General features: G+C 72.5%; 51 protein-coding genes, 1 pseudogene and 1 riboswitch (2 of these 53 running past the window's edge). Of the genes and pseudogenes, 19 read left to right on the top strand and 33 right to left on the bottom strand.

Going from position 1 to position 56,145, the window contains the following annotated elements:
• From ACFYM0_RS09285 to ribD, 10 genes are all read right to left on the bottom strand, one after another.
• On the bottom strand, positions 1 to 22 hold the 5' portion of the coding sequence (locus ACFYM0_RS09285; protein WP_388498417.1) for a hemolysin family protein. The gene continues 1,058 nt to the left of window position 1, outside the view; the window shows 22 of its 1,080 coding nt (coding positions 1-22); its start codon is at positions 20 to 22; its stop codon lies beyond the left edge, outside the window.
• Positions 19 to 1,419, bottom strand: coding sequence for a hemolysin family protein (locus ACFYM0_RS09280; protein ID WP_388498415.1), 1,401 nt, complete (start codon positions 1,417 to 1,419; stop codon positions 19 to 21). The genes ACFYM0_RS09285 and ACFYM0_RS09280 overlap by 4 nt, the downstream gene beginning before the upstream one ends.
• A 200-nt stretch (positions 1,420 to 1,619) precedes the next feature.
• Positions 1,620 to 2,084 carry a PH domain-containing protein gene (locus ACFYM0_RS09275; RefSeq protein ID WP_388498413.1) on the bottom strand — a complete coding sequence of 155 codons (465 nt, stop codon included), beginning with the start codon at positions 2,082 to 2,084 and terminating at the stop codon, positions 1,620 to 1,622.
• 82 nt (positions 2,085 to 2,166) lie between these two features.
• The gene (gene hisG, locus ACFYM0_RS09270; protein ID WP_250741529.1) at positions 2,167 to 3,015 is read right to left on the bottom strand and encodes an ATP phosphoribosyltransferase; all 849 of its coding nucleotides are present in this window, start codon (positions 3,013 to 3,015) and stop codon (positions 2,167 to 2,169) included.
• 122 nt (positions 3,016 to 3,137) lie between these two features.
• Positions 3,138 to 3,416 carry a phosphoribosyl-ATP diphosphatase gene (locus tag ACFYM0_RS09265; protein WP_388498410.1) on the bottom strand — a complete coding sequence of 93 codons (279 nt, stop codon included), beginning with the start codon at positions 3,414 to 3,416 and terminating at the stop codon, positions 3,138 to 3,140.
• Positions 3,417 to 3,448: 32 nt separating this feature from the next.
• Entirely contained in the window at positions 3,449 to 3,937 is a 489-nt protein-coding gene (gene ribH, locus ACFYM0_RS09260) for a 6,7-dimethyl-8-ribityllumazine synthase (protein ID WP_150520523.1), read from the bottom strand.
• Positions 3,938 to 4,029: 92 nt separating this feature from the next.
• Positions 4,030 to 5,331, bottom strand: coding sequence for a bifunctional 3,4-dihydroxy-2-butanone-4-phosphate synthase/GTP cyclohydrolase II (locus ACFYM0_RS09255; protein WP_388498408.1), 1,302 nt, complete (start codon positions 5,329 to 5,331; stop codon positions 4,030 to 4,032).
• Complete coding sequence (locus ACFYM0_RS09250) at positions 5,328 to 5,981, bottom strand: nicotinamide mononucleotide transporter family protein (RefSeq protein WP_327251703.1); 654 nt, start codon at positions 5,979 to 5,981, stop codon at positions 5,328 to 5,330. Before ACFYM0_RS09250 ends, ACFYM0_RS09255 begins: the two co-directional genes overlap by 4 nt.
• Positions 5,978 to 6,601: a riboflavin synthase gene (locus ACFYM0_RS09245; protein ID WP_388498406.1), complete on the bottom strand. Its 624-nt coding sequence runs from the start codon at positions 6,599 to 6,601 to the stop codon at positions 5,978 to 5,980. The genes ACFYM0_RS09250 and ACFYM0_RS09245 overlap by 4 nt, the downstream gene beginning before the upstream one ends.
• Complete coding sequence (gene ribD, locus ACFYM0_RS09240; RefSeq protein WP_388498404.1) at positions 6,602 to 7,759, bottom strand: bifunctional diaminohydroxyphosphoribosylaminopyrimidine deaminase/5-amino-6-(5-phosphoribosylamino)uracil reductase RibD; 1,158 nt, start codon at positions 7,757 to 7,759, stop codon at positions 6,602 to 6,604.
• Positions 7,760 to 7,910: 151 nt separating this feature from the next.
• Positions 7,911 to 8,041, bottom strand: a riboswitch (FMN riboswitch).
• A 364-nt stretch (positions 8,042 to 8,405) separates the two neighbouring features.
• Between ribD and ACFYM0_RS09235 the strand changes: the two genes are divergently transcribed.
• Positions 8,406 to 10,787, top strand: a complete 2,382-nt coding sequence (locus tag ACFYM0_RS09235) for a chitinase C-terminal domain-containing protein (RefSeq protein WP_388498401.1) — start codon at positions 8,406 to 8,408, stop codon at positions 10,785 to 10,787.
• 183 nt (positions 10,788 to 10,970) lie between these two features.
• On the opposite strand, the gene ACFYM0_RS09230 is transcribed toward ACFYM0_RS09235, so the two are convergent.
• Positions 10,971 to 12,149 carry an ROK family transcriptional regulator gene (locus ACFYM0_RS09230; RefSeq protein ID WP_388498400.1) on the bottom strand — a complete coding sequence of 393 codons (1,179 nt, stop codon included), beginning with the start codon at positions 12,147 to 12,149 and terminating at the stop codon, positions 10,971 to 10,973.
• A gap of 54 nt (positions 12,150 to 12,203) precedes the next feature.
• On the opposite strand from ACFYM0_RS09230, the gene ACFYM0_RS09225 reads away from it, so the two are divergent.
• From ACFYM0_RS09225 to ACFYM0_RS09215, 3 genes are all read left to right on the top strand, one after another.
• The gene (locus tag ACFYM0_RS09225) at positions 12,204 to 13,421 is read left to right on the top strand and encodes an MFS transporter (protein WP_388498398.1); all 1,218 of its coding nucleotides are present in this window, start codon (positions 12,204 to 12,206) and stop codon (positions 13,419 to 13,421) included.
• 82 nt (positions 13,422 to 13,503) lie between these two features.
• Positions 13,504 to 14,952 (top strand): uracil-xanthine permease family protein, encoded by a 1,449-nt coding sequence (locus tag ACFYM0_RS09220; protein ID WP_388498525.1) that lies wholly within the window; start codon positions 13,504 to 13,506, stop codon positions 14,950 to 14,952.
• Positions 14,953 to 15,028: 76 nt separating this feature from the next.
• Positions 15,029 to 15,679, top strand: coding sequence for a DUF5995 family protein (locus ACFYM0_RS09215; RefSeq protein WP_388498396.1), 651 nt, complete (start codon positions 15,029 to 15,031; stop codon positions 15,677 to 15,679).
• A 179-nt stretch (positions 15,680 to 15,858) separates the two neighbouring features.
• On the opposite strand, the gene ACFYM0_RS09210 is transcribed toward ACFYM0_RS09215, so the two are convergent.
• The 4 genes from ACFYM0_RS09210 to ACFYM0_RS09195 form a co-directional block, all read right to left on the bottom strand.
• The gene (locus ACFYM0_RS09210) at positions 15,859 to 17,556 is read right to left on the bottom strand and encodes a flavin monoamine oxidase family protein (RefSeq protein ID WP_388498394.1); all 1,698 of its coding nucleotides are present in this window, start codon (positions 17,554 to 17,556) and stop codon (positions 15,859 to 15,861) included.
• Positions 17,557 to 17,661: 105 nt separating this feature from the next.
• Entirely contained in the window at positions 17,662 to 18,462 is an 801-nt protein-coding gene (locus tag ACFYM0_RS09205) for a carbon-nitrogen hydrolase family protein (protein WP_388498392.1), read from the bottom strand.
• A 177-nt stretch (positions 18,463 to 18,639) separates the two neighbouring features.
• Positions 18,640 to 19,200 (bottom strand): hypothetical protein, encoded by a 561-nt coding sequence (locus tag ACFYM0_RS09200; RefSeq protein ID WP_388498390.1) that lies wholly within the window; start codon positions 19,198 to 19,200, stop codon positions 18,640 to 18,642.
• Between the two features lie 48 nt (positions 19,201 to 19,248).
• On the bottom strand, positions 19,249 to 19,377 hold the full coding sequence (locus tag ACFYM0_RS09195) for a hypothetical protein (protein ID WP_388498388.1): 129 nt from the start codon (positions 19,375 to 19,377) through the stop codon (positions 19,249 to 19,251).
• 133 nt (positions 19,378 to 19,510) lie between these two features.
• Here ACFYM0_RS09195 and ACFYM0_RS09190 point away from each other — a divergent pair, with 133 nt between their 5' ends.
• From ACFYM0_RS09190 to ACFYM0_RS09165, 6 genes are all read left to right on the top strand, one after another.
• Entirely contained in the window at positions 19,511 to 20,218 is a 708-nt protein-coding gene (locus tag ACFYM0_RS09190; protein ID WP_388498386.1) for a GNAT family N-acetyltransferase, read from the top strand.
• A 92-nt stretch (positions 20,219 to 20,310) separates the two neighbouring features.
• Positions 20,311 to 20,421, top strand: a complete 111-nt coding sequence (locus tag ACFYM0_RS09185; protein ID WP_327251714.1) for a putative leader peptide — start codon at positions 20,311 to 20,313, stop codon at positions 20,419 to 20,421.
• 69 nt (positions 20,422 to 20,490) lie between these two features.
• Complete coding sequence (locus ACFYM0_RS09180) at positions 20,491 to 21,696, top strand: LLM class flavin-dependent oxidoreductase (protein WP_388498384.1); 1,206 nt, start codon at positions 20,491 to 20,493, stop codon at positions 21,694 to 21,696.
• Between the two features lie 26 nt (positions 21,697 to 21,722).
• Positions 21,723 to 23,090 (top strand): NtaA/DmoA family FMN-dependent monooxygenase, encoded by a 1,368-nt coding sequence (locus ACFYM0_RS09175; RefSeq protein ID WP_388498382.1) that lies wholly within the window; start codon positions 21,723 to 21,725, stop codon positions 23,088 to 23,090.
• 69 nt (positions 23,091 to 23,159) lie between these two features.
• On the top strand, positions 23,160 to 24,305 hold the full coding sequence (locus ACFYM0_RS09170) for an LLM class flavin-dependent oxidoreductase (RefSeq protein WP_388498379.1): 1,146 nt from the start codon (positions 23,160 to 23,162) through the stop codon (positions 24,303 to 24,305).
• Positions 24,306 to 24,469: 164 nt separating this feature from the next.
• A complete protein-coding gene (locus ACFYM0_RS09165; RefSeq protein ID WP_388498377.1) occupies positions 24,470 to 24,913 on the top strand; it encodes a WhiB family transcriptional regulator in 444 nt (147 codons plus the stop codon).
• Here the strand turns inward: ACFYM0_RS09165 and ACFYM0_RS09160 are convergent.
• Positions 24,891 to 25,346: an Lrp/AsnC family transcriptional regulator gene (locus tag ACFYM0_RS09160; protein ID WP_243334460.1), complete on the bottom strand. Its 456-nt coding sequence runs from the start codon at positions 25,344 to 25,346 to the stop codon at positions 24,891 to 24,893. The genes ACFYM0_RS09165 and ACFYM0_RS09160 overlap by 23 nt on opposite strands.
• 10 nt (positions 25,347 to 25,356) lie before the next feature.
• The gene (locus ACFYM0_RS09155) at positions 25,357 to 26,835 is read right to left on the bottom strand and encodes an amino acid permease (RefSeq protein WP_388498374.1); all 1,479 of its coding nucleotides are present in this window, start codon (positions 26,833 to 26,835) and stop codon (positions 25,357 to 25,359) included.
• A 310-nt stretch (positions 26,836 to 27,145) separates the two neighbouring features.
• Here ACFYM0_RS09155 and ACFYM0_RS09150 point away from each other — a divergent pair, with 310 nt between their 5' ends.
• From ACFYM0_RS09150 to ACFYM0_RS09110, 9 genes and pseudogenes are all read left to right on the top strand, one after another.
• Positions 27,146 to 28,270: an LLM class flavin-dependent oxidoreductase gene (locus ACFYM0_RS09150; RefSeq protein WP_388498372.1), complete on the top strand. Its 1,125-nt coding sequence runs from the start codon at positions 27,146 to 27,148 to the stop codon at positions 28,268 to 28,270.
• Positions 28,267 to 29,112, top strand: coding sequence for an SDR family NAD(P)-dependent oxidoreductase (locus tag ACFYM0_RS09145; protein WP_388498370.1), 846 nt, complete (start codon positions 28,267 to 28,269; stop codon positions 29,110 to 29,112). Before ACFYM0_RS09150 ends, ACFYM0_RS09145 begins: the two co-directional genes overlap by 4 nt.
• A complete protein-coding gene (locus ACFYM0_RS09140) occupies positions 29,109 to 30,188 on the top strand; it encodes a GDSL-type esterase/lipase family protein (protein ID WP_388498368.1) in 1,080 nt (359 codons plus the stop codon). Before ACFYM0_RS09145 ends, ACFYM0_RS09140 begins: the two co-directional genes overlap by 4 nt.
• A gap of 139 nt (positions 30,189 to 30,327) precedes the next feature.
• The gene (locus ACFYM0_RS09135) at positions 30,328 to 31,290 is read left to right on the top strand and encodes an SCO0930 family lipoprotein (RefSeq protein ID WP_388498523.1); all 963 of its coding nucleotides are present in this window, start codon (positions 30,328 to 30,330) and stop codon (positions 31,288 to 31,290) included.
• A gap of 177 nt (positions 31,291 to 31,467) precedes the next feature.
• Positions 31,468 to 32,370: a LytR/AlgR family response regulator transcription factor gene (locus ACFYM0_RS09130; protein WP_388498366.1), complete on the top strand. Its 903-nt coding sequence runs from the start codon at positions 31,468 to 31,470 to the stop codon at positions 32,368 to 32,370.
• Between the two features lie 192 nt (positions 32,371 to 32,562).
• The gene (locus tag ACFYM0_RS09125) at positions 32,563 to 32,838 is read left to right on the top strand and encodes a hypothetical protein (protein ID WP_388498364.1); all 276 of its coding nucleotides are present in this window, start codon (positions 32,563 to 32,565) and stop codon (positions 32,836 to 32,838) included.
• A 139-nt stretch (positions 32,839 to 32,977) separates the two neighbouring features.
• Complete coding sequence (locus tag ACFYM0_RS09120) at positions 32,978 to 34,780, top strand: cation acetate symporter (protein WP_388498361.1); 1,803 nt, start codon at positions 32,978 to 32,980, stop codon at positions 34,778 to 34,780.
• Positions 34,777 to 36,012: a histidine kinase gene (locus ACFYM0_RS09115; protein ID WP_388498359.1), complete on the top strand. Its 1,236-nt coding sequence runs from the start codon at positions 34,777 to 34,779 to the stop codon at positions 36,010 to 36,012. Before ACFYM0_RS09120 ends, ACFYM0_RS09115 begins: the two co-directional genes overlap by 4 nt.
• A gap of 56 nt (positions 36,013 to 36,068) precedes the next feature.
• A pseudogene (locus ACFYM0_RS09110) lies at positions 36,069 to 38,996 on the top strand (AAA family ATPase); the annotation flags it as partial.
• A gap of 36 nt (positions 38,997 to 39,032) precedes the next feature.
• Here the strand turns inward: ACFYM0_RS09110 and ACFYM0_RS09105 are convergent.
• From ACFYM0_RS09105 to ACFYM0_RS09030, 16 genes are all read right to left on the bottom strand, one after another.
• Positions 39,033 to 39,635, bottom strand: coding sequence for a sigma-70 family RNA polymerase sigma factor (locus tag ACFYM0_RS09105; protein ID WP_388498358.1), 603 nt, complete (start codon positions 39,633 to 39,635; stop codon positions 39,033 to 39,035).
• Between the two features lie 147 nt (positions 39,636 to 39,782).
• Positions 39,783 to 40,580, bottom strand: a complete 798-nt coding sequence (locus tag ACFYM0_RS09100) for a VOC family protein (RefSeq protein WP_388498356.1) — start codon at positions 40,578 to 40,580, stop codon at positions 39,783 to 39,785.
• Positions 40,581 to 40,781: 201 nt separating this feature from the next.
• Positions 40,782 to 42,290: a GuaB1 family IMP dehydrogenase-related protein gene (locus ACFYM0_RS09095; protein WP_388498354.1), complete on the bottom strand. Its 1,509-nt coding sequence runs from the start codon at positions 42,288 to 42,290 to the stop codon at positions 40,782 to 40,784.
• Positions 42,291 to 42,360: 70 nt separating this feature from the next.
• On the bottom strand, positions 42,361 to 43,527 hold the full coding sequence (locus tag ACFYM0_RS09090; protein ID WP_388498352.1) for an XdhC family protein: 1,167 nt from the start codon (positions 43,525 to 43,527) through the stop codon (positions 42,361 to 42,363).
• Entirely contained in the window at positions 43,527 to 44,840 is a 1,314-nt protein-coding gene (locus ACFYM0_RS09085; RefSeq protein ID WP_388498349.1) for an IS701 family transposase, read from the bottom strand. Before ACFYM0_RS09085 ends, ACFYM0_RS09090 begins: the two co-directional genes overlap by 1 nt.
• 72 nt (positions 44,841 to 44,912) lie before the next feature.
• A complete protein-coding gene (locus ACFYM0_RS09080) occupies positions 44,913 to 45,560 on the bottom strand; it encodes a TMEM175 family protein (protein WP_388498347.1) in 648 nt (215 codons plus the stop codon).
• A 101-nt stretch (positions 45,561 to 45,661) separates the two neighbouring features.
• Positions 45,662 to 46,003, bottom strand: a complete 342-nt coding sequence (locus ACFYM0_RS09075; RefSeq protein ID WP_243334431.1) for a nuclear transport factor 2 family protein — start codon at positions 46,001 to 46,003, stop codon at positions 45,662 to 45,664.
• A 12-nt stretch (positions 46,004 to 46,015) separates the two neighbouring features.
• Entirely contained in the window at positions 46,016 to 47,536 is a 1,521-nt protein-coding gene (locus ACFYM0_RS09070; protein WP_388498343.1) for an ATP-binding protein, read from the bottom strand.
• Positions 47,533 to 48,849, bottom strand: coding sequence for an MFS transporter (locus ACFYM0_RS09065; protein ID WP_388498341.1), 1,317 nt, complete (start codon positions 48,847 to 48,849; stop codon positions 47,533 to 47,535). The genes ACFYM0_RS09070 and ACFYM0_RS09065 overlap by 4 nt, the downstream gene beginning before the upstream one ends.
• A gap of 86 nt (positions 48,850 to 48,935) precedes the next feature.
• A complete protein-coding gene (locus tag ACFYM0_RS09060; RefSeq protein ID WP_388498339.1) occupies positions 48,936 to 49,763 on the bottom strand; it encodes an FAD binding domain-containing protein in 828 nt (275 codons plus the stop codon).
• Entirely contained in the window at positions 49,760 to 52,174 is a 2,415-nt protein-coding gene (locus tag ACFYM0_RS09055) for a xanthine dehydrogenase family protein molybdopterin-binding subunit (RefSeq protein WP_388498336.1), read from the bottom strand. The genes ACFYM0_RS09060 and ACFYM0_RS09055 overlap by 4 nt, the downstream gene beginning before the upstream one ends.
• 5 nt (positions 52,175 to 52,179) lie before the next feature.
• Entirely contained in the window at positions 52,180 to 52,704 is a 525-nt protein-coding gene (locus ACFYM0_RS09050) for a (2Fe-2S)-binding protein (protein WP_388498334.1), read from the bottom strand.
• Entirely contained in the window at positions 52,689 to 53,303 is a 615-nt protein-coding gene (locus ACFYM0_RS09045; RefSeq protein WP_388498331.1) for an NADPH-dependent F420 reductase, read from the bottom strand. The genes ACFYM0_RS09050 and ACFYM0_RS09045 overlap by 16 nt, the downstream gene beginning before the upstream one ends.
• 39 nt (positions 53,304 to 53,342) lie before the next feature.
• Positions 53,343 to 54,827: an aldehyde dehydrogenase family protein gene (locus ACFYM0_RS09040; RefSeq protein ID WP_388498329.1), complete on the bottom strand. Its 1,485-nt coding sequence runs from the start codon at positions 54,825 to 54,827 to the stop codon at positions 53,343 to 53,345.
• Positions 54,828 to 54,875: 48 nt separating this feature from the next.
• Positions 54,876 to 55,616 (bottom strand): type 1 glutamine amidotransferase domain-containing protein, encoded by a 741-nt coding sequence (locus ACFYM0_RS09035; RefSeq protein WP_388498328.1) that lies wholly within the window; start codon positions 55,614 to 55,616, stop codon positions 54,876 to 54,878.
• A gap of 77 nt (positions 55,617 to 55,693) precedes the next feature.
• Positions 55,694 to 56,145: the 3' portion of a P-loop NTPase gene (locus tag ACFYM0_RS09030; RefSeq protein ID WP_388498325.1), read on the bottom strand. It continues 313 nt past the right edge of the window; only the last 452 of its 765 coding nucleotides appear in the window; its start codon lies off the right edge, out of view; its stop codon occupies positions 55,694 to 55,696.

The raw sequence follows: 56,145 nt of genomic DNA, 5'->3' as shown, positions 1-56,145 counted from the left end.
ACAGCAGTTGGAGGACGTTCACCGGCCACCCACCCGTGCCAGCTCGGCGGGGACCGGGCCGAGCCGGTCGAAGCCGCGCCCGTCGGATCCCGGTGCGCCGGGGCCCGCGGGGGCGGTGCGCACGAGGCGGACCCGCTCGGCGCGGTAGCGGCGGACCTGACGCACGGAGAGCTTCCAGCCGGGCAGTTCGGCACGGTCCCCGGGGGCGGGGATGCGGCCGAGCAGGTCGGCGACGAGCCCGGCGACGGTCTCGTACGGGCCTTCGGGGACCTCCAGGCCTATCCGGCGCAGGGTCTGCACGCGGCAGCTCCCGTCGGCCTCCCAGGAGGGGCGGCCGTCCTCGGCGGGTACGGCGGCCAGTTCGGGGCTGCCGTCCTCCGCGAGGTCGTGCTCGTCGCGGACTTCGCCGACGAGCTCCTCCACGATGTCCTCCAGGGTGACGACGCCGGCGGTGCCGCCGTACTCGTCGACGACCACGGCCATGGGCTGTTCGCTGCGCAGCCGTTCCAGCAGCGGCTGCACCGGCAGGGAGCCGGGCACCAGCATCGGGGCCACGCAGATCCCGCTGACGCTGGTGCGGGCACGCTCGGACTCGGGCACGGCGAGGGCGTCCTTGAGGTGGACGACCCCGGTGATCTCGTCGATGCGCTCGCGGTAGACGGGGAAGCGGGACAGGCCCGTGGCGCGGGTCAGGTTGAGCACGTCGGCCGCGGTGGCCGTGTGCTGGAGGGCGCTGACCTTGACCCGGGGGGTCATGACCAGCTGCGCCGTGAGCTCGCCCAGGGAGAGGGTCCGTACGAAGAGGTCGGCGGTGTCCTGTTCCAGGGCGCCGGCCTGGGCCGAATGGCGGACCAGGGAGACCAGTTCGCCGGGGGTGCGGGCGGAGTCCATCTCGTCGGTGGGCTCCACGCCGAGCGCCCGGACGAGCCGGTTGGCGACGGCGTTGAGGCCCGCGATGACCGGCCGGAAGACCCGGGAGAAGACGTGCTGCGGGCCGGCCACGAAACGGGCCACCTGCAGCGGCCGCGAGACGGCCCAGTTCTTCGGGACGAGCTCGCCGACGACCATCTGGACGGCGGAGGCGAGCAGCATGCCGATGACGACGGCCACGCCGGGTACGGCGCCCTTGGGGAGGCCGGTCGCTTCGAGCGGCCCGGCCAGCAGTGCGGCGAGGGCGGGCTCGGCGAGCATGCCGACCACGAGGGAGGTGATGGTGATGCCGAGCTGGGTGCCGGAGAGCTGGAAGGACAGCTCCCGCAGGGCTGCGACGACCGTGCGGGCACGGCGGTCGCCCTCGGCCGCGGCGCGTTCGGCCTCGGGTCTCTCGACGGTGACGAGCCCGAATTCGGCTGCCACGAAGAAACCGTTGGCGAGGATCAGGGCGAATGCCGCCACGAGCAGGAGTAGCGGGATGGTCATGCCGCCGCCTCCGTGGGGAGGGCGGCGCGTGTACTACCGGACGATCCGTCCATTGCTGGAGGGAGTCACTCCTCGAGTTGCAGGTGCCCACGGGCCTCGGGGTCCCGGGGCCGGTGGGAGGGCGCACGGTCGCGCCCCCACACCAGGTTAGTCATTGAGATCGCCGCCGCAATGGGACGCAGCGACGAGGTCGGCCGGGCTCAGTCGTTCTTTGAACCGGTTCCGTGGGCTTCGGCCAGGGCGCGCAGGGCGCGGGCGTCGCCGATCGCCTGGGCCTTGGCGACCCCGGGCTGGATGCCGAGGGCGGGCAGGCTGGTGCCGTCGCTCAGGTCGAGGAACACCCAGGCGTCGCCGGGGCGGAGGTTGACGCGCAGGATCTGCGCCCACTCCAGGCGGCGGGTGGTGGTGAGGTTGACGACCGTGACCCCGGTCTCGTCGGCGACCACCTTGGGGCGGCTGAGCAGGACGAGGACGGAGGAGAGCAGGGCCGCGGTGAAGACGAAGGCGATCCGCTCACCCGGGTGCAGGGTTTCGAGGATCAGCGCGATCGAGGTGATCGTGACGAACATGGCGGCGCCCACGCCCAGCAGGACGGCCCGGGTGCGGGTCGGCCGGAAGGTGACCGGCAGGGCGGGCGGTGCGGGCTGGGCGGTGGCGTCGGCCATGTTCGTCAGGTGCCTTCGGGTGGTGCCGGATGGTGAGCCGGAGGGTGAGGGGATGCCGCGCGGCGAAGCGCCGGCGGACCCGTCAGAGGCGGCAGGCGTGGATCGAGGTGGTGAGGATCGCGCGCGCGCCGAGCTCGTACAGGTCGTCCATGATCCGCTGGGCCTCCTTGGCGGGGACCATGGCGCGGACGGCGACCCAGCCCTCGTTGTGCAGCGGGGAGACGGTCGGCGACTCCAGACCCGGGGTGAGGGCGACCGCGCGCTCCAGGTGCTCGGCGCGGCAGTCGTAGTCCATCATCACGTAGCTGCGGGCGACCAGGACGCCCTGGAGGCGGCGCAGGAACTGCTGGGCCCGGGGGTCCTCGGGGTCGGTGCCGTTGCCGCGGATGACGACGGCCTCGGAGGTCATGATCGGCTCGCCGATGACCTCCAGTCCGGCGTTGCGCAGGCTGGTGCCGGTTTCGACGACGTCGGCGATGATCTGGGCGACGCCGAGCTGGATGGCGGTCTCGACCGCGCCGTCGAGGTGGACGACGGAGGCCTCGATGCCCTTGTCGGCGAGGTGCTTCGCGACGATTCCCTCGTACGAGGTCGCGATGGTCATCCCGTGGAAGTCCTCGGGGCCCTTCGCGGTGCCGGGGATGGTGGCGTAGCGGAAGGTGGAGCGGCCGAAGTTCAGCGGCAGGATCTCCTCGGCACTGGCGCCGGAGTCGAGCAGCAGGTCGCGGCCGGTGATGCCGATGTCGAGCTTGCCGGAGGACACGTAGATCGCGATGTCCTTGGGGCGGAGGTAGAAGAACTCCACCTCGTTCTCGGGGTCGACGACCACGAGCTCCTTGGACTCCTTGCGCATCCGGTAGCCGGCCTCATGGAGCATCGCCGACGCCGGTCCGGAGAGTGAACCCTTGTTGGGGACGGCGATGCGCAGCATGGGGCTTCCTTTGGTGCGTAGGTGCGAAAGGGTGTGCTGGTACGTGTGCTGGACGCGCGGACGCCCCGGCAGCCTGTGCCGGGGCCCGCGCGGACGTGCCGCGGCCTGAGAACCGCCGCGGCCTAGAGGTGCGCGTAGACGTCTTCGAGGGAGATCCCGCGCGCCACCATCATCACCTGGACGTGGTAGAGCAGCTGGGAGATCTCCTCCGCGGCGGCTTCCTTGCCCTCGTATTCGGCGGCCATCCAGACTTCGGCGGCCTCCTCGACGACCTTCTTGCCGATGGCATGGACGCCCTTGCCGACCAGCTCGGCGGTACGGGAGGTGCCGGGGTCACCGTTGGCCTTGAGCTGGAGCTCGGTGAAGAGCTCTTCGAAGCTCTTGGGGGTTTTGTTCGCCATGATGGTCCTCAGAATACGGGGTCCGCGGCTGCCTACTGGCGCCAGGGTTCGCTGACGGTCCGCAGGGTCATGGCGGTGGAGACGGCGGCGGTGACCGCTTCGTGCCCCTTGTCCTCGTTCGACCCCTCGAGCCCGGCGCGGTCCAGCGCCTGCTCGTCGTTGTCGCAGGTCAGTACGCCGAAGCCGACGGGGACTCCGGTGTCGATCGACACCTGCACCAGGCCCTGGGTGACGCCCTGGCAGACGTAGTCGAAGTGCGGGGTGCCGCCGCGGATGACCACGCCGAGGGCGACGATGGCATCGTAACCGCGACCGGCGAGTACCTTCGCCACGACCGGGAGCTCGAAGCTGCCCGGGACGCGCAGCAGGGTGGGCTCGTCGATCCCCAGCTCGTGCAGGGCCCGCAGGGCGCCGTCCACCAGGCCGTCCATGACCTTCTCGTGCCACTGGGCCGCGATCACTGCGACGCGCAGGTCTCCGCAGTTCTTCACGCTCAGTTCGGGTGCGCCCTTGCCGCTCACAGCTCTGCTCCTCGTTGCGTTCGTATGGTGTTACTGCGTGTGGTGTTACTGCGTGTGGTGTTGCCTGGGAGTGGTTGTTGCTCGGGGTGGTGTTACTGGTTGCCGCAGGCGGACGTGGTCACGGCCCCGTCCAGCCAGGGCAGGTCGTGCCCCATCCGGTCCCGCTTGGTGCGCAGGTAGCGAAGGTTGTGCTCCCCCGCCTCCATGGGCATCGGCTCCCGGTCGGAAACCTTGATGCCGTGGCTGATGAGGGCCGCCGACTTCTCGGGGTTGTTGGTCAGCAGCCGGACGCTGTGGACGCCGAGGTCGGCGAGCATCTGCGCGCCGGCCCCGTAATCGCGGGCGTCGGCGGGCAGGCCCAGCTCCAGGTTGGCGTCGAGGGTGTCGCGGCCGCGCTCCTGGAGCTCGTACGCGCGCAGCTTCGACAGCAGGCCGATGCCGCGGCCCTCGTGACCGCGCAGGTAGACGATCACACCGCGGCCGGCCGCCTGGACCCGCTCCATGGCGGTGTGCAGCTGGGGGCCGCAGTCGCAGCGCTGCGACTGGAAGATGTCCCCGGTCAGGCACTCGGAGTGCATCCGGACCAGGACGTCCTCGCCGTCGCCGATCTCTCCGTGGACGAGGGCGACGTGCTCGACGCCGTCGACGGTGGAGCGGAACCCGTAGGCGGTGAAGTGGCCGAAGGAGGTCGGCAGGCTGACCTGGGCCTCGCGGCGCACGGTCGGCTCGGCGGAGCGCCGGTAGGCGATCAGGTCCTCGATGGAGATGATCGTCAGGCCGTGCTTGCGGGCGAAGGGGATCAGCTCGGGCAGCCGCAGCATCACCCCGTCCTCGCCGGCGATCTCCACGATGGCGCCGGCCGGGCGCAGGCCCGCGAGGCGGGCGAGGTCGACGGCGGCCTCGGTGTGGCCGTTGCGGACCAGGACGCCGCCGGGCTTGGCGCGCAGCGGGAAGACGTGCCCGGGGCGGACGAAGTCCTCGGGGCCCGAGACCCCGTCGGCCAGCAGCCGCAGGGTGGTGGCGCGGTCGGCCGCCGAGATGCCGGTGGTGACGCCGTGGGCGCCGCTCGCGTCGACGGAGACCGTGAAGGCGGTCTGCATCGACTCGGTGTTGTGCTGGACCATCTGCGGGAGTTCGAGCCGCTCCAGCTCGTCGCCCTCCAGGGGGGCGCAGATCAGGCCGCGGCACTCGCTCATCATGAACGCGATGATCTCCGGGGTGGCCTTCTCGGCCGCGATGACGAGGTCGCCCTCGTTCTCGCGGTCCTCGTCGTCGACGACGACCACCGGGCGGCCGGCCGCGATGTCGCGGATGGCCTGCTCGACGGGGTCGAGCCGGAACGTCTCCAGCTCGACGTCGGGCACGGGCTTCAGGACGGGGTTCGAGGGGGTCATGCCGTTGCTCCTTCCAGAGCCGGGGCGGTGGTGGTGCGCGAGCGCTGGTACCAGTCGTAGGCGCCCCAGACGACGAGGGCGAAGTACACGACGTAGACGAGGCCGGAGAAGGCCAGTCCGCTGTTGAAGGCGAGGGGGACGCCGACCAGGTCGACGAGGAGCCAGGCGAACCAGAACTCGACCAGGCCGCGGGCCTGGGCGACCATCGCGACGATGGTGCCGACGAAGATGTAGGCGTCGGCCCACGGGCTCCACGACAGGCTCGGGTAGAGGGTGAACAGTCCGCCGACGGCCAGGGTCCCGGCGGCCGCACCGGCCAGCAGGAGACCGCGCTCCTTCCAGGAGGCGGTGCGGACGGCGATGGAGCCGTCCTGGGCGTCCTGCTTGCCGCGCTGCCAGGCGCGCCAGCCCCACACGGCCACGCCGATGACGAGGAGCTGCTTGCCGACCCCGCCGGAGAGGTGGGCGGAGGCGTAGGCGCCGACGAGGATCAGGCCGGAGAGGAGCTGGGCGGGCCAGGTCCATATGGAGCGCCGCCAGCCGAGCGCGAGGGCGCCCAGGCCGATCAGGTTTCCGATCATGTCGGACCAGATGACCTTCTGGTCGAAGATCTCGAAGGCCTCGGTGTTGAGCCAGGTCAGGGCGCTCACTGGGACTCCCCCGTACGGTGCAGCGGGTCGACCCCGGCGGCCAGCAGCCGCTCCACGTACTTGGCCAGCACGTCCACCTCGAGGTTGACCGGGTCGCCGGGCTTCTTGATGCCCAGTGTGGTCAGCGCGAGGGTGGTGGGAATGAGGCTGATGGTGAACCAGTCGGCAGCGGCCTCGACCACGGTGAGGCTGACGCCGTCGACCGTGATGGAGCCCTTCTCCACGACGTAGCGGGAGAGGTTCTCCGGAAGGGCGACCTTGACGATCTCCCAGTGCTCGGAGGGAGTCCGCGAGATGATCTCGCCGGTTCCGTCCACGTGCCCCTGGACCAGGTGGCCGCCGAGCCGTCCGCCGAGCTCCATCGGGCGCTCCAGGTTGACCCGGGAGCCCCGGGCGAGGGCGCCGAGGCTGGAGCGGTTCAGGGTCTCCTGCATGACGTCGGCGGTGAACTCGCCGTCACCGGTCTCCACGACCGTCAGGCAGACGCCGTTCACGGCGATGGAGTCCCCGTGCTTGGCGTCCTCGGTGACGACCGGGCCGCGCAGGCGGAAGCGGGAGGCTTCGGCGAGCTCCTCGACGGCGACGACTTCGCCCAGTTCTTCGACGATTCCGGTGAACACTCAGTGCTCCTTGAGGGCTGTGGGGGCGGAGGGGGCCGACGCGGGGACGGCGGTGACGCGGATGTCCGTGCCGATGCGGACGGTTTCGGTGATGCGGAGCCGGAGCGCATCGGCGAGGGTGCCGATGCCGGCGTCGGCGAGGACGGCGGGGCCCGCGCCGAGGAAGACGGGGGCGAGGTAGCCGATGACCTTGTCGACGGCCCCGGCGGCGACGAAGGCGCCGGCCAGGGTGGGGCCGCCTTCGAGGAGGACGGAGCGGATGCCGCGCCCGTGCAGCTCGCGCAGCAGGGCGTCCACGGAGATCCCGTACTTGTCGTACGGGAGCCGGGCCAGCTCCACTCCGGCGAGGTGGCGGGTGTCGGCATCCTCGGCGACGGCGATCAGGGTGGGAGCGGCCTCGTCCAGCACCCGGGCGGTGGGCCGGATGGTGGCGTGGGTGTCCAGGACCACGCGCAGCGGCTGGTCGGCGGCGGTGAAGCCGTCGATGCCGCGTACCGCGAGGTGCGGGTCGTCGGCGCGCAGGGTGCCCGAGCCCACGACCACGGCGTCGGACTCGGCGCGCAGCCGGTGGACGTCGGCTCGGGACTCCGGGGAGCTGATCCAGCGGCTGGTGCCGTCGGCGGCCGCGATGCGGCCGTCGAGGGTCGCCGCGTACTTCCACAGGATGTACGGACGGCCCAGGCGTACGGAGGTCAGCCAGGCGGCGTTGCCCGCCTCGGCCTCCTCGGCGAGCAGTCCGGAACAGGTGTCGATCCCGGCGGCGCGCAGGGTGGCTCCGCCACCGCTGGCCTGCGGGTTCGGGTCGGAGACCGCGTAGACCACGCGGGTGATCCCGGCCGCGATCAGGGCCTGCGCGCAGGGTCCCGTACGGCCGGTGTGGTTGCAGGGTTCGAGGGTGACGTAGGCGGTGCCGCCGCGGGCCGCCCGGCCCGCCGCGCTCAGGGCGTGGATCTCGGCGTGCGGGCCGCCGGCCCGCTCGTGCCAGCCTTCGCCCACGACGGCGCCCGAGGCGTCGGTGATCACGCAGCCGACGACCGGGTTGGGGCTGGTGGAGCCGAGTCCGCGGGCGGCGAGCTCGATGGCTCGGCGCATGGCGCGGGTGCCCGCGTCGGGTGCTGCGTGCGCGGCGTGTGTCGCCACCGGGTCCTCCTGCCTCATCGGGCACGGACTCCGGGGCCTGTCGGGATACGACAGATGAAGCGGGTAGCACACGCGGGGACGCCGAGGCCGGAAACACGGTCCGTTCGACGGCACGTCCCGAAGGATGTGCCGGTGGACCGCCGACGGCGGCGTACCGGTGACTGGCCCGCCGCGCACTGCCTCCCATCCGGACTTTAACCGTCGGTCCAGGAATTTCACCTGGTCAACCGGCCGCTGGCTGCGGACGGGTCGCGGACTATAACCGCCGGTTCGGAATTACACCGACCCCGGAGTGCGCTGCTACTGGTACTGAAGCCAGTGTGCCACGGGTGATCGGCGGCCATGCGGGTGAGTCAATGTGGCCTGGGTCACACATGGTCATTCCCGAGCGCATTCATAGCGCCATTCGACCGACCCCGCCCCCGGCCCGCGCGCCGGCGACCCCTCCGCCCGCAGCCCCGTCCGCACCGGTGCGGGCACCCGCGCCGGGCCTTGCCGGATGACGCACTTTGGTCCAGACCTATTGACGGGTTGGTCTAGTCCTCTTAACGTTCCCTTCATCTTCCCCGGGAGACAGCCCGTCAGATGTGCGCACGTCACGGGCCAACACGCACCACGTTTCAGCCTGTTGTGTCCTGCCATCCTCCCCTCCCCAGGAGGCACAATGCTGTCCCCCACCAAGACGAGGGCCATGCTCCTGACGTCCGGCGCCGCAATCGCCGGGCTTCTGGTCGCGGGGCTCTCGGCGGGCGTCTCGCACGCCGCCGACAACGAGTCCTGTCGCCCCGACGGTCTGTACAAGACCGCGGGCGTGGACGTCCCGTACTGCTCGGTCTACGACACCGAGGGCCGCGAGAAGATGGGCGCCGACCACCAGCGCCGCGTCATCGGCTACTTCACGGGCTGGCGCACGGGCAAGGACGGCACGCCCGCCTACCTGCCCAACAACATCCCGTGGTCCAAGGTCACGCACCTGAACTACGCCTTCGCCCACGTCGACGGCAACAACAAGATCTCGGTCGGCTCGGACAACGCGAACAACTCCGCCACCGGGATGACCTGGCCGGGCGTCGCGGGTGCCGAAATGGACCCCGCTCTCCCTTACAAGGGCAATTTCAACCTTCTGAACAAATTCAAGAAGCAGTACCCGAACGTCAAGACGCTGATCTCGGTCGGCGGCTGGGCCGAGACCGGCGGCTACTTCGGCGACGACGGCAACCGCGTCGCGTCGGGCGGCTTCTACTCGATGGCCACCAACGCCGACGGCTCGGTCAACCAGGCCGGCATCAACACCTTCGCGGACTCCTCGGTCGAGTTCATCCGCAAGTACGGGTTCAACGGCGTCGACATCGACTACGAGTACCCGACCACCATGAAGGACGCGGGCAACCCGCTGGACTGGCAGCTGTCCAACGCCCGCCGGGCCGGGCTGGTCCAGGGCTACGACGTCCTGATGAAGTCCCTGCGCGAGAAGCTCGACAAGGCCGGCGCCGCCGACGGAAAGCACTACCTGCTGACCGTCGCCGCCCCCTCCTCGGGCTACCTGCTGCGCGGCATGGAGACCTTCCAGATGCAGAAGTATCTGGACTACGTCAACATCATGTCCTACGACCTGCACGGCGCCTGGAACGAGTACGTCGGCCCCAACGCCTCGCTCTTCGACGACGGCAAGGACGCCGAGCTGGCCGCCGCCAACGTCTACGGCAGCTCGCAGTACGGCGGCATCGGCTACCTCAACACCGACTGGGCCTACCACTACTTCCGCGGCTCCATGCCGGCGGGCCGCATCAACATCGGCCTGCCCTACTACACCCGCGGCTTCAAGAACGTCCAGGGCGGCACCGACGGCCTGTGGGGCAAGGCGGCAGCGACCACCTGCCCGGCCGGCGCGGGTCTGACCAAGTGCGGTGACGGCGCGGTCGGCATCGACAACCTGTGGCACGACAAGGACACCAACGGGGTCGAGTCCCCCGCCGGTTCCAACCCGATGTGGCACGCCAAGAACCTCGAGAAGGGGATCGTCGGCGACTACGTCACCACGTACGGCTTCCCGGCGAACACCACGCTGACCGGCACCTACGTCCGCAAGTACGACGCGAACCTGGTCGCCCCGTGGCTGTGGAACGCGCAGAAGAAGGTCTTCCTCTCCACCGAGGACGAGCAGTCGGTGGCGGCCAAGGCCGACTACGTGGTCAACCGCGGCATCGGCGGCACCATGGTCTGGGAGATGGCCGGCGACTACGGCTGGAACGCCGCGAAGGGCCAGTACGAGATCGGCGACACGCTGACCTCCGTGATGTACGACAAGTTCAAGGCCGCCTCCCCGTACGGCTCCAAGAAGTCCAACACCGCGCTGCCGACGCAGGCCGTGGACATCAAGACGGAGTTCAACGAGTTCAAGCTCGGCGACTCCAACTACCCGATCACCCCGAAGCTCAAGATCACCAACAACACGAACGCGACGCTTCCGGGCGGCACGGAGTTCCAGTTCGACTACTCGACGGCGGCTCCGGCCAACGCCTCCGACCAGTCGGGCTTCGGCACCAAGGTGATCAAGAGCGACCACACCGGCAGCAACGTCGGCGGCCTGAAGGGCGACTTCCACCGGGCCTCGCTGAAGCTCCCGGCGTGGCAGACGCTCGCCCCGGGCGCCTCGGTCGACCTGGCCTTCAACTACTACCTGCCGGTCTCCACGCCTTCCAACTGGACGGTGAACATCTCCGGCACGACGTACGCCCTCGCCGGTGACCTGGCGCGCGGCACCACGGTGGTCCAGCCGGGCAGCACCACTCCGCCCACGACCCCGCCGACCACGCCGCCCACCACCCCGCCGACGACTCCCCCGACCACGCCGCCGACCACCCCGCCCACGACCCCTCCGGGCGGCACGTGCACCAACCCCGCGTACGTGGCGGGCACGGTCTACAACAGCGGCAACGTCGTCTCGCACCAGGGCCGCAACTGGAAGGCCCAGTGGTGGACGCAGAACGAGACGCCCGGCACCACGGGCGAGTGGGGCGTCTGGAAGGACCAGGGCGCCTGCTGACGGCCCGCGCGGTGACCGCGTAGGCGAAGAGATGTGAGGACCCGGTGGCCCGGCGGCCACCGGGTTCTCGCGTTCCCCGGCAGGGTTCCCGGCCGCTCGCGGGGGCGGCCGAGGGCAGCCGGGTCCGGTGGTGAAGGAGCCTGAGGCCACAGCCCCCGGGCCGTGACCCTCAGGCCGTGACCCTCAGGCCGTGAACAGGACGGACTGCGCCGACTCGCGGGCGGCGAGCCGCGCCCCCGTGAGCACCGCCGGGTCGCCGAGGGTGCTGGCGCGGACCTCGGTCGGGACCGGGCTCAGGGCGGTGAGGCGGCGGGCGACCAGGGCCGCCAGGGCGGGTCCGCCCGCGCGGCCGAGTTCCCCGCCGAGCACGACGCAGCCGGGGTCCAGGATCGCGGCGACGGCCGCCGCCCCCAGGGCCAGCCGGTCGGCCAGGGCCTCGAGGAAGGCAGGTCCGGCGGCGCCCGCGACGGCCTCCTCCACCGGCCCGTCGAAGCCGTGGGCCGCGGCGAGCGCGGTCACCCCGGCCCGCCCGGCCAGCTCGTGGAAGCCGCCCTCGCAGTTGGTGGCCGACGGGAGGCCGCCCGTACCCGGCACCGGCAGGAAGCCGATCTCGCCCGCTCCGCCGGAGGCGCCCCGGCGCAGCCGCCCGTCCAGGACCACCGCGGCGCCGGCCCCTTCGCCGAGCCAGAGCAGCACGAAGGACTCCAGGTCCCGGGCCGCACCGACGCGCTGCTCGGCCAGGGCCGCCAGGTTGGTCTCGTTCTCCACCACGACCACCGCCGGCAGCCGCCGCTGCAGCGCCGCCACCAGGTCCCGGTGCCAGGCGGGCAGTCCGGCGCTGTCGCGGAGCTCTCCGGTACCCGGGGCCACCAGCCCGGGCGCTCCGATCACCACCGTGTGCAGCCGGTCGGCGCCCGCCTCCCGGGCGAGCTCCTCCAGCCGGTCCACCGCTTCCTCCACGGCGTCCACGGGCAGGGCCGCCTGCGCCAGCGGCCGGCCGAGGAGGTCGGCGACGACCGCGGTGGCGCTGTCCGTCCGTACGTCGAGCGCCGCGAGGTAGGCCCGCCGCGCCACGATCCCGTAGAGCTTGGCGTTGGGTCCGCGCCGCTGTTCGCCGGATTCCCCGACGACCTCGATCAGCCCGGCGCCGGTGAGGCGCTCCACCAGGTCGGCGACGGAGGGCCGGGACAGGCCGGTCAGCTCCTTGAGCTGGGGGGCCGTCAGGGGGCCCTCCTCCTGCAGGAGCCGGAGGGCGAGCCGGTCGTTGATGGCCCGGGCCGTGCTCGGCGAGGCGGGGGAAGGGGCGGGGGACGCGGCGCGGGTGGTGGCGGTCAGGGCCTTGGCAGGAGTCACGGCGCCCATCCTAGGAGTTCCGGGGGCTAACTATCAGGCAGGGTCCCTGATAGTTTACTGGTCATGACCGGGGAAACCGACCTCAGCCCGGCGCGACTGCGCCATGCCCGCTTCGCCATCGCCGGCGTCTTCTGCGCACACGGCGCGGTCACCGGCTCCTTCGCCACCCGCATCCCCTGGATCCAGGACCACGCGCAGCTCAGCGCGGGCACCCTGGGCCTGGCCCTCGCCTTCCCCGCGCTCGGCGCGGCGCTCACGATGCCGCTGGCCGGCCGCATCAACCACCGGTTCGGCGCGCGCACCGCCCTGCGGATGCTGCTGAGCCTGTGGACGCTCGCCCTCATTCTCCCGAGCCTCGCCCCGAACCTGTGGACGCTCTGCTTCGTGCTCTTCGTCTACGGGGCCACCGCCGGCATGTCGGACGTGGCGATGAACGCGCTGGGCGTGGAGACCGAGAACCGGCTGAAGCGATCGATCATGTCCTCACTGCACGGCATGTGGAGCGTCGGCGCCCTGATCGGCTCGGCCGCCGGTACGGTCGCCGCGCACGCCGGCGCCGATGCCCGCCTGCACCACCTGGTCGCCGCGCTCGCCCTGACGCTGGCCGGGCTGATCGCCGTACGGGGCGTGCTGGACCTGCGCACCGACACCGGCGGGGAGGAGGCTCCGCCACACTTCGCGCTGCCCCCGAAGTCCGCGCTGTTCATCGGCGCGATCGGCTTCTGCGCGGTCTTCGCGGAGGGCGCCAGCCTGGACTGGTCCGCGGTCTACCTGCGGGACGTCCTGCACACCGACGCCGGGCTCGCGGCCGCCTCGACCACCGCCTTCGCGCTGACGATGGCGCTCGCCCGGCTCGCCGGGGACAAGGTCGTGGACCGCTTCGGCGCCGTACGTACGGTCCGCGCGGGCGGCGCACTGGCGACCGTGGGCGGGCTGCTCGTGGTCACGGTCCACCATCCGGCCGCGGCTCTGGCCGGGTTCGGGCTGATCGGGCTCGGCATCGCCGTGGTGGTCCCGCTGGCCTTCGCGGCGGCCGCGCGCAGCGGTCCGGCCCCGGCGCAGGCCATCGCCGGTGTCGCGACGATCACGTACACCTCGGGGCTGATCGCCCCGTCGGCGATCGGCGCGGTGGCCGACGCGACCTCTCTGGTGGTGTCGTTCGGGCTGGTCACGCTGCTGTCGTTCGCGCTGATCGCGGGGGCGACCGTACTGCGGCAGCGGCCGGTGGCGGCGGGGGCCTCGACCGCCAACCGGGACGAACCTGCAGCTATCCGGCCGTAATATGTCGCCTGGTCACCCGCGTCCTCGTAGCGTGACCACGCTCCTGGCGAACGACGAAGAACGAACGAAAAGCGGGTGGAACATGGGCCTCGGCGTGCGCTGGACCCTGCACGGAGACGGGCGGACCCCCGCCCCCGGCGCGGTGGTGCGGCCGGACGAGCGGCTGTCGTGGCCGCGGACCGCCGGGCTGGGCGCCCAGCACGTCGTGGCGATGTTCGGGGCGAGCTTCGTGGCACCGGTCCTGATGGGACTGGACCCGAACCTCGCCATCATGATGTCCGGTGTCGCCACCGTCATCTTCCTGCTGGCGACCCGCGGCCGGGTCCCCTCCTATCTGGGCTGCTCGCTCTCCTTCGTGGGGGTCGCGGCCGCGATCCGGGCGAGCGGCGGGGACAGCGCGGTCGTCACGGGCGCGGTCTTCGTGGTCGGCGCGGCGCTGTTCCTGGCGGGGCTCGCGGTCCAGCGGTTCGGGGCGCGGATCATCCACGCGGCGATGCCGCCGGTGGTGACGGGCGCGGTCGTGATGCTGATCGGCTTCAACCTGGCGCCCGTGACGGCCTCCACGTACTGGCCGCAGGACCAGTGGACGGCCCTGCTGACCATGCTGTTCACCGGGCTGGCCGTGGTCTGCCTGCGGGGCTTCTGGTCGCGGATCGCGATCTTCCTCGGCCTGCTCTTCGGGTACGGCATCTCCTGGATCTTCGACCTCGCCTTCGGCAAGATCCACTCGACGGTGGGCGGCCCCGAGGCGGTGGACCACTGGCGGCTCGACCTGTCGGGAGTGGCCAGGGCCGACTGGATCGGGCTGCCCACCTTCCACGCACCGGCCTTCGAGTGGTCGGCGATCCTGATCGCGCTGCCGGTGGTCATCGCACTGATCGCGGAGAACGCCGGGCACATCAAGGCCGTCGGTGAGATGACCGGCGACTCGCTCGACGACAAGCTCGGCACGGCCATCGCGGCCGACGGCGCCGCGTCGATGCTCTCCACCGCGGTCGGCGGCCCGCCGAACACCACGTACTCCGAGAACATCGGCGTGATGGCCGCCACCCGCGTCTACTCCACGGCGGCCTACTGGGCTGCGGCCGGCTTCGCCCTCCTCTTCGGCCTGTGCCCGAAGTTCGGCGCGGTCGTCGCCGCGATCCCCGGCGGGGTGCTGGGCGGGATCACCGTGATCCTGTACGGCATGATCGGCCTGCTCGGCGCGCAGATCTGGATCAACGGCCGGGTGGACCTGCGCAATCCGCTGAACCTGGTGCCGGCCGCGGCGGGCATCATCATCGGTGTCGGCGGGGTCGAGCTCAACATCAGCGACAGCTTCGAGCTGGGCGGGATCGCGCTCGGCACGATCGTCGTGATCACGGGCTACCACGCACTGCGGTACTTCGCGCCGGCACACCTGAAGCAGCAGGAACCGCTGCTGGACTCGGGAACGTCCGCGTACGACGCCACGGCCGATGGCGCGGCCGACGGGACCGCGGGCGGGGCGGCCGGGAGCGCCGCCGGGGAGCCCGGGGACAAGCGGGGTTGACGGAGTTTCGCCCGAACCGGCGAAGCGTACGGCCAAGTTCCCCTGATCCCGGCCCGGGGCTGCGACGCTGCCTCCCATGGTCCCCATGGAAGCGGTGCTGGCGCGGATGCGCGCCCTGGACGAGCGGCTCCCCGAGCGGGACGGCGTCGCCGTCTTCAACCGGGTGTACCTCACGGTGACGCAGACCCTGCACGAGGGGATCGCGCACGGCGCGTTCCCCTCGCCCCGCCGGGCGGAAGCGCTCAGCGTCCGCTTCGCCGAGCGCTACCTGACCGCGGTCGAGGCCGACCGGGCCCCGGCGTGCTGGCGGCCGCTCCTCCAGTACCGCCGCCACCCCGGGATCCGGCCGCTGCAGCACGCGCTGGCCGGGATCAACGCGCACATCGGCCACGACCTGGCGCTGGCGGTGGTCGCCACCTGCCGCTCGCTCGACTGCGAACCGGCCGCGCTCGAAGCGGACTTCGACCGGGTCGGTGACACCCTGGTCTCCCTGGAGGAGCACATCCGGGAGGACCTGATGCCGGGCCCGGACCTGCTCGAGATCGCGGACCCGCTCACGCACCTCCTCGGCGCCTGGAGCCTGGAACGGGCCCGCGCGGGAGCATGGGCCTCGGCCCGGCTGCTGTGGTCGCTGCGCCGCTCCCCCGATTTGGCGGAGGAGTTCACCGAGTCCCTCGACGCGGGCGTCGGCCTGGTCGGCCGCTGCCTCCTGACGCCTACGGGGTGACCCCGCTTCGCGGAGCCGTGCGTACCGTCGCCGGCACAGCAAGGAGCCCCCGACGCGCCCTTCGCCCTTCCCCGGGGGCCGGGGCGGCGCCGGCCGGGGTCCGGACATGAGCACGGGCCGCCCCCGCGCTCGCGCGCGCGGGGGCGGCCCGTGGGTACGGGGCCGGAGGGCCGGTGGGGTCAGTCCTCCGGGAGTTCGACCGGGGCTATCTCGTCGTAGACGTCGCCCGGGCCGGGGTTGGTGGCGTCGGTGGCGCCGCCGAGGTGGTGCATGACGCCCCAGACCGCGTTGAGGGCCGTCTGGACCGCGCCCTCCGCCCAGCCCGCCGTCCAGGAGATGTCGTCTCCCGCGAGGAAGATGCCGCGCTTGTCGTCGGGGAGGCGGTCCTGCATGAAGTGGGTGAACAGGCGGCGCTGGTAGCGGTAGTGACCCGGCAGGTTGGCCTTGAACGCGCCCATGAAGTAGGGCTCGTTCTCCCAGGACACGGTCACCGGGTTGCCGATGATGTGGCGGCGGATGTCGACCTTCGGGTAGATCTCGCCCAGGGACTTCAGCATGACCTCCATCCGCTCGTTCGCGGACAGCGGCAGCCACTTCAGGCTGTCGTCGCACCAGGTGTAGGACAGGCAGATGACGGCCGGCTTGTCGGGGCCGTTGTCGAGGAGGTACGTGCCGCGGGTCATGCGGTCGGTCAGGGTCATCGACATGACGTCGCGGCCCGTTTCCTCGTCCTTGTCCAGCCAGAAGGGGCGGTCGACCGGGATGAAGAGCTTGCTGGACTCCATGTAGTGGGTGCGCTCGATCGCCGTCCAGTGGTCGATCGGGAAGAGCGTGTCGTCGCACGCGATCTTCGACAGGAGCATCCAGGACTGGGCCGTGAAGATCGCGGCGCGGTACGTGCGGATGTCCCCGGAGGCGTCCGTGACCGTGATGCGGTTGCCCGCCGTGCGGTGCAGGCGGGTGACCGCCGGGCGCGGGGTGCCCTCGTGCAGGGAGGAGAGGGAGGTGCCCTGGGCCCAGTGCACGATCTTCTCGGGCGCGCGGTCCCACATGCGCAGCGGGAGCTGCTGCGAGCCGCCCACGATGCCGCGGTGGTGGTCGTCGGCCTCGGTGTAGACGACGCGCAGGATCTCGAGGATCGAGTTCGGGAAGTCGGTGTCCCAGCCGCCGGTGCCGAAGCCGACCTGGCCGAAGATCTCGCGCTTGCGGAAGGACTTGAAGGCCTCGGACTTGCAGAGGAACCCGTAGAAGGTCTCGTCGTCGAGCTTCTCGACGAGCTTCGCCCAGATCTCCCGGATGCGCGGGACGTCCCGCTCGCGCATCGCGGTGTTCATGTCGGAGAAGTCGGCGCCCTCGTCCAGGCAGGCGTTCCACGCGGCGGACACGTCGCGGTAGACCTGCGGGAGGTCGGCGATGGTCTCGGCGTAGTGGGTCTCGCCCTTGAGGTCGACCACCGTCGAGGGGGTGGCCTCGGCGAGCGGGTTCGGGAAGGGCTCGGTGACCAGGCCGACGAGGTCGATGTAGTGCTGCAGGGCCGTGGAGGACGGCGGGAAGCGCATGGCGCCCATCTCCGCGGTCAGCTCCTCGGTGCCCGCGCCCTCGAAGCCCACCGTGCGCAGCCGGCCGCCGATCTGGTCGGCCTCGTAGACGACGGGCTTGAGGCCCATCTTCATCAGCTCGTAGGCGGAGATGATGCCGGACAGCCCGCCGCCGATGACGGCGACCTCCGTGCCGTGCTCGGTCGCCGGTATCTGGCCGAGGCCCGCCGGGTGGGCGAGGAAGTCGTCGTACGCGTAGGGGAAGTCCGGTCCGAACATCGTGATCGGCATCGTGCCGTCGCTGTGCGGGACGGCGGTGGTGGGCACCGTGGACGTCATGGGGTACGACTCCTAGCGGGGTGGGGCAGGGGGGAAGGGCAAGCTGGGGGGGGGAACTGCGGTTCGCGGGGCCTCGGTCAGCGGGGCCTCGGTCAGCGGCCGCCGTCAGACGAGCGAGGCGTACAGACCGGGGCGGCGGTCGCGCAGGTACGGGTTGGTCTCGCGCGAGACGCGCAGCAGCTCGGGGTCGGCCTCGCCGAACACCAGCTCCTCGCCGCGGCCGGCCCTGGTCCGGGTGACCCCGTCGGGACTGGCCAGGCAGCTGAGGCCGACGAACTCGAACTCGCCTTCCGGGCCGGTGCGGTTGACGTACGCGATGTACATCTGGTTCTCGAAGGCCCGTACGGGGACCAGCTGTTCGGCGACGAACTGGAAGGGGTGCATCTGTGCGGTCGGCACCAGGAGGAGGTCGGTGCCGGCGAGCGCGTGCGCCCGGACGTTCTCGGGGAACTCCACGTCGTAGCAGATCATGATGCCGACGCGGAGGCCGCCGAGGTCCGCCTGGACCACCGGGGTGTCGCCGGGGGTGAAGGCCGCCTGCTCGAAGCAGCCGAAGAGGTGGGTCTTGCGGTAGTTCGCGAGCCGCTCCCCGTCGGGGCCGACGAGCTGGGCCGCGTTGTAGACGGCGTCCCCGTCCCGCTCGGGGTAGCCGTAGAGCACGGCCAGTCCGTGCCGGCGGGCGATCTCGCCGATGGCGCGGGCGGACATGCCGTCGGCCGGTTCCGCGAGCCGGGCGATGTCCTCGATCTCCAGCGCGTAGCCGGTCAGGAACATCTCCGAGGTCACGAGGAGCCCGGCCCCCGCCTGTGCGGCGCGTGCCGCGGCCTCTTCGAGCGCCTTCAGGTTGTCGGCGGTGTCGCCGAGCCGTCCGGAGCTCTGGAGGAGGGCGGTGCGCAGCGGGGGCATGGGCGTACCTCTGTGGCAGGAGGGGTGGGGGTCCTCAAACGGTACGTTCGCGCGTTCGACCGGGACAAGCCGTGACCGTTGCGCGCCGCGCATCGATTCGTTGCGTATCGGCGGGCGGAAGCGGCGATTCGTTGCGCGAGGCCCCTGCCGGCGGTCCTAAGGCCCGTTTCGAGGGTTCTACGAGGCCGGGCGGAAGGCCGGGTGCACGCTCAGCCTGCGCAGGTCCTCCAGGATGTCGGGAGCGTGGTTGGAGACCACCCGGCCGCTCCAGCCGTCGCAGAGGGCGGGGACGGTGAGCGTGCCGTCGTGATCGTGCCCGGCGGCCTCGTAGGCCCGGCGGAGCGCGTCGTGCCCCGCGGGGTCGGAGCCGGGCCGCAGGACGGTCAGGGCCACGGTGTCCCGCAGGCCCAGGTCGGCGAAGGCGGCGGTGACGCCGAGGCAGCTCGGACAGTCGTCGGCGGCGACGTAGAGCCGGTACCGGTGCGGGACCGGCGAGAAGCCGGTGCCGATCCGGCCGCGGAGGGCCTTGGGCGGCCGGGACGGATCGGGTGCCGGGACACGTGCCTGGTCAGGGGCCTGGACCCCGACGGGGACACAGGTCTGCGCGGGGGCCTGGACGGTGACCGCGGCGACCGGGACACCGGTCTGCGCGGGGAGCGGGGAACCGGTCTGGGCCGGGACCGGGACACAGGTCTGGGCAGGTGCCTGGACATGGGTCTGGACATGGGTCTGGGGCATGGCTCTCCTCTGTCTGCGTGCATGCGTGCGTGTGCGCCGGGCGGGGCCTCAGGAGGCCGGGGCCGTGGCACTGCAGACGCGGAGGAGGTCGATGTGCAGCCTGCGGGTGAGCCAGGAGCGGCGCAGCGGGGGGCGGCTCGGCGGGGTGGCGGGGGATGGTGCGGTGAGCTGGTCCACCGGTTTCCCCCTCCTGTCCGCGACCCCCATTAGGCTGTCGTTCGCAGTCTCACGGCACCACCAGGGACCGTCAAGACCGCCTGCAAGAGTCGCTGCGGAAGTACCCGCGCCCTACGGAAGGAAGCTCCCGCCCATGTCCCGTGCGTCCCGGTCCGGTGCGGTCCTCGACAATCCCGTCTGGGCCGCTCTCGACGGCCCGCACCGGGGCTTCGCCGATATCGGTCCCGCCGGGCTCGCGGCCAAGTACGCGGCCGGCGTATCTCCCTTCGCCGCCCTCGCCGACCCGGAGGATCCGCGGGCCTGGGCGGATCTGGCCGAGCTCGTCGGCCCCGGCCGGGAGGTCTGGGTGACCGGACTGCCGACCCCGCCCCCGGGCTGGGAGACCCTGCTGTCGATACCGGGCGTACAGCTGGACGGCCGGGCGGTACGGGGCAAGGAGGATCCGGAGGCGGTCGTGCTGGGGCCCGCCGACGTGCCCGAGATGCTGGAGCTGGTCGAGCTGACCCGGCCCGGCCCGTTCGGGGAGCGCACCGTCGAGCTGGGCACGTACCTCGGGATCCGCCGCGGCGGCCGGCTCGTCGCGATGTCGGGCGAGCGGATGCGGCCGCCGGGCTGGTCGGAGATCAGCGCCGTGTGCACGCACCCCGATCACCGGGGCGAAGGGCTCGCCGGGCGGCTGGTCCGCGCGGTCGCGGCCGCCGTGGAGGAGCGCGGGGACACCCCGTTCCTGCACGCCGCGGCGCAGAACACCTCGGCCGTGGGGCTGTACCTCTCGATGGGGTTCACCCTGCGCCGCGAGCCGCTCTTCATCGGGGTTCGCACGCCCGACACGAAGCATTAACACGGATTGACATTCCATCCGTTGTGGCCCGGTCCCCGCTGATCTAGCGTCGGAAGAACGACCGGAGCACGAGGTGAAAGGGGTGGCCCGGCATGACCGTACGAACCGCCGGTGACGCCCTCACCCCGCGCCGCCGCGTCCGTCTGCACTCCCGCGCGCACATCGACCTCCTGCGCGTCGCCGGTTCCCTCTGTCGTTCCTGATCAGCGTTCCGCGTTCCGCGATCCGATGCGTTCTTCGCCGCGCCGCCCCGATCAGGAGGCCGTTCCGTCATGCCCGTGCACCCTTCCCCCTCCCACTCCCCCGGCTCCGCTCCCGGCCCCGCGCTCCACCTCGCCGTGGCCCTCGACGGGGCGGGCTGGCATCCCGCCGCCTGGCGCGAACCGGGGGCTGACGCAGACCGGTTGTTCACGGCCGGCTACTGGGCCGCGCTCGTCTCCGAGGCCGAGGCCGGGCTGCTGGACTTCGTCACCTTCGAGGACTCGCTGAGTCTGCAGTCCACCGATCCGGCCGGGCCCGACGGCCGTACCGATCTGGTGCGGGGCCGGCTCGACGCGGTGCTGGTCGCCGCCCGGGTGGCGCCGCTGAGCCGGCACATCGGGCTGGTGCCGAGCGTGGTGGCCACCCACACCGAGCCCTTCCACGTCTCCAAGGCGCTCGCCACCCTGGACTACGTGAGCCGGGGGCGCGCCGGGCTGCGCATCCAGATCTCCGAACGACCGGACGAGGTGGGTCACTTCGGGCGGCGCACGGCGCCCCTGGACCCGGCCGAGCTGTACGGGGAGGCCGCCGATCACGTCGAGGTGGTGCGGCGGCTGTGGGACAGCTGGGAGGACGACGCCGAGATCCGCGACGCGGCCACCGGACGGTTCGTCGACCGCGCCAAGCTGCACTACATCGACTTCGAGGGCCCCCGTTTCAGCGTGAAGGGCCCGTCCATCACCCCCCGGCCGCCCCAGGGCCTGCCCCCGGTCAGCGCGCTGGCCTCCGACGTCGCCGTGTACCCCTTCCTCGCGCGGTCGGCCGACATCGGCTACGTGGCCGCTCGGGATGCCGGAGAGGTCCGGGCCGCCGTCGCCGCGCTCGCCGGCACCCCGCACGTGTTCGGCGAGCTGACGGTCTTCCTCGACGAGCAGCCGGCGACGGCGGAGCGCCGGCTCCAGCGGCTGGACGCCGCGCACGGGGCCGCGTACACGAGTGATGCCCGCGTTTTCGCGGGGACCCCGGCGGACCTCGCGGACCTGCTGCTGGAGTGGCGGGAGGCCGGGCTGACCGGCTTCCGGCTGCGGCCGGGGGTGCTCGCCCACGACCTGCCGGCGATCACCCGCGGCCTGGTCCCGGAGCTCCAGCGGCGCGGCGCGTTCCGGCGGTCCTACGAGGCCTCCTCGCTCCGCGGCCTGCTGGGACTGGCGCGCCCGGCGAGCCGGTACGCCGCCGCCCCGGCGGCTCCCGCCGCCACCGCTTCCCCCGCCGCCTGATCCCCCAGGAAGGACCGACAGCAGCCATGAGCAAGCCGCTCAAGCAGATCCATCTCGCGGCGCACTTCCCGGGGGTCAACAGCACCACCGTGTGGAGCGACCCGGCCGCCGGGAGCCAGATCGACTTCGATTCCTTCGTCCATTTCGCGCGGACCGCCGAGCGCGCGAAGTTCGACTTCCTCTTCCTCGCCGAGGGCCTGCGCCTGCGCGAACAGGGCGGTGAGATCTACGATCTGGACGTGGTCGGCCGCCCCGACACCTTCACCGTGCTGGCCGCGCTCGCCGCCGTCACCGAGCACCTCGGGCTGGCCGGCACCATCAACTCCACCTTCAACGAACCGTATGAGGTGGCCCGCCAGTTCGCTTCCCTCGACCACCTCTCGGGGGGCCGGGCCGCGTGGAACGTGGTCACCTCCTGGGACGCCTTCACCGGGGAGAACTTCCGGCGCGGCGGGTTCCTGCCGCGCGAGGAACGCTACGAGCGGGCACGGGAGTTCCTGGACACCGCCGGCGAACTGTTCGACGCGTGGGACGGCGGCGAGATCCTCGCCGACGCGGTCTCCGGGGAGTTCCTGCGGGACGCTTCCCCCGGCGCCTTCGCCCACCGCGGCAAGCAGTTCGACATCTCCGGGCACTTCAACGTGCCGCGCAGCCCCCAGGGACGGCCGGTGATCTTCCAGGCGGGCGATTCGGACGAGGGGCGGGAGTTCGCGGCGGCCGCCGCGGACGCCATCTTCGGCCGGTACGGCACGCTGGAGGAGGGCCGCGCCTTCTACGCGGACGTCAAGGGTCGCCTCGGCCGGTACGGGCGCACCCCCGACGAGCTGAAGATCCTGCCGGCGGCGACCTTCGTGCTCGGCGACACCGACGCCGAGGCGCAGGAACTGGCCCGCGAGGTGCGGCTCCAGCAGGTCAGCGGGGCGACCGCGATCAAGCGCCTGGAGCACGTGTGGAACCGGGACCTGTCGGGCTACGACCCGGACGGGCCGCTGCCCGACGTCGATCCGGTACCCGGGGAGAACACCATCGCGCTGGGCCGGGCGAGCGTGCGCATGCACCGGGATCCGGTGGCCGTGGCCCGTGAGTGGCGGGAGCGGGCCGCGGCCGGGGGGCTGTCGATCCGGGAGCTGGTGATCGAGACGACGGAGCGGCAGTCCTTCGTCGGCTCGCCCCTCACCGTCGCCCAGGGCATCGACGCCCTGGTCCAGGCGGACGCGGCCGACGGCTTCATCCTGGTCCCGCACCTGACCCCCGGCGGGCTCGACGCCTTCGCGGACACCGTCGTCCCGCTGCTCCAGGAGCGCGGGGTGTTCCGCCGCGAGTACACCGGCCGGACGCTGCGCGACCACCTCGGGCTGGCGGCGCCGCGGGCGCTCGCACCCGCGCGCGGCTGACCGCGCGCTGCCGGCCCTCTCAGGACCCGATCCGAAGCCCGTCCCACAGAAGACAGAAGGGGGAACACCGTGCCCGGTATCCCGCTCGGGGTCCTCGACCTCGTCCCGATCCCGTCCGGCTCCACGGCGGCCGAGGCCCTGCGCGGCAGCGTGGACCTGGCCCGGCAGGCCGAGCGGTTCGGCTACGCCCGCTACTGGTTCGCCGAGCACCACCTGAATCCGGGCGTCGCGGGGACCTCGCCCGCCGTCGTGCTGGCGCTGACCGCCTCGGCCACCTCGACGATCCGGATCGGCTCGGGGGCGGTTCAGCTCGGGCACCGCACGGCCTTGTCCACGGTCGAGGAGTTCGGCCTGCTGGACGCGGTGCACCCGGGGCGGATCGACCTGGGTCTGGGGCGTTCGGCGGGCGGCCCTCCGGCTCGCCGTGCCGGGGCCGAGCCGCCGGTGGCGTACACGACGGCGAACGGCCTGCGCATACCGAAGCCGTTCTCCTTCGCCCACCTGCGCGATCATCCGCGGATCGCGCTCCAGCAGCGGCTGCTGCAGCTGCCGGGGGCCACTGCGCAGGAGTACTCCGAGCAAGTGGGCGACGTACTGGCCCTGTTGCGCGGGGAGTACCGCTCGCCGGACGGGGTGGAGGCGCATGCCGTGCCCGGGGAGGGTGCCGAGGTCCAGGTGTGGGTGCTGGGCAGCAGCGCGGGTGTGAGCGCGGAGACGGCCGGCGCGAACGGGCTGCGGTTCGCGGCCAATTACCACGTCAGCCCGGCGAGCGTGCTGGACGCCGCCGATGCCTACCGGGCGGCCTTCAAGCCCTCGGCCGGGCCGGGCGGGCTGGACCGGCCGCATCTGACGGTGTCCGCCGATGTCGTGGTGGCCCCGGACGACGCCGAGGCCCGGGAGCTGGCCACCGGGTACGCGCCCTGGGTGCACGGCATCCGGACCGGCGAGGGCGCGATCCCCTTCCCGTCGCCCGAGGAGGCCCGTGCGCTGACCCGGGGCTGGTCGGAGGCGGACCACGAGCTGGTCGGGGACCGGGTGGAGACGCAGTTCGCCGGTTCACCGGCCACGGTCGCCGACCAGCTGGAGCGGCTGCGGGAGGCAACCGGCGCGGACGAGCTGCTGATCACCACGATCACGCACGGGCACGCCGACCGGGTGCGCTCGTACCGGCTGCTGGCCGGGGAATGGGCCCGCCGGGGTCATCTGCACTGGTAGGTGCGGGGGGCGCGGCAGGGCGCGCGGCCAGGCGGGGGCAGGCGCGGGATCCGGGGATGCGGGGATGCGGGATCCGGGGATGTGGTCCGCGGCGGTTTGGTGCGGAGCGGAGCGGTCACACGCGAAGGAGACCGTCCGGCGACCGCAGCGCGAAAGGAACCGTCATGACCCACAGGGCCTCCAGGGCCGCCACGACCTCTGCGCCCCCCGCGCCCCCGACTCCCCGGATCTCGGCCGGTGCCGCCCGGCTGCCCGGTCCTGCCTCCCACCACTGGCAGTGGCAACTGCGCGCAGCCTGCCGTGCACTCGGCTCGAACCGGTTCTTCCATCCGGCGGGCGAGCGGGGCGAGGACCGGGAGGAGCGCGACGCGGCGGCGAAGCGGGTCTGTGCCGGCTGCCCGGTGCGCGAGGCCTGCCTGGAGCACGCCCTGCGCACGCGGGAGCCGTACGGGGTGTGGGGCGGCCTGACCGAGGAGGAGCGCCGCGCGCTGCTCGTCCGCTCCCGCAGGACCGGCAGGGGCCCGGCCGCCGCTGCGGCAGCGCCGGCCACCGCACCGGACGGACGGAGCGGGCCGAGCGGGCCCGCTACGCGGGCGCGCCGGAAGTGAAACGGCGCAGGAGCGGGGAGAGGACGAGCACGGACTTGGTGCGCTCCACGAAGGGCTCGCCCGCGATCCGCTCCAGGACCCGCTCGAAGTGCCGCATGTCGGAGGCGAAGATCTGGACGAGGGCGTCCGCGTCGCCGGTGACGGTCGACGCGGACACCACCTCGGGGTAGCGCTCCAGCCCTCGCCGGATGTCGTCCGGCGAGGTGTTGTGGCGGCAGTACATCTCGATGAAGCCCTCGGTCTCCCAGCCCATCGAGGCGGGGTCCACGCGGACGGTGAAGCCGGTGATGGCTCCTTCGGCGCGCAGCCGGTCCACACGGCGTTTGACGGCGGGAGCCGAGAGTCCGACCTCGGAGCCGATGTCCGCGAAGGAGCGGCGGGCGTCTTTGGCCAGGGCGTGGACGATGCGTTCGTCGAGATCGTTCAGTCGCACTACGGGTGGATCACTTCTCTGCTGCGGCCGGTTCTGCTGCGGCCAGTCGGGAGCGGCGGATGCCGTAGAGGAAGTAGACCACGAGGCCAACGGCCATCCAGCCACCGAAGACCTGCCAGGTGACGGCGTCGAGGCTCCACATCACCCAGCCGCAGGCGATGAAGCCGAGGACCGGCGTGAGCGGGAACAGGGCCACCTTGAAGGTGCGGGGCATGTCCGGGCGGGTGAAGCGCAGAATGATGACAGCCACGTTGACCAGGCCGAAGGCGAAGAGGGTGCCGATGCTGGTGGCGTCGGCCAGCTTGCCGAGCGGGATGGTGGCGGCGAGGAGTCCGCAGAAGAGGCCGACGATCACCACGTTCGCGCGGGGGACGCCGGTGCGTGCGTTGACCTTGCCGAAGGCCTTGGGTACGAGGCCGTCGCGGGACATCGCGAAGAGGATGCGGGTCTGCCCGTAGAGCACGGCGAAGACGACCGAGGCGATGGCGACGACGGCGCCCGCTGCGAGGACGACGCCCCAGACGCTGTGGCCGGTGACGTCGGTCATGATCTGGGCGAGCGCGGCCTCGGTGCCCTCGAAGTCCTGCCACGGCATGGCGCCGACGGCGACGAAGGCCACGAGGACGTAGAGCACCGTCACGATCAGCAGCGAGAGCATGATCGCGCGGGGCAGGTCGCGCTTGGGGTTCTTGGCTTCCTCACCGGCGGTGGAGGCGGCGTCGAAGCCGATGTAGGAGAAGAAGAGGGTGCCGGCCGCGGCGGTGATGCCCTCCCGGCCGAGCGGGTTGAAGTTCGAGTAGTTGCCGGACTTGATGCCCATGGCGCCGACGCCGATGAAGAGCAGCAGCGTGACGATCTTCACGCCGACCATGATCGAGTTGATCCGGGCGCTCTCCTTGGCTCCGCGCATGAGGAAGACCATGGCGAGCAGGACCACGACGAGCGCCGGCAGGTTGATGAAGCCGCCCTCGCCCAGCGGGGCGGACACGCTCTCGGGGATCTTGACGCCTATCGTCCCGTCGAGGAACTCGTTGAGGTACTCGCCCCAGCCGACCGCGACCGCCGCGACGGAGACCCCGTACTCCAGGATCAGGCACCAGCCGCAGACCCAGGCGACGAGCTCGCCCATGGTGGCGTAGGCGTACGAGTACGAGGATCCGGAGACCGGTACCGACCCGGCCAGCTCCGCGTAGGAGAGGGCCGAGAACAGGGCCGTCAGGCCGGCGATGACGAAGGAGATCGTGACGGCGGGGCCGGCCTTGGGGGCCGCCTCCCCGAGGACCACGAAGATGCCGGTGCCCAGGGTCGCGCCGATGCTGATCATGGTCAGCTGCCACATGGTGAGCGAGCGGCGCAGGGAGCCGCCCTCGCCCTGGCCGCCCTCGGCGACCAGCTGCTCCACCGGCTTGCGGCGCAGGAGCGGGTGGGCGGGCTTGCGCGGCGCCTCGGGGGCGGGAGCGAGCGGTGGCGCCTGGCCGTGGTCGAGCACGAGGGGACTCCTTTGTCACTGCGGGTGGGGTTGTCAGGCGTCGACCGCAGCGGTCCGGAGCAGGAGCAGGCCGGGAAGGCCTGGACATGGGGGACCGCCGAGCAGGCGGTCCACGCCACTCCACGTACAGCGAGTGAGCCTACGAGCTGAGTGATACCGCCCGTAATGCACCATCCTTGCACATTGGCGACTGATCGTTGCGCGGATCTGTCCTAGATGGTCCTTTGTTGCGCGAGGATGATCGATCAGTGCGCAACCGATCCCGACCGTCATTCTTGACACTTCGTCAGATCTGCCGCAGCGTGCCGCCATGGACCTGGACGTGCTCTACGAGATCGACGTGCCGCGGCCCTGGCGGGGATCCCACCCGCACGGCCAGCGGGCCGCCGAGCAGCGCGCTTACCGCGAGGCGGTGGAGCAGATCCGGCTCGCCGACCGGATGGGCTTCCGTACCGTCTGGGCGGTCGAACACCACTTCCGCGAGGGCCGCTCGCACTGCCCGGCCCCCGAGGTCCTCCTCGGACACCTGGCCGGGCTCACCGAGCGGATCCGGCTGGGCTTCGGCGTGACCCTGACCCCCTTCGCCTTCACCCCGCCGCAGCGCATCGCCGAGAAGGTCGCCACTGTCGACGTGCTCTCCGGCGGCCGGGTGGAATGGGGGACCGGCCGGTCCACGCCCATGGAGCAGGCGGCCTTCGGGGTGGACCGGGAGAAATCCCGCGACGACTGGCGCGAGGCCATCGAGATCGTGACCGGAATGTGGCGCGAGGAGTACTTCGCCTACGAATCCCCCCGCTTCAGCTTCCCGCGCCGCATGGTCACCCCGAAGCCGGTCCAGGATCCCCACCCGCCCGCCTGGATGGCGGCCACCTCCCCCGGCTCCGCGGAGGTCGCGGGCGCGCACGGCCTCGGGCTGCTCTCCTTCTCGATCATGCAGCCGCTGGAGGCGATGGCCGCCCAGGTCTCCGCCTACCGGGCGGCGGCCGCCGCCCCGCGCCCGCTCACCGACGTCACCACGGACCGGGTCGCCGCCTACACCCTGGTCCACGCCACCGGGCCGCGCGCCGAGCCGGGTCCCCGGGTCTGGGACTCGGTCGCCTGGTGGTACTCCAACCTCGCGCGGTTCACGCTGGAGTGGGAGCTGCCGCACCTGAGCCCCGAGGAACGGGAGCGGACCTTCCCCCTGCTCACACCGATCCTCGAAGGGAACGTGCCCGTACGAGAGTTCAGCGACGGGGACATGATCCTCATCGGGGACGCGGAGACGATCGTCACCAAGGCCAAGCGGTACGCGGACCTCGGCGTCGACCAGCTCATCTGCTATGTCCAGTGGGGTTACCTGGAGCACCGGGAGATCCTGCGCACCCTGGAGATCCTGGGCAAGGAAGTCATCCCGGAACTGGCCCGGTACACGCCCCGGAAGGCCTCCGCGTGAGCGAGGGCCCCGCCACGTCTCCCGTCCCCGACGGCTCCCCCGACACCTCGCCCGTCCCCGACTACGCCGCCCTGCACCGCCTCGACGGCCGCGCCCTCGTCCTGCTCGGCGCGGGCAACGGCATCGGCCGCCAGACCGCGCACGCACTGGCCGCGGGCGGCGCCCGCGTGCTGTGCGTCGACGTGGACGAGGAGCGGGCCCGGGCGGTCGCCGCCGAGACCGGGGGCGTCCCGTACTCCGCCGACGTCACGCGCCGCGAGGCCGTGCGGGAGCTCTTCGCCGCGGCCCCGGAGCTGCTCGGCGGCCGCCCGGTCGGCGGGGTCGTCGACATCGTCGGCATGGCCCGGTACGCCGCCCTGCCCGAGCTGGACGACTCCGCCTGGGACTGGCACTTCGACCTGGTGCTGCGACACGCCTGGCTGGCCGTCCAGTACGGCGGCGAGGCCGTCGCCGCGGCCGGCGGCGGACCTCTGGTCTTCGTCGCCTCCGTCTCCGGGCTCACCGCGGCCCCGCTGCACGCCGCCTACGGGGCCGCGAAGGCCGGCCTGATGTCCTTGGTGCGCTCGGCGGCGGTAGAGCTGGGCCCGCGCGGGGTACGGGTCAACGCGGTGGCACCGGGGGTGGTGTGGACCCCGCGGGTCGCCGCACTGCTGGGGCCCGAGGGGCGTCGGCTCAACGCGGAGAACGCTCCGCTGGGCCGGGTCGCGGAGACCCGGGACATCGCGGCCGCACTGTACTTCCTGGCTTCGCCGCAGTCCTCGTACATGACGGGCCAGACGCTGGTCGTGGACGGCGGCGTCGGCGTGAAGTTCCCGTACCCGACGGTCGGAGGCGCACGATGAGCACACGGGAAGCCGGACCGGACGCGATCACGACCACGGCCACAAGCACGGCCACGAGCACGGACTACGGCAGCGACGGCAACGGGCCGTGGCTGGACCCCGGCCCCTTCCTGCGCGGTGTGGCCTGGCTGGACGGGGGACGTCCCGTGCGGGCCGACCCGGCCGACACCATGCGGCTGCCCTGGGACACCGGCGAGCGGGCCACCCTGCCCATCGGGGTGCGCCTGGAGTTCACCGCGCCCGGCACCCGGGCAGTGGAGATCCACTACCGGGCGACCGTGCCCGGCCCCACCGACGCGCTCCGCGACCTCGCGCACGGCTTCGCCCTGTGGGACCGGCACGGGGTGGTCGGCGAGCTGTACACCGAGCCGGCCGCCGAGGCCGTCGTACGGCTCGAACTGCCCCTCGGATCAGGACCGTTCACCATCCATCCGCCCGAGACCCAGTCCCCGCTCATCCTCGGCCTGCGCGGGATCGGCGGCCCGCTCGCCCCCGCGCCCCCCACCACCCGATGGGTGGTGCACGGCGACTCCATCACCGAGGGCTGGTGGTCCACCCGGCCCGCGCACGGCTGGCCCTCGGTGGCCGGACGGGCGCTCGGCTGGGACACCGTCAACCTCGGCTACGCGGGGGCCGCGCGCGGGGAACTGGCCTGCGCCGAGCAGCTCGCCGGACTCCCCGCAGACGTCCTCACCCTCGCCTTCGGCACCAACTGCTGGTCCCGCGTGCCCTTTTCGGCACCGCTCCTGTACGAGACCACCCGCGCGTTCCTCGAGCTGGTCCGCCAAGGCCACCCCCGGACCCCGCTGCTCCTCCTCTCCCCCCTGCTGCGCCCCGACGCGGAGCGCACCCCGAACAAGCTGGGCGCCACCCTGGGCGCCCTGCGCGATGCGATGGAGCGCGCCACCAGGGAGCGGATCGCCGCCGGGGACGAGCGGCTGGTGCTACTGCCGGGGCGCGAAGTGCTGGGCCCCGAGCACTTGGCGGACGGCCTGCACCCCAACGACGCCGGACACCGCACGCTCGGCCTCGCTGTGGCCACGGCCATGAAGCGGGCCGGGTTCGACGCGGGGTGAGTGAAACAGCCCACATCGGAGGAATTGAACAGATCGGCTCCAACGGGGCGTGTCCTGATCACAGTTGCCGCCGCTCCACACCGCTCGAACGGATGGACGCGGCGGCGCAGGCAGGGACACACACGTGGGAGAGATCAAGATGGGCATCAAGCGCGGAACCACCCTGGCGGCCGTGGCGGTCGTCGTCGCACTCACCGCGACCGCGTGCGGCGGGAGCGACTCGGCGGGCGACACCGCCAAGCCGGCCGGAGCCGTCGCCGCTCCCTCCCAGGCCCCCTCCTCGGGCGACGGCTACGGCGACGGCTACGGATCCGGTTCGGGCTCCGGCGCGGACGCGGCCGGCGACGCGAAGCCCGCCGGCCAACTGGCCATCGCCCAGGACGAGAAGCTCGGCTCCGTCCTCGCCGACAGCGCGGGCTTCACCCTCTACCGCTTCGACAAGGACACCGCGAAGCCGTCGAAGTCCTCCTGCGACGGGGACTGCGCGAAGGTCTGGCCGGTGGTCGCGGCCGGCGACGCCACCGCCGCGGCGGGCATGGACCCGGCGCTGCTGGGCGAGGTGGTCCGTACCGACGGCAGCAAGCAGCTGACGGTGGCGGGCTGGCCCGTGTACCGGTACAGCAAGGACACCAAGGCGGGCGACACCAACGGGCAGGGCGTCGGCGGCACCTGGTTCGCGGCGGCCCCCGACGGCAAGAAGGCGGCGAAGGCTGCTCCCGCACCCGCCGGCGCGGGGCAGGCCTCAGGTGCGCTGACCGTGGCCAAGGACCCGAAGCTCGGCGACCACATCGTCGACGGCAACGGAATGACGGTCTACCGGTTCAAGCCGGACACCGCGTGGCCCATGGTCTCCAAGTGCGAGGGCGCCTGCGTGGCCAAGTGGCCGGTCGTGCCGCCTGTGGACCAGGCGAACGCCAAGGGGATCATCCAGAAGAACTACCTGGTGCTCGACCGCCCCGACGGCAAGAAGCAGCAGACGGTGAACTGCTGGCCCGTCTACACCTTCACCGGTGACAAGAAGGCCGGAGACACCAACGGGCAGGGCGTCGGCGGCACCTGGTACGCGGTCGCCCCCGACGGCAAGCTCATCACCGTCCAGTAGGACCGTCCCCCGAATCCCGTTCCCCGAGAACCGTCCCCTGATACCCGCCCGCCGAGAACCGTCCCCTCGGGACCGGCCCTCCGGACCACCCGACCGCGCGGCCCCCGCCTCCCCTCCCCCCGGGGCGGGGGCCGCGCACCGTTCCGCCCCGGCCGGGCGGAACCTAGACTCCGCATCATGCTGCGCGTACTGGCCGTCGACGACGAGAAGCCCCTGCTCGAAGAGCTCCTCTACCTGCTGCGCTCGGACCCCCGGGTGCTCAGCGCCGAGGGCGCCTCGGACGCCACCGAGGCGCTGCGCCGGATCAGCAGGGCGCTGGAGAGCGGCCCGGACGGGGCCGACGTCATCGACGTGGTCTTCCTCGACATCCACATGGCGGGGCTGACCGGGCTGGACATCGCCCGGCTGCTGGCCGGGTTCGCGCGGCCGCCGCTGATCGTGTTCGTCACCGCGCACGAGGGGTTCGCCGTACAGGCCTTCGACCTCAAGGCCGTGGACTACGTGCTGAAGCCCGTGCGCCCGGAGCGGCTGGCCGAGGCGGTGCGGCGGGCCTGCGCGCAGTCCGGACTGCCGGAGGAACGCCCGGCGGTGGCCGCCCCGGGGGCCGGGTCCGCGCCGGTGGTGCCGGTGGCCCGCCCGGCCTCCGCCGCGATCCCCGGGGGCCCGCCGGCCCCTGTGGCCCCTGTCCCCGCTGCCGCCTCGCCCGTTGCCGCCTCGCCCGCCGCCGCCCGCGGCGCGGACCGCGCGCCCGAGCAGATAGCCGTCGAGCTGGGCGGTGTGACCCGCTTCGTGGCGATCGCGGACATCGCGTACGTGGAGGCCCAGGGCGACTATGCCCGGCTGCACACCGACGAGGGCAGCCACCTGGTGCGCATTCCGTTGTCCACGCTGGAGGAGCGGTGGGCGGCACGCGGGTTCGTCCGCATTCACCGCCGCCACCTGGTCGCACTGGCCCGCATCGACGAACTGCGCCTGGACGCGGGCACCACCACGGTCCGGGTCGGCGCGGCCGAACTCCAGGTGAGCCGCAGACACACACGGGAGCTGAGGGACCTGCTGATGCGCCAGGCGATGGGCTGACCGCCCCGGTCCCGGGCACGGCCCCGAGCGGGCCCGGGCCGCGCCGACCGTCCGGCGCGGCGGCGCACCGTTCGCCGTGCGGGACGGCTCGTACGGCGAGCCGCCCGGGCCGTCGGCCGCAGCGGTGGCCGAACCGGCCGCCCGGGCGGACCCCCGCGGGTATCGTGGATCTTCGGCCCCGGGAGGAGGCACATGTCCGAAATCCAGGCGCTGCTCGACGCGTTGACCGGACTGCCCCGCACCCGTCCGGCCGGCCCCGCCGAGGCCGAGGTACTGCTCGCCCGCCTGCGGAGCGCGGCGGCGCGCTGGGCCGACGTGCTGTACGAGGCCCACGAGGGCGCGTACGGACACCTGCCGCCCCGGGCCGAGGCGGCCCTGACGCTGGCCTTCCGGCGCGCCGAGGAATCGTACGTGGAGCTGGAGATCGCCCTGCAGGACTGCGCGGAGCACCGCGATCCCGCCCGCTGAGCCATATCCGGCCTGACCTGCGAGAGGGCCTGTCGCCCGGTCCGTACGCGTGCGTAGACTCCCGGAATCCCGGCACACGACCGGGAGACCCCGTCACCCGCGCCGGGCCGCGCCCGCGCCCCAGCCGAAGGACCTCCCGGTGAACCAGACGTACGCGCTGACCGCGGTCGCCGTCGTCGTCCTGGTCACGGTGCTGGTCGGCGCGCTGGGCCTGCGGATATCCAGGACCACCTCGGACTTCTACGTGGCTTCGCGCACGGTCGGCCCGCGCCTCAACGCGGCGGCCATCGGCGGCGAGTACCTCTCGGCGGCCTCCTTCCTCGGCGTGGCCGGGCTGGTGCTGCTCCAGGGGCCGCAGATGCTCTGGTATCCGGTGGGCTACACCGCCGGGTACCTGGTGCTGCTGGTGCTGGTCGCGGCCCCGCTGCGCCGCTCGGGCGCGTACACGCTGCCCGATTTCGCCGAGGCCCGGCTCGAATCGCAGGCGGTGCGCCGGATCGCGGTGCTGTTCGTGCTCGGTGTCGGCTGGCTGTACCTGCTGCCGCAGCTCCAGGGCGCGGGGCTGACCCTGGAGATCCTGACCGGGGCCCCGCACTGGGTGGGCGGGGTCGTCGTCGCCTGCGTGGTGACGGCGGCGGTGGCGGCCGGCGGGATGCGGTCCATCACCTTCGTGCAGGCCTTCCAGTACTGGCTGAAGCTCACCGCCCTGCTGGTGCCCGCGTTCTTCCTGCTGGCGGCCTGGGCGGGGGACGGCGCCCCGCGTGCTTCCTTCGACGCCCCGGCGGTGTTCCGCGAGCACACCGCCGTCACGCTCGCCGAGGACGTACGGCTATCCCTGGACGCGCCGCTGACCTTGAGAGTCACCGGGCAGGTGGACGGGCGCGCGTACGCGGGGCAGTCCGTGACCCTCGGCGCCGGGGAGCATTCCGTACGGGCACGCGCGCGGCTGGAGTTCGCCCCGGACTCCGCGGTGCCGCAGAGCCGGGCGGAGGCCGCACCGGGCGTGTCGAGCTGGTCGGAGCCGCTGTCCGGGGACCGGCCGGAACTGCGCCTGTACGCGACGTACGGGCTGATCCTGGCGACCTTCCTCGGGACCATGGGGCTGCCGCACGTGGCGGTGCGCTTCTACACGAGCCCGAACGGGCGGGCCGCGCGGCGCACCACCCTGGTGGTGCTCGGCCTGGTCGGCGCCTTCTACCTGCTGCCGCCGGTGTACGGGACGCTGGGCCGGATCTACACCCCGGAGCTGGCCATGACCGGGGAGGCGGACGCGGTGGTGCTGGTGCTGCCGGCCCGGGTGGTGGGCGGGCTCGCCGGGGACCTGCTGGGGGCGCTGCTGGCGGGGGGCGCGTTCGCGGCGTTCCTGTCCACGGCTTCGGGACTGACGATGGCGGTGGCGGGGGTACTGCACCAGGACGTGCTGCCCTCGCGCGGGGTGCGCAGTTTCCGGGTCGCGGTGCTGGTGGCGATCCTGGTGCCGCTGGCCGGGAGCGCGCTGGTGACGGAGGTGCCGGTGGCGGACGCGGTGGGGCTGGCCTTCGCGGTGTCGGCGTCCTCGTTCTGTCCGCTGCTCGTGCTGGGGATCTGGTGGCGCGGGCTGACGCCGCCGGGGGCGGTGGCCGGGCTGGTGACGGGGGGCGGGGCGGCATTGAGCGCGGTGCTGGCGACGCGGGCCGGGCTGGCTCCGGCGGGGTGGGCGAACACGCTGCTGGCATGGCCGGCGGTGTGGTCGGTACCCCTCGGCTTCCTGACGATGGTGGTGGTGTCGCTGGGCACGCGCGGGCGGATCCCGCCGGGTACGGCGGCGACGCTGGCGCGGCTGCACCTGCCGGAGGACGTGGCATCGGGGTCGGAGCCGGCTCCGGCGACGGGTGGGGGCGCGGGCCCGGGCAGTGGCGAGGGCGTCTCCGCGACGCCGTCGGGAAAGGGCGGCGCTCTGTGACCGGAGCACTGCTCTCTTTGCTGGGCGCCGCCGGCGGAGTGCTGCTGCTGGGGCTCGGCTGGATCGGCGGGCGCCGCCAGGCCCGGCGGGGGGAGCGTGCGCTGGGCCTCGACCTCGGCACCCCCGTCGAACGGGCCACCTTCCACACCCTGCACACCGCTTCCCTCGCCGCTCCCCCGCTGCGCGCGGGACTCACCGAGGACGCCGCCCGCAAGGCCGCCAAGCGACTGCGTTCCCTCCTGGGCACCGAGGCCCTGTGCCTGACGGACCGCGCCCACGTCCTCGCCTGGGACGGCCCGGGCGCCGACCACCACGAACGCCGGGCGATGGCCCGGGTCGCGGTGATGCTGGAGTCCGGGCGCAGCCAGAGCGTGCGCACCGAGTGCGAGCGGCCCGACTGCCCCCTCAAGTGGGCCGTGGTGGCCCCGCTGACCGGCGAGGACGGGATGCTCGGCGCGCTGGTCGCCTACGGCTCGCGGGAGTCCGCGGTGCTGGTGCGGGCCGCCACCGAGGTCGCGCGCTGGGTCTCCGTACAGCTGGAGCTCTCCGAGCTGGACCGTTCGCGGACCCGGCTGATGGAGGCCGAGATCAAGGCGCTGCGCGCGCAGATCTCCCCGCATTTCATCTTCAACTCCCTGGCCGCGATCGCCTCGTTCGTGCGCACCGATCCGGAGCGGGCGCGGGACCTGCTGCTGGAGTTCGCGGACTTCACCCGCTACTCCTTCCGGCGGCACGGGGAGTTCACCACACTGGCTGAGGAGTTGCGGTCCATCGAGCAGTACCTGGCGCTGGCCGGGGCCCGGTTCGGGGAGCGGCTCAAGCTGACCTTGCAGGTGGCGCCCGAGGTGCTGCCGGTGGCGCTGCCGTTCCTGTGCCTGCAGCCGCTGGTGGAGAACGCGGTCAAGCACGGGCTGGAGGATTCGACCGGGGAGTGCAAGATCATCATCGCGGCCCGGGACGCCGGCGCGGAGGCGCTGATCACCATCGAGGACAACGGCGTCGGAATGGATCCGGCCCTGCTGCGCCGGATCCTCGCCGGGGAGCAGGCGGGCTCCTCTTCGGGCATCGGGCTGACCAATGTGGACGAGCGGCTGCGCCAGGTCTACGGGGACGGCCACGGACTCGTCATCGAAACGGGCGTGGGCGCGGGCATGAAGATAACGGTGCGGATTCCCAAATACCGTGCGGGGGTGCACAGTTCGGCCCCACCTGGCCGAATTCCCCGGCGCTGAGCGGCCCGTGAGCTGCCATCCTTGAGGGGGCGCGAACGACCGGAGGGATCGCCGACGTGCGGGTCGGGCGAGAGCAGCACCGCGACGAGTGCCGTGACGCGTTACGGGCATGGGTGCGGGCGGGTGCGGAGGGCGGCGGAGCCTGCCTGATCGTGGAAGGTGAGCCGGGCGCGGGCCGTACGGCCTTCCTGCGCGGGGCGCTGACCGAGGCGGCCGCGCTCGGCTGCCGGGTGCGGTACGGGGCGGCCGAGGCACTGGGCACCGGGCTCCCGCTGCGCGCGGCGCTGGACTGCCTTCACCCGGTCGGTCCCGGGCGGGCGCGGGCGCTGGCCCTGCTGCGGGAGGCCGCCCGCTCGGCCGAGCCCGGCGGGGCGCTGCTGGCGGCCGTGGACCTGCTGGCCTCGGACGTGGAGGAATGGTGCGCGCGGCGACCGCTGCTCCTGGCACTGGACGACCTCCAGTGGGCGGATCCGGCCTCCCTGCTGCTGTGGCGCCACCTCGCACGGGCCACGCAGCGGCTGCCGCTGCTCCTGCTGACGGCCCGGCGGCGGCTGCCCCGGCGGGCGGAGGTGGAGGAGCTCTGCACCTCCCTGGGCGGCGGGCCGGGCGGGCGGACGCTCCGGCTGGAGCCGCTGACCGGGGCGGAGTCGGCCGCGCTGGTCCGTGAGGCGCTGGGAGCCGAGCCCGGCCCCCGGCTGCGGGAGGCCGCCGGGCAGGCGGGCGGCAACCCCCGGCTGCTGCGGGAGCTGCTCGCGCACTGGTCCGGCCTCATCGAAGTAGGCGAGTCGTCCGCCGAACTGACGCTCCCGGTCACGGACTTGCCACCGCCTCCGGAGGCGGTGACCCGCGAGCTGGGCCGGCTCCCCCCGGCAACCGTGGCCACCCTCCGGCACGCCGCCCTGCTCGGACCGGCCTTCACGGCGCGCGAGCTGGCCCTCGTACGGACGCTCCCCGTCCGGGACCTGCTCGCCGACCTGGAGACGCCCCTCCTGACCGGAGTACTGGAACCGGCCCCCCTGCCCACCGGGCTCCCGGCGGGTCCGCCCGGGCACCACCCGGCCGACGGCGACGGCCTGCGGTTCCGGCAGCCGGCCGTACGGCTGGCCCTGTACGCGGAGCTGCCGCGGGCCGCCCGGAGCGTCCTGCACCAGGACGCCGCGCGGGCGTTCGCCGAGGCCGGGCTCGATCCCGCCCGGACCGCGGGACAGCTGCTGGCGGGCGGGGTGCTGGACCCGTGGGCGGTGCGGTGGACGGCCCGGTCGGCGCAGGCCCTGGTCGCGGCGGCACCCGAAACGGCGGCCGCCCTGCTGCGCCGGGCCGTGGAACAGACCACGGAACAGGACACGGAGCGGGGCGCGGAGCAGACCACGGAACGGGGCGCCGAGCAGGGCGCGGGACCGGCCCCTGCGCGCGGCACCGGGCAGAACCGGGAGCAGGGCGCGGACCAGCCCCCGGACCAGTCCCCGGACGGGACCGGGAGTCCGTACCGGGAGGCCCTGGAGGACGGCCTGGCCGATGCCGCGCTGATGCTGCGCCGGCCCGAGTCGGTGGAGCTGCTCCGGACACTGCGGGAGCGGGCCCGGGATACCGGGCGGCGGGCCGCGCTCGCCTTCAAGCTGGTGTCGGCGCTGATGATCCAGGGGGACATGGCCCGGTCCCTGGAAGTCACCGAGGAGGCGCTGGCCGAGGTGGGGCCGTCCGAGGCGGGGGCGTCCGATGACGTGCCCTTCGCGGGCCTGCGGTTGCGCCTGGAGGCGTGCCGGGTGCTGGCGCTGGCCGATCTGCACCGGCCGGAGGAGGCGTACGCGCTGGCCGGGCCGCTGGTCGCCCGGGCGCGGCTGCTCGGCGATCCGCTCTGTGGCGCGGAGGCCGAACACGCCATGTCCTTCGCGCTGTTCCACCTCAACCGGGGCCGGGAGTCGCTGCGTCACGTGGCGGCCGGGATCGCGCACGCCCGCCGCAGCCCGGCCGCCAACGACATGCGGCTGCTGCTGCTCGCCAACCAGGCCGAGGGCCATCTGCGGTTCGGCGAGCCGCACGCCGCCGCGGCGGCGCTGCGCGAGGCCCGGCAGCTGGCGGCCCGGACCGGTTCGACGGGCCGGCTCGTGGTCACGGAGGCCCTGCTGGCCGACCTCCGCTACCGGCTCGGCGACTGGGACGCCGCGCTGGCCGGTCTCGCCCGCGCGCAGGGCATGCCCGTCTCGGACGGCTGGCTGCCGGTGCTGACCCACGGACTGCGCGCTCTGATCCTGGGCCACCGGGGCGAACAGGATGCCGCGCGGGCGGAGTTGGCCGTACTGGGCCCGGACGCGTACGAGCTGCCCGCGGCCCGTCGGCACACCGCGCGCGTCCTGCTGGCCCGCGCCCTGCTGGCGGAGCGCGACGGGCGCCCCCGCGAGGCGCTGGAGGCGCTGCTTCCCGTACTGGAGGACGGCATGGACGAGGCGGTGGCCTTCGACCGCCCCTGGGCGCTGTCGGAGGCCGTCCGGCTCGCACTGGAGGACCGGGACACCGGGGCGGCCCGGTCGGCGGTGGCCGCCTGCGCCCGCACGGCGGCGGCCCTGCCGGAGCAGCCGGGTCCTGCACTGGCGCTGCTGCGCTGCCGCGGGCTGTTCGCGCAGGACCCGGGGCTGCTCGCGGAGACGGCGGCGCTGGCGCGGGGCGGATTGGTGGCGGGCCAGACCCTGGAGGATCTGGCGGTGGCCCGGGCCTGGCACGGGGACCTGCCGGGCGCGCGGTCGGCGCTGACCGGCGCGGTGGCCTCGTACGAGCTCCTCGGCGCCCGGTGGGACATCGCCCGGGCCGACAACCGGCTGCGGAGCCTGGGTGTGCGCAGGGGCAGCCGGGCGGCGCGGCGCAGGCCCGCGCGGGGGTGGGAGGCGCTGACTCCGGCGGAGCTGAAGGTGGCGCTGCTGGTCGCGCGGGGCCGGACGAACCCCGAGATCGCCTCGGCGCTGTTCCTGTCCCGCCGGACCGTGCAGACCCACGTCTCGCACATCCTCGGGAAACTGGAGGTCCGCTCACGCGCCGAGGTGGCCGTCATCGTAGCCGGGCAAAAGGGCGCGCAGGGCCCGCAGGGCGTAGTACGTACGGGATTTGACCGTGCCGGCGGGCACTCCGAGCGCTTCGGCGGCCTCGCAGACGCTGGCACCGTGGAAGTAGATGAGCAGGAGCACGGCCCGGTGATCGGGGCTGAGTAATCGCAGGGCCCCGCGGACGTCGAGGACGGCGGCGGACCGCTCGGTGCGGTCCTCGTCGGCGGGCGACTGCTCCAGCCCGTCGGGCCCGACTTCGGCGGGGCGCGACAGCCGGGCCCGGCGGGCGTCGATGGCCACGCGCCGGGCGACGGTGTAGAGCCACGGCCGCATGGAGGCGTGGGCGCCGCTCTCCAGGGCCTCGGGGTGCTTCCAGGCCCGGAAAAGGGTCTCCTGGACGAGGTCCTCGGCCCGGTGGCGGTCACCGAAGGTGAGGCCGAGGAGGAATCCGTGGAGCGCCTTGCCGTGCTCCCGCTCCAGCCGGGCGAGGGCGTAAGCGTCGGTGCGGCGGCGGCTGACCGTCACGGCGCCGGCATTCGCCTCGGCCGGCACGGGCGACCTGGACGACATGGACGACACGAGCAACATGGGCTTCCCCTTCCGAGTCGGGATGCCCTGAGCGTGCCGGACCGTGCGCGCGGAGTAATCCGCCGCCTGACGTATCCCGGCACACCCTGCGCCCACCGGTCGTCCCCCGTCGGTGAACGGTCGTCCCGGGCGCCCGGTGTCGGGGTATCAGTCCTGGGTCGGGTCCAGCACCACGAAGTCTGCGTTCGACGGGTCGAGGCAGACGGCCAGCCGGCCGACGTCTTCGGCGTCCACGGGCCCCATCTGCACGCTGCCGCCGCGCGCGGTGACCTCGGCGACCGCCGCGTCACAGTCGGTGACGCGGAAGACCGGGTGCCAGTACGGCCTGCCGCCCGCCACGGCGAGGTCCTCCGCCGAGAGCTCCATCAGGCCGCCCTGCATACGCCCCTCGGGCTGCCCGGCCGGGGTGATCAGGGTGTAGGTGCCCTCGCCGCCCGGCATCGGCATGTCGTTGAACTGCCAGCCGAAGACGCCCGCGTAGAACTCCCTGGCGGCCTTGGCGTCGCTCGTGTACAGCTCGGTCCAGGACAGCGAGCCCGGCTGGTCCACGAGGTCGACGCCCTTGTTCTCCCCGGGCTGCCAGACGGCGAACTGGCCCCCGAGCGGGTCGCTGTACTGCGCCATCGTGCCCCACGCGTCGAGCTCGCGCGGCTCCACCCGGACGGCGCCGCCGGCGCTCCGGACGGCCCGGGTCGTGGCCTCGGCGTCGGGGACGCTGTAGTAGATCATCCAGGCCGGGCGGGCGCCTTCCTCGGTGAGCTTGCCCAGCCCGGCGACGATCTTGCCGTCCTTCCGGAACATGCCGCCTTCCATGTCCTCGCCCTCGCCCATGGACTCGTAGTCCCACCCGAGGACGGCCCCGTAGAAGGCCGCCGCGGCGGGGACGTCGGGTGCGCCGAGGTCGAGCCAGCAGGGGGAGCCGGGGACGAAGTCAGTGGTGATCATGACGACTGCCTTTCGCGGATCGGGTACGACCAGCGTGGCACCGGACCCCTGCCCCCGCCCGTCGGTCCCGGCCCGGCACCCCGGTCCCGGCACAGCGGTCCCGGCCCCCCGGTCCCGGTCCTGCGGTCCCGGCCCCCGGCGGGTCCGGACAGCACTGCGCCGGGGCCCCCACGGGGACCCCGGCGCGGTGGTGAGGCTCGACTAGCTCCAGCTGGCGTGCAGCGGCTTGCCCTCGGCGTAGCCCGCGGCGGACTGGATGCCGACGACGGCCTTCTCCTCGAACTCCGCGAGGGAGGCCGCACCGGCGTAGGTGCAGGAGGAGCGGACGCCCGCGATGATCGAGTCGATCAGGTCCTCGACGCCGGGGCGAGCCGGGTCCAGGAACATCCGCGAGGTGGAGATGCCCTCCTCGAAGAGGCCCTTGCGGGCGCGGTCGTAGGAGGACTCCTCCGAGGTGCGGTTCTGGACCGCACGCGCGGAGGCCATGCCGAAGGACTCCTTGTACAGGCGGCCGTCGGCCGACTGCTGCAGGTCGCCCGGGGACTCGTACGTACCGGCGAACCAGGAACCGATCATGACGTTGGACGCACCGGCGGCCAGCGCCATCGCCACGTCGCGCGGGTGACGGACGCCGCCGTCGGCCCAGACGTGCTTGCCGTGCTTCTTCGCCTCGGCGGCGCACTCCAGCACCGCGGAGAACTGCGGGCGGCCCACACCGGTCATCATGCGGGTGGTGCACATGGCGCCCGGGCCCACACCGACCTTGATGATGTCGGCGCCGGCGTCGATCAGGTCCTTGACGCCCTCGGCGGCGACGATGTTGCCGGCCACGATCGGGACCTGCGGGTCCAGGGCGCGGACGGCCTTGATCGCACTGATCATCGATTCCTGGTGACCGTGCGCGGTGTCGATGACGAGCGTGTCCACGCCCGCGTCGAGCAGCTGCTTGGCCTTGGCCACGAAGTCGCCGTTGATGCCGACGGCGGCGGCGATGCGCAGCTTGCCGTTGGCGTCGGTGGCGGGGGTGTACAGGGTCGCGCGCAGCGCGGCCTTGCGGGTGAGGATGCCGACGAGCTTGCCGTCCTTGTCGACGGCGGGGGCCAGCTTGCGGTGGCCGGCGTCGAGCTTGGTGAAGGCCTCGCGGGGGTCGATGTCGGCGTCGATGAGCAGGAGCTCCTTCGACATGACCTCGGAGAGCTGGGTGAAGCGGTCCACGCCGGTCAGGTCGTGGTCGGTGACGACACCGACCGGGCGGCCGTCCGCGTCGACGACGACGCCGGCGCCGTGGGCCCGCTTGGGCAGCAGGGACAGCGCGTCGGCGACGGTCTGGGTGGGCGCCAGCGTGATCGGGGTGTCGAGCACGAGGTGGCGCGTCTTCACCCAGGAGATGACGTCGGTGACGACCTCGATCGGGATGTCCTGCGGGATGACGACGATGCCGCCGCGGCGGGCGACCGTCTCGGCCATCCGGCGGCCGGCGATGGCGGTCATGTTGGCCACGACCAGGGGAATGGTGGTGCCGGTGCCGTCAGGCGCGGAAAGGTCGACGCCCTGCCGGGAACCGACCGCGGAGCGGCTCGGCACCATGAATACGTCGTCGTACGTCAGGTCGTACGGCGGCTTCAGGTCATTGAGAAAACGCACGTGCTGAACATCCCAGTCGTTCGGAGGTGACCCCGACAGGGCAGTCGAGGAACGCACGTACTTCATTCTCACACGACCTGGTGTTCACACCGCCCCGGCCGATCGTCCAGGACATTTGGGGCCGGATGGTCGCTTCCTACGGGACCTTGGTCCTCCGGATGGCGGGCCGCGGCGGGTCCGCCCGGCCGTGGACGGGCCCTTGGCTCCAGGCCAGGGGAAGAATCGTTCCGCCGTACCGGACGGCCGTGAATTCGGCGGCGATGGCGAGCGCGGTCTCCTCGGGGGTTCCCCCGCCGAGGTCCAGGCCGATCGGCGAGCGCAGCCGGGTCAGCGCGGCCGCCTCCATCCCCTCCGCCCGCAGCCTCCGCGCCCGGTCCTCGTGGGTGCGCCGGGATCCCATGGCGCCCACGTATCCCAGCGGCAGGCGCAGCGCGAGCGTCAGCAGCGGGACGTCGAACTTGGCGTCGTGGGTCAGGACGCAGACGGTCGTACGGGAATCCAGGCGTCCCGCCTCCCATTCCGCGGCCAGGTGCCGGTGCGGCCAGTCCACGACCACCTCGTGGGCGTCGGGGAACCGGGCGGCCGTGACGAAGACGGGCCGGGCGTCGCAGACCGTGACCCGGTAGCCCAGGAAGGCGCCGATCCGGGTGAGGGCGGCGGCGAAGTCGATGGCCCCGTAGACCAGCAACCGGGGCGGCTCCGCGGCCGATTCGACCAGCAGGGTCAGGGGCTGTCCGCAGAGCCCGCCCGCGGTGCCCAGCTCGGCGGTGCCGGTGCGGCCGGCCGCGAGCCAGCCCCGGACCCGCTCGGCTGCGGCCCGGTCCAGCTCGGCGCCCCCGCCGAGGCGGCCCTCGTAGGAACCGTCTGCGTGCACGGCGATGGCCCGGCCCAGCTGCTCCGGCGGCCCGCAGACCACCCGGCCCAGCGCGGAACGGGAACCGGCGCAGGCCGCGTCGAGCACCGCGCCGATGACGGGCCGCACCGGGTCGTGCCGGCGGACCGGGGTGATCAGGACGTCGAGGACTCCCCCGCAGGTCAGGCCCACCGCGAAGGCGTCGTCGTCGCTGTACCCGAAGCGGTGCACACCGCCGCGGCCGGAGGCGATGGCCTCCAGGCACAGCTCGTGCACGGCGGATTCCACGCAGCCCCCGGAGAGGGAGCCGAGCGCGGTGCCCGCGGTGTCGACGGCCAGCGAGGCGCCCGGGCCGCGCGGCGCGCTGCCGCTGACGGCAACCACCGTGGCCACGGCGAAGTCCCGTCCGGCGGCGCACCACGCGCGTAGCTCTTCGGCGATGTCGAGCATCAGCGGATGTACTCGCGGCGCGGGCTCTGCCCGGGGATGACCGGTCTCGGCGGCAGGGCGGGAGCACCGGCGGCGTGCGCGGCGGTGACCGTGCGGGCGGGGGCGGTGCGGGCCGGGCCGGGGTACGGCTCGGCTCTCGGCGGGTGGGGTTCGCGCCCGCGGGCGCCGAGGAGCATCGCGGCGTGGGCGACGCTGGCGAGGGTGGCGTGGTGGTGCCAGCCCCGGAAGGAGCGGCCCTCGAAGTCCCGGATTCCGGCGGGCTCGCAGATCTCGGCGAAGTCGAGGGCGACCCGGTCGGTGAGTTTGGCGAGGAGGAAGAGCTGCGCGAGCGGCCGGTCGCCGATGTTGGTGATCCAGAACTCCGAGGGCAGCAGGGCCGTCTCGGTCCAGGCCCCGACCAGCAGCAGCGGGGTGGGCGGGGCCGGCACGATGCGGTCCTCCCCTGGGGTGGCGAAGATGGCTGCCGAGGTGAGCAGGGTGACCGCTCCCTCGGCGCGGCCGTGCCGGGTCCATTCGACGACGCGCCGCTGGGAGCGCAGGGAGTCGATGAGCTCGCGGGCCGGCGCGGTGTGCGGGCCGGGCTTGTGCCGGCCCGCCCCGCCGAAGGAGACGGGCAGGGTGCCGTCCACTTTGAATACGAAGGGGATGTCCTGCATGGCGAACGACTCGATGCACTGGGGCAGTTCGCTGTTGGAGACCTCCATCACCACGGGCCTGCGCTGGAGTTGCCAGGTGGCGGCCATCCGCTGGACCGCGTGCACCGCGTCCTGGGCGGGGGTGAGCGAGCGGGCCGTGTCGGGGATCCCGGCACGCCGGCGTCGCAGGAGTTCCGCCGTCCAGGGCCCGGGGAGGGTGAGGGTCCATTCGACGGGGAAGCCGGCATCGCTGGAGGTGAGCCAGATCCCGCTGGCCTGCTGACAGTTGGCGGTGCGGCCCAGCTGGGGGACGAACTGCCGTCCCACGCCGACCGACCGGTCGCCGGCCTTCTCGATGACCATGGGCTGCACCACCCAGGCCAGCGGGCGCTGCGCGGTGCGTTCCAGGTGCTGGGCGAGGGAGCGCCGGACGGGGGTCCAGTCCCAGGGGGATTTGCTGATGAACTGCTGGAGGCTCTGCTCGACGGAACTGGCCCCGGTTCCGGCGATGTTACGAATTGTTTTCTTGCCGTTCGTCTGCACCAGGCCGTTGAGGTATACGCGGGCCCAGTTTCGCTGGTCCCGCCGAGGTAACGACTCGAAGAAGAGCGAGATCAGAACATCGATCAATTCGGAGATTTCCTTCGTGGATTCCTCCGGCAGGACTACGCGAGCCATCTGGGCCTCCCCCGCGACCAGCTAGATCCATTACCCTACTTGACCGCGGAGAACGGCCGTAGGTCCCGACGGCTACTTCCTGAGGTCGCTGGCAGATTCGAGCCGCTCTTCTTCTACCACGAGGGGGATGGGGATCTGGTTCGCCGCATAGTAGAGCGCGATCAGGAAGTGGGCGACGAGGGTGAGCGGAGCGGAGAAGAACGCCAGGACGACGGTGCAGGGGTAGGCGATGGCACCCAGACCGAACCGGACCCTGGTGGCCCGGGCGCCGTCCTTGTCCACCTGGTCGTGGAAGAGGTGCCCGACGCGGGTGACGTACCACCAGAAGGCCATGAACGCCAAGGCGTAGGCCACGGTGACGAGGCTGTAGAGGACGGCCGCCGCGTTGGCCGATCCGCCTTCTTCCATGAGGTGTTCGGCGAGCACATTCGTGGTGTACGGAACCACCGACACCACCATCAGCACCAGGAGGTTCAGGAACAGCAAAGGGCGGTCGACCCGCTTGATGTGACTGAAGATGGTGTGGTGGTTCACCCACATCACGCCGATGATGAGGAAACTCACCACATAGGCGGCGTAGTGCGGCCACTGCTCCCGCACTCCGTGCCAGAAGTCGGAGCCGGTTTCTTCCGGAACTTTCAATTCCAGGACAAGGATGGTGATGATGACCGCGAATACGCCGTCACTGAATGCCTCGACCCGGCCGGTTTCCGTTTCCATGACCTCCCCTTCACGCTTCTTGCATATATCTACGGCTGTCGCACATACGGGGAGGGTGCACTTCCCCACCCTCCCCGCACACGCTACCCAGATTTCGGCAATCAGCCGCCAAAGCCGGCAGTCTGCCGCCAGATCCGGCCATCGCGGACGACGAGCGTCCCGAACGCGTGCTCCGGTTCACCGTTCAGGTTCATGATCGCCCGATAGAAGATGGTGTCGTCGGTCTCGACGTATTCCTGCAGCTCCACGAGGGTGGGCTTCACCGTCAGGTACCCGGTGAACGTCTCGCGCACCGCGTCGATGCCGACGGAGACTCCCTCGAAGCGCAACAGCACCGCGTCATCGGTGTAGTTCTTCATGACCGCCTCGATGTCCAGGGCGGCGAGCGCGTCCATCTGCCGGACGAACACCGGGTGCAGCGTGGAGATGTCGTACTTGGGCATGTCGACTCCCTTTCAACTCTTCGATGGGGTTGGTGCGGTGGGAACTGTGGGGTCGGCCGGCACGGCGCAGGACGGATCGGTCCCCGACAGCGGCAGCCGGACCGTCATCCGGGTCTCCCCCGGACGCGAGCGGGCCGTGATCGAACCGTGGTGGCGCTGCGTCACGATGCGGTAGCTGAGGTGCAGACCGAGACCGGTTCCCTTCCCCACGTCCTTGGTCGTGTAGAAGGGTTCGAAGATCCTCGGCAGCGATTCCACGGGGATGCCCGAGCCGGTGTCGGCGATCTCCACCACCATGCAGACGCCTTCGACCCGGGCGCGCAGGGTGAGGGTTCCGGCGCCTTCCATGGCGGCCGCCGCGTTGTCGACCAGGTTGGTCCACACCTGGTTCAGCTCGCTCGGATAGCCCGTCAGTTCGGGCAGGTCCGGTTCGTACGCACGCACGATCCCGATCCCGGCGAGCTTGGCACGCAGCACGACCAGCGTGTTCTCCAGTCCGTCGGTGACCGCGAAGCGCTGCTCGGGGGCCCGGTCGAGATTGGCGTAATCCCGGGTGGCCGACACCAGCTGCGAGATCCGCGGACCGGCCGCCCGCAGTTCGGCGGCGAGCGAGCGGATCTCCAGGAGGGCCGCCAGGTGGTCCAGGGCCGCGGGCAGGGCCGGCTCGCCGACGCCCTCCAGCCGCTCCAGGAGTCCGCCCAGGTCCAGTCCGAGGTCGGAGACCCCCGAGCCGAGCAGCCCCGCCCGCTCCGCGCCCGCTTCCTCGGCCCAGTCGGCGATCTGCTCCTCCGCGTCCGCCTGGTCCAGCGGGTCGGTGACCAACGGCGGCTCCATCTTGTCCAGTTCCTCGGCGAGCCGGTCGAACACGGAGCGCTCGGCGTCCGTGGCGGCCGCGCCCCAGACCTGGGCGGTCCGCGTGAGCTGGTCCAGGGCGGGTGCCAGTTCCTGCGCGGCGCGGGCCACCGCGGCGGCCGGGTTGTTCAGCTCGTGGGCGAGGCCCGCCGCCAGGGTGCCCAGGGCTTCGACGGTGGCCCGTTTGCGGGCCTGGACCTCGGAGGACTTGATGCGCCAGGCCAGCACGGGGATCAGTACGGCGGCCACCCCGTGGCAGCGGGTCAGCATCTCGAAGAAGACCGGCTTCGCGTACGCCACCACGGTGGTGGCCGGCCCGCTCGCCGCGGCCGTGGCCACGTACGACCCGTCCGTCAGCAGCGGCAGTTCGCCGGTGAACCGGTGCGCGGCCGAGGGCTTGCCGTCGTGGTCCTCCGCCGCCGCGCTCTCCTCCTCGGTGGAGTGCCGGGTCAGGACCTCCTCGCGGCCGTCGACGACCTTGGTCACCACGAGGCCTCCGGAGAGCAGGACGTGGAAGCCCGTGGCCTCCTCCCCGTCCCGGAAGAGGACCTCCCCGTCGGAGAGCACCCTGGGTTCGGAGACCGAGACCAGCCAGTCCAGCTGCTCCTCGGTGAGGCCCTCGAAGATCTCCAGCCCGCGCAGGGCGGTGCGCAGCGCGGTGGTAGGCGCGGATCCCGTCATGCGGTGCTCCCTTCCGTCCTGTTCCGGGCGGCCATCCGCAGGGTGGCCAGCAGGGCGAGCGCGCACACCGCGGCGACGGTGGCCATGAAGCCGACCGAGGTGCGCTGCAGCCCGTGGATGTTGGTGAGCAGTCCGGCGAGCACCGCCGGCACGCTCATCGCGAGGTACGCGAACACGTAGACGGCGGCGGTCAGTTCGCCCCGGTGTGCGGGTTCGGCCAGTGCGCTGAGCGCCCGGAAGGAGCCGAGGAAGGCGGCGCCCCAGCCGGCTCCGAGGACGGCGGTGGCCACGAGGAACACGGGGGCCGAGCCGAGTCCGAGCGCGAGGAGCACCAGGGCGAGCCCGCCGAGCAGTCCGAGCAGTCCGAGGACGGCGGTGCGCAGGGCTTCGGTGCGGCCCAGCAGGAGCTGGGCGGCGGTGGCGGCGCCGGCGAGGAGGGCCACGGTGGCTCCGCCGACGAGGTAGTTGGTGCTCCGGAGCAGGGAGAGGGCCAGGTGCGGGCCGAGCGAGAGGTAGAAGCCGCCGACCGACCAGACGGCCACGATGGTCAGGATCAGCACGGCGAAGCGGCCGCGCACGGCGGCGGGGATGTGGATCCGGTGCGGGGCGATCTTCAGCCGGCCGCGGCCCTGCCCGCGCCTCCCGTCCGGCCCTCCGCCCCCGCCCGGACCTCCGCCCCCGCCCGGCCCGCCACTTCCGCCCGGCCCGCCACTTCCGCCCGCACGCCCCGGGGCGCTCTCCGCCATCCGGGCCACGCCGACCAGGGAGACGGCGAAGGCCCCCACGAGCAGCAGGTAGGTCAGGACGGTCGGAGCGGGCGCGTACTGCACGAGCAGCCCGGCCCCGATGCCGCCGAGACCGATGCCCACGGTCGGGCCGGCGCTGTTGACCTGGGCGCCGAGCGCGGGCCGGGAGCGCGGGGCGAGTTCCAGCAGGGCGGCGCCCATGGCCCCGGTGGCCAGGCCCACCGCCAGCCCCTGTACGGCGCGGGCGGCGAGCAGCAGGCCGAGTCCCCGGGCCGAGGCGAACAGGCCCATGGAGACGATGGCGAGGACCAGCCCCGCGGCGAGTACGGGCCGCCGGCCGACGGTGTCGGACAGCGAGCCGAACAGCAGGAGCCCGGCGAGCACGGTGACGGCGTACAGGGCGAAGACCACCGTGATCGTGCCGGAGGACAGGCCCCACTCCTGCTGGTAGAGCACGTAGAGGGCGGAGGGGACGGAGGAGGAGAGCATCAGCAGGACGAGGACCGTGCCCACCACCCAGAACCCGGAGCCTCCCGGTGCGCCTGCGGAGCCGGCGGCTGGACGCAAGGGGTCCCCCGTGGTGGTCGCGGACGGTGCGGTCCGTGCTGTCGTGGGCAACGGTTCCACTGCTTCAACTCCCCCGTCGTGGGCGGTCAGGCGGGTGCCTGCACGGCCCTCGTGAGCGCGCGGGCGGTGAGTACGCCCGCAAGGTGGCCGAGGTACTCGGCCGAGGTGCCGCGTCCCGGGACGAACAGCTCCCGGGGTTCGGCGCGGAAGGCCGCGAGCACGTTCTCCGTGGTGTACGGGCCCCCGCCGATCCGTTCTTCGACCCCGCGCAGCCGCAGCGCGCGGGCGGTGGCCCCGGTGACCGCGATGCGCGGCCCGTCGGGGGTGATCCGTACGGCGGCGGCGCAGACCGGGTAGCGGGTAGCCCGGTCGGCGGTCTTCTCGAAGGCGGCGCCGCCCCCCGCGGCGGCCGGGACGAGGAGGGCGGTGATGACGGTGCCCGCCGGGACGCCGGAGGCGGCCAGTTCCTCGGCGCTGATCGTCGACACCCCGCCCGGACCGGCCAGTTCGGCCGTGGCTCCGGCGGCGATGGCCGCGACGGGCAGGTCGGTGGCCCGGCCGGTGGCGGCGAGGTTGCCGCCGGCCGTGCCGAGGTTGCGCACCTGGGGGTCCCCGTTGGCGCGGGCCGCGGCGGCGATCTCCGGCGCCTCGGCCAGCAGCAGGGGGTCCGCGGCCAGTTCGGCCAGCGTCGTCATCGACCCGATCCGGATCCCCGTGGGGGTCCGCCCGATCCCCCGGAGCTCTTCGAGCCGGCGGACGTCGATGAGCAGGGAGGCCCGCTCCTCCCCGGTGCGCAGGCCGGGCAGCAGGCTCTGCCCGCCGGCCAGCACCCGGGCGCCGGGGCGGCCGGCCAGCAGGGTCAGTGCCTCGTCGAGGCCGACGGGGCGTACGTAGTCGAACTCGGTGAGGATCACTGGGCTTCCCCTCTCAGGCGGCGCCAGACCTTCTCGGGGGTGACGGGCATGTCGATGTGCCGGACGCCCAGGTCGGACAGGGCGTCGACGACGGCGTTGACGACGGCCGCGGCGGGCGGCACGGTGGCGATCTCGCCCGCGCCCTTGGCTCCCAGCGGGTTGTGCGGGGAAGGGGTGACCGTCTTGTCGAGGGTGAAGAAGGGGGCGTCGATGGCCCGCGGCAGGGCGTAGTGGTTCAGGTCGCGGCTGACGAGCTGCCCGTCCGGGTCGTACTCGGCGTGCTCCATGAGGGCCTGGCCCAGGCCGTGCAGGATGCTGCCCTCGATCTGGCCGAGCACGATCTTCGGGTTGCCGATGTTGCCCGCGTCGTCGACGGCGGTGTAGGCCACCACCTCGGTCTCGCCGGTCAGTTCGTCGATCTCGACGACCGCCACGTGCGTCCCGAAGGGGTAGTTGAAGTCCGGCGGGTCGAAGTGGGTGGTCTCGTCGAGGGCGGGCTCGATCTCGGGGGGCAGCCCCCAGCCGTACCACATGGCCATCGCCAGCTCGGCGAAGGTCTTGGTCTTCTCGGGGTCGCCTTCGTGACCCTCTTCGAAGACCTTGCCGTCCGCGTAGACGACCTTCTCCTCGGGGACGCCGAGGAAGACGGCTCCGGCCTTGACCAGCTTGCTCTTGATCTTCCGGGCGGTGAGGGCGATGGCCGGCGCGGCCATGCTGTAGGAGCGCGAGCCGTAAGTGCCCTGTCCGTACGGGGCCTTGAGCGTGTCCCCCTCGTACACCTGGACCGTCGCCGGGTCGATGCCGAGCTCGTCCGCGGCGACCTGCGCGAAGACGGTGCCGTGGCTCTGGCCGGTGGAGGCGGAGCCGACGGTGACGGTGACCTCGCCGGTCGGGTGGACGCGGATGTTCGCGCTCTCCCAGGTCCCGCCGAGCATGCCCTCCTTGGACATCCGGGTGGAGGGGCCGACCCCGCAGATCGCCACGTAGGAGGCGATGCCGACGCCGAGCCGCTTGCCCCGGGCGCGGGCCTCGGTCTTGCGGGCGGGCATGTCGGCGTAGCCCGAGAGCTCGATGGCCCGGTCGAAGTTGAGCTGGTAGTCGCCCGAGTCGTAGGTCCAGCCCAGGCCGTTGTCGTACGGGAACTTCTCCTTCGGCACCAGGTTCTTGCGGCGCACCGCCGCCGGGTCCATGCCGATCTCGGAGGCGTAGCGGTCCACGAGCCGCTCCATCAGGAACGCGGCCTCGGCGCGCCCGCTGCCGCGCTGGGCACCGAGCGAGACGGTGTTGGTGAAGGCGGCGTACACCTCGCAGAACGCGGCGTCGATGTCGTACATGCCGCTGATGGAACGGCCCATCAGGGCGGTGGCGACACCGGGGCCGATGGTGGAGGGGTAGGCGCCGAGGTTGGCGTAGCTCGTGCAGCGCACGGCGGTGATCCGGCCGTCGCGGGTGCCGGCCAGGGTGACGTGCTGGCGGTGGTCGCGTCCCTGGACGGTGGAGTTCATCAGCCCGGTGCGGGTGTCGACCCATTTCACGGGCCGGCCGAGCGCCTTGGAGAGCAGCAGGACCAGCGGCATGTCGGGGTACAGGTACCCCTTGGTGCCGAAGCTGCCGCCGACGGTCGGGGCCACGACCCGGAGCTTGTTGAAGGGGATGCCGAGGACCAGGGCGGAGAGCAGGAAGCGGTGGTTGTGCGGGCCCTGGGTGGAGGCGTACAGCGTGTACTCGCCGGTGGCGGCGTTGTAGTCGCCGACCGCGCCGCGCGGCTCGATGGGGCTGTTGATGGTGCGCTGGTTGACCAGGTCCAGCTCGACGGTGACCTCGGCCGCGGCGATGGCCGCGTCGGTGCGGTCCTTGTCGCCGCAGGTCCAGTACGCGTTCAGGTTGCCGGGAACGGCCTCGTGGAGCTGGGGAGCGCCTTCGGCCAGGGCCTCGTCGGCGCGGGTCACCACGGTCAGCGGTTCGTACTCGACGGAGATGGCGGCGAGCGCGGCGGCGGCCTGGCGCGGGGTCTCGGCGACGACCACGGCGATGGGGTCGCCGACGTGGCGCACGGTGTCGCCCGAAAGCACCGGGCGGGAGCCGGGAAGTCCGTAGGGGTGGGGCGGGAAGTGGCTCTCGACCCCACCGGGTATCCAGATGCAGGGCAGCGGCATGACGTCGGTGAAGTCGGCCGCGGTGGCCACCTTCAGCACGCCGGGCAGCTGCTCGGCGGCCTTGGTGTCGATGGAGAGGATCTTCGCGTGGGCCACGGGACTGCCGAGGATCGCCATGTGGGCGGTGCCCGGCAGGTCGATGTCACCCACGTACGTGGCCTCGCCGCGCAGCAGCTGCGGGTCCTCACGGCTGTCCAGCGGCTGTCCGAGCACTCCGCCCCCCTGGGGCGAGGTCTCCCCCGTCACTGTGGTCATCTCCGTCACCCCTCCTGTCCGGACGCGGCGGCGGTGGCCGGCTGCGCGGAGGCGTCCGCGCGGGCGGCGGAGCAGGCGCGCTGCACGCCCCGTACGACGCTGTGGTAGCCCGTGCATCGGCACAGGTTGCCGGTGAGCCACTCGCGGATCTCGGGCTCGGTGGGCGCCTCGCGGTCGGCCGTGCCGTCGACCAGTTCGCCCAGGGCCATCACCATCCCGGGGGTGCAGAAGCCGCACTGGGTGCCGTGCTCCTGGCGCAAGGCCTCCTGGAGGCCGCTCAGTTCACCGCCGGGGGTGGTGACCCCCTCGATGGTGGTCACCGCGGAGCCGGCGGCCGCCGCGGTGAGGATCAGGCAGCTCTTGACGGAGCGGCCGTCGAGCCGCACGACGCAGGTTCCGCACTGTCCGGTGTCGCAGCCGACCTTGGTGCCGGTCAGTCCGAGGCCGTCGCGGAGCCGTTCCACGAGCAGTTCGTTCGGCTGCGCCGCGAACTGCTCGGGTCTTCCGTTGACGTTCAGTGAGAGGTCCATGCCAGCGCCTGCGCTTCCGTGAGCGGCCGGTTGAAGAGGGGTCCGCCGGGCTGCTGGAGAATTCCTCCGGAGTGCAGCGGACCGGTGTCCACGGGAGCGAATCCGAGATCCGTGATGATTCCCGCGACTATTTCTTTGGCTTTCCCGTCGTCGCCCGCCGTGAAATGGGCCAGACGCGGTCCCGACGCGGTGCCGGCGACGGCGAGCGTCTCGAAATGCATGGTGTTCAGGGATTTGACGATCCGGGTCCCCGGATACCATTCGGCGACGAGTTCGCTGGATCCCCGGCCGCCGAGATCCCGGGGGGCACCGGGGCCGCTGAACGCGTTGGTGGCGTCCACCAGCACGGTGTCCCGTACGGCTTCCTGGTCCAGCAGCCCCCGGACGCTGTCGAACGGCAGCATCAGTACGAGGACTTCGGCCCGGGCCGCGGCCTCGGCGGGGTGCGCCGCCGAGGCCGCGGGGCCCAGTTCACCGAGGAGGGCCTCGAGGCTCCGCGGGCCCCGGGCGTTGGCGAGCACGACCTGGTGGTCAGCCGCCACGAGGATCCTGGCCAGGGTCGATCCGATCCGGCCTGTGCCGATGATGCCGATCCGCATGAGGGCTCCTCAGGTGGGTGCGGGGGGATCAGGCGGGTGTCAGTCCATTCCGATCCAGACCGACTTGGTCTGGGTGTAGCTCTCCAGGGACTCGGGGCCGCACTCGCGCCCGTAGCCGGAGGCCTTGTAGCCGCCGTAGGGCACGGCGGGGTCGTACTGGTTGTAGCAATTGACCCAGACCGTGCCGGCCTTGATCTGCGAGGCGACCCGGTGGGCGCGCCGCAGGTCCTTGGTGTGGACGCCGGCGGCGAGGCCGTACGCGCTGTCGTTGGCGATGCGCACGGCGTCCTCCTCGGTGTCGAAGGGGATGATCGACAGGACGGGTCCGAAGATCTCCTCCTGGGCGATCCGCATGGAGTTGTCGACGCCGGTGAAGATGGTCGGCAGGAAGTACAGGCCTTCGGAGGAGGCCCCTTCGGGGGTCCAGCCGGTGCCTCCGATGCGCAGGACGGCGCCTTCCTTCTCGCCGACCTCGATGTACGAGCTGACCTTGTCGAACTGGCCGCGGTGGGCGAGCGGCCCGAAGAGGGTGGCCGGGTCGCGCGGGTCTCCGGGCAGCAGGGCGGCCGCGCGGGCCACGAGCCGCTCGACCATCTCGTCGTGGATCGGGCGGTGCAGCAGCAGCCGGGATCCGGCGGTGCAGATCTCGCCCTTGTTGTAGTAGATGCCGAAGAAGGCGAGTTCCTCGGCGGCGTCGAGGTCGGCGTCGGCGAAGACGATGTTGGCGGACTTGCCGCCGAGCTCCATCGTCACCTTCTTCAGGGTGCCGGCCGCCTTGCGGATGATCGACTGGCCGACCGAGGTGGAGCCCGTGAAGGCGATCTTGTCGATGCCGGGGTGGCCGGTGAGGGTCTCGCCCAGCTCCACGCCCGGACCGGTGATGACGTTCAGCACGCCGTCCGGGATCTCCGCCTCCTGGAACAGCTCGGCGATCTTCAGGGCGGTGAGCGGGGTGGCGGGCGAGGGCTTGTGGACCACCGTGTTCCCGGCCGCGAGCGCCGGGGCGATCTTCGTCATCGACAGGAGCAGCGGGAAGTTGAAGGGGGTGATGGCGCAGACCACGCCCAGCGGTTCGCGCAGGGTGTACGCGAGCTGCCCGCCGGCCGGGGCCCGGGAGGAGCCGTCCACCCGGGTCACGGCGCCGGCGTAGTAGTGCATGAGCTGGGCGGCCATGGGGGCGTCGACCGTGGAGGAGAAGGCGAACGGCTTGCCCATGTCCACCGTCTCCAGCAGGGCGATCTCCTCCAGGTCGCGCTCGATGAGCTCCCCGACCCGGTTCAGCCGCAGCGCGCGTTCCTGGGCGGACAGTCTGCTCCAGGGACCTTCCTCGTACGCCGTGCGGGCGGCGGCCACGGCCGCGTCCGCGTCGGCGGCGGCCGCCTGGGCCACCGGCACGATCTCCTGGCCGTCCACGGGGCTGATGTCCGGTTCAGTGCGGTGGTCCTGGGCCGGGACCCAGGTGCCGCCGATGAACAGTTTCCCGGGGTTGGCCAAGGGCTGGTCGCTGAGCGCGCGCTTGGTCATGGCTGTGGCTGCCTTCCGGTTTCGGGTGCGAGGGGCTGGGCGCTTCGGCTAGCCCTGCGCGAGCTGACGTAAGAACGTCTCCGCGAGGGCCTTGGAGGAGTAGGGGTTCTGGCCGGTGGTGAGCTTGCGGTCCACCACCACGTGCGAGTCCCAGATCGCTTCGGCCTTCTCGTAGCGGGCCCCGAGCCGGGTGAGTTCGGCCTCCAGGATCAGCGGGAGGCGGCCGGCCATGTTGGTGACGAGCTCCTCGCTGTGCGAGAAGGCGGTCATCCGGTAGCCCGCGAAGGGCCACTGGCCCTCGCCGTCGCGCAGGGCCAGCAGGGCGGTGTGCCCGTGGCAGACGGTGGCCAGCGGCTTGTCCTGGGCGATGGCCCAGCGCAGGATCTGCGCGAGCTCGTCGGACTTGGGCAGGTCGCCGATGGCCCCGTGGCCGCCGCTGATGTAGATGCCGTCGTAGTCGGCGATGTCCTTCTCGCCCAGGCTCTCCAGGGCGATCGGGTTTCTCAGCTGCGGGGTGTTCTCTATGACGCGGCTGTACTCCACGGCGCTGGCCGCGTCCGTGTCCGCGGAGCCCTGGGGGCGGACCCACTGGAGGAACTGGGGGTCGATGCTGGTCTGGTCGACCGTCGGGGTCTCGCCCGCGATCGTCGCCACGTCGACGGTGTGTCCCGCGTTCTTGAAGAGGGTGTAGGGAACGGCGAATTCCTCGGCCCAGAAACCCGAGGGGTGTTGTTCCCCGTCCAGCAGATGGAGCGTGGCCTTGGCCGTCATGACGACGAGAATCTTCATGACTCTTCTCCTTCATCTGGCTGCGCGATTCGCTGCCGATTCAACACGCCCCCCGCTAGGGGCGTAAGGGGGAGACGTCAGGCACGCGATACTTCGTCACGTGCGTCCAACGCCGAGATGATGGTGCGGAATTCACCGACCAGGGGGTGGTCGGGATGGGCTTCGGAAAATATGCGTTCCCCGTAGAGCGCGGCCATTTCCGGCACGTAGGGCAGGATTCCGGCCAGGGGTGTGCGGTAGACCTCCTCGGCCCGCCGCCGGGCGGCCGCCCGGTCGATGCCCTCGGGCGCCATGCTCATCACCAGGGTCCGCCGGCAGGCGAGCCGACCGGTCAGGGCGATGGTCTCCTCGACGCCGAGGAGGTCGATCCGGTCGGCCCGGGCCATGATCAGGAGCACGTCGGCGCTCGCCATCGCGGTGACCGACTCGTTGTTGAGCCCGGCATGGGTGTCGAGCAGCAGGACGTCCAGGGCGTGGTGCACGGCCAGCCGGTCGAAGCCCTCGGGCAGCAGCCCCACGTCGTAGCCGG

Origin of the sequence: Streptomyces sp. NPDC006487 (genome assembly GCF_042870555.1) — a bacterium.
Lineage (GTDB): Bacteria > Actinomycetota > Actinomycetes > Streptomycetales > Streptomycetaceae > Streptomyces.
The sequence above is the reverse complement of the archived record's forward strand: the minus strand, read 5'-3'. Positions and strand labels throughout refer to the sequence as shown.

Bases quoted from the DNA above. Each gene is read 5' to 3' on its own strand.
- ACFYM0_RS09035 (WP_388498328.1), bottom strand. From the start codon at position 55,616: ATGAAGATTCTCGTCGTCATGACGGCCAAGGCCACGCTCCATCTGCTG.
- ACFYM0_RS09105 (WP_388498358.1), bottom strand. From the start codon at position 39,635: ATGTTGCTCGTGTCGTCCATGTCGTCCAGGTCGCCCGTGCCGGCCGAG.
- ACFYM0_RS09205 (WP_388498392.1), bottom strand. From the start codon at position 18,462: ATGCCCCCGCTGCGCACCGCCCTCCTCCAGAGCTCCGGACGGCTCGGC.
- ACFYM0_RS09280 (WP_388498415.1), bottom strand. From the start codon at position 1,419: ATGACCATCCCGCTACTCCTGCTCGTGGCGGCATTCGCCCTGATCCTC.
- ACFYM0_RS09220 (WP_388498525.1), top strand. From the start codon at position 13,504: ATGGGCCTCGGCGTGCGCTGGACCCTGCACGGAGACGGGCGGACCCCC.
- ACFYM0_RS09255 (WP_388498408.1), bottom strand. From the start codon at position 5,331: ATGACCCCCTCGAACCCCGTCCTGAAGCCCGTGCCCGACGTCGAGCTG.
- ACFYM0_RS09135 (WP_388498523.1), top strand. From the start codon at position 30,328: ATGGGCATCAAGCGCGGAACCACCCTGGCGGCCGTGGCGGTCGTCGTC.
- ACFYM0_RS09165 (WP_388498377.1), top strand. From the start codon at position 24,470: ATGACCCACAGGGCCTCCAGGGCCGCCACGACCTCTGCGCCCCCCGCG.
- hisG (WP_250741529.1), bottom strand. From the start codon at position 3,015: ATGCTGCGCATCGCCGTCCCCAACAAGGGTTCACTCTCCGGACCGGCG.
- ACFYM0_RS09235 (WP_388498401.1), top strand. From the start codon at position 8,406: ATGCTGTCCCCCACCAAGACGAGGGCCATGCTCCTGACGTCCGGCGCC.
- ACFYM0_RS09215 (WP_388498396.1), top strand. From the start codon at position 15,029: ATGGTCCCCATGGAAGCGGTGCTGGCGCGGATGCGCGCCCTGGACGAG.
- ACFYM0_RS09190 (WP_388498386.1), top strand. From the start codon at position 19,511: ATGTCCCGTGCGTCCCGGTCCGGTGCGGTCCTCGACAATCCCGTCTGG.
- ACFYM0_RS09150 (WP_388498372.1), top strand. From the start codon at position 27,146: ATGGACCTGGACGTGCTCTACGAGATCGACGTGCCGCGGCCCTGGCGG.
- ACFYM0_RS09080 (WP_388498347.1), bottom strand. From the start codon at position 45,560: ATGGAAACGGAAACCGGCCGGGTCGAGGCATTCAGTGACGGCGTATTC.
- ACFYM0_RS09210 (WP_388498394.1), bottom strand. From the start codon at position 17,556: ATGACGTCCACGGTGCCCACCACCGCCGTCCCGCACAGCGACGGCACG.
- ACFYM0_RS09200 (WP_388498390.1), bottom strand. From the start codon at position 19,200: ATGCCCCAGACCCATGTCCAGACCCATGTCCAGGCACCTGCCCAGACC.
- ACFYM0_RS09070 (WP_388498343.1), bottom strand. From the start codon at position 47,536: ATGACGGGATCCGCGCCTACCACCGCGCTGCGCACCGCCCTGCGCGGG.
- ACFYM0_RS09045 (WP_388498331.1), bottom strand. From the start codon at position 53,303: ATGCGGATCGGCATCATCGGCACAGGCCGGATCGGATCGACCCTGGCC.
- ACFYM0_RS09040 (WP_388498329.1), bottom strand. From the start codon at position 54,827: ATGACCAAGCGCGCGCTCAGCGACCAGCCCTTGGCCAACCCCGGGAAA.
- ACFYM0_RS09130 (WP_388498366.1), top strand. From the start codon at position 31,468: ATGCTGCGCGTACTGGCCGTCGACGACGAGAAGCCCCTGCTCGAAGAG.
- ACFYM0_RS09085 (WP_388498349.1), bottom strand. From the start codon at position 44,840: ATGGCTCGCGTAGTCCTGCCGGAGGAATCCACGAAGGAAATCTCCGAA.
- ACFYM0_RS09095 (WP_388498354.1), bottom strand. From the start codon at position 42,290: ATGAAGTACGTGCGTTCCTCGACTGCCCTGTCGGGGTCACCTCCGAAC.
- ACFYM0_RS09075 (WP_243334431.1), bottom strand. From the start codon at position 46,003: ATGCCCAAGTACGACATCTCCACGCTGCACCCGGTGTTCGTCCGGCAG.
- ACFYM0_RS09180 (WP_388498384.1), top strand. From the start codon at position 20,491: ATGCCCGTGCACCCTTCCCCCTCCCACTCCCCCGGCTCCGCTCCCGGC.
- ACFYM0_RS09175 (WP_388498382.1), top strand. From the start codon at position 21,723: ATGAGCAAGCCGCTCAAGCAGATCCATCTCGCGGCGCACTTCCCGGGG.
- ACFYM0_RS09050 (WP_388498334.1), bottom strand. From the start codon at position 52,704: ATGGACCTCTCACTGAACGTCAACGGAAGACCCGAGCAGTTCGCGGCG.
- ACFYM0_RS09230 (WP_388498400.1), bottom strand. From the start codon at position 12,149: ATGGGCGCCGTGACTCCTGCCAAGGCCCTGACCGCCACCACCCGCGCC.
- ACFYM0_RS09265 (WP_388498410.1), bottom strand. From the start codon at position 3,416: ATGGCGAACAAAACCCCCAAGAGCTTCGAAGAGCTCTTCACCGAGCTC.
- ACFYM0_RS09275 (WP_388498413.1), bottom strand. From the start codon at position 2,084: ATGGCCGACGCCACCGCCCAGCCCGCACCGCCCGCCCTGCCGGTCACC.
- ACFYM0_RS09090 (WP_388498352.1), bottom strand. From the start codon at position 43,527: ATGCTCGACATCGCCGAAGAGCTACGCGCGTGGTGCGCCGCCGGACGG.
- ACFYM0_RS09055 (WP_388498336.1), bottom strand. From the start codon at position 52,174: ATGACCACAGTGACGGGGGAGACCTCGCCCCAGGGGGGCGGAGTGCTC.
- ACFYM0_RS09100 (WP_388498356.1), bottom strand. From the start codon at position 40,580: ATGATCACCACTGACTTCGTCCCCGGCTCCCCCTGCTGGCTCGACCTC.
- ACFYM0_RS09185 (WP_327251714.1), top strand. From the start codon at position 20,311: ATGACCGTACGAACCGCCGGTGACGCCCTCACCCCGCGCCGCCGCGTC.
- ribD (WP_388498404.1), bottom strand. From the start codon at position 7,759: ATGAGGCAGGAGGACCCGGTGGCGACACACGCCGCGCACGCAGCACCC.
- ACFYM0_RS09225 (WP_388498398.1), top strand. From the start codon at position 12,204: ATGACCGGGGAAACCGACCTCAGCCCGGCGCGACTGCGCCATGCCCGC.
- ACFYM0_RS09140 (WP_388498368.1), top strand. From the start codon at position 29,109: ATGAGCACACGGGAAGCCGGACCGGACGCGATCACGACCACGGCCACA.
- ACFYM0_RS09125 (WP_388498364.1), top strand. From the start codon at position 32,563: ATGTCCGAAATCCAGGCGCTGCTCGACGCGTTGACCGGACTGCCCCGC.